General features: G+C 48.8%; 59 protein-coding genes (2 of these 59 running past the window's edge). 46 read left to right on the plus strand and 13 right to left on the minus strand.

Annotation, left to right across the window (positions count from 1 at the left end):
* Window positions 1–211, plus strand: partial view of a GNAT family N-acetyltransferase gene (locus tag KNQ08_RS12710; RefSeq protein WP_214806035.1) — the final stretch only. The gene continues 569 nt to the left of window position 1, outside the view; the window shows 211 of its 780 coding nt (coding positions 570–780); its start codon lies off the left edge, out of view; it ends in the stop codon at window positions 209–211.
* A gap of 21 nt (window positions 212–232) precedes the next feature.
* Here KNQ08_RS12710 and KNQ08_RS12715 read toward each other — a convergent pair whose 3' ends face one another.
* Both KNQ08_RS12715 and KNQ08_RS12720 read right to left on the minus strand, forming a co-directional pair.
* Window positions 233–679: an NUDIX hydrolase gene (locus KNQ08_RS12715; RefSeq protein ID WP_214806037.1), complete on the minus strand. Its 447-nt coding sequence runs from the start codon at window positions 677–679 to the stop codon at window positions 233–235.
* Window positions 676–1,770, minus strand: a complete 1,095-nt coding sequence (locus tag KNQ08_RS12720; protein WP_483299298.1) for a nitric oxide synthase oxygenase — start codon at window positions 1,768–1,770, stop codon at window positions 676–678. The genes KNQ08_RS12715 and KNQ08_RS12720 overlap by 4 nt, the downstream gene beginning before the upstream one ends.
* A 187-nt stretch (window positions 1,771–1,957) precedes the next feature.
* Here KNQ08_RS12720 and KNQ08_RS12725 point away from each other — a divergent pair, with 187 nt between their 5' ends.
* Window positions 1,958–2,815 carry a YihY/virulence factor BrkB family protein gene (locus KNQ08_RS12725; protein ID WP_023466934.1) on the plus strand — a complete coding sequence of 286 codons (858 nt, stop codon included), beginning with the start codon at window positions 1,958–1,960 and terminating at the stop codon, window positions 2,813–2,815.
* A gap of 50 nt (window positions 2,816–2,865) precedes the next feature.
* On the opposite strand, the gene KNQ08_RS12730 is transcribed toward KNQ08_RS12725, so the two are convergent.
* Window positions 2,866–3,696 carry a sulfite exporter TauE/SafE family protein gene (locus KNQ08_RS12730; RefSeq protein ID WP_251133709.1) on the minus strand — a complete coding sequence of 277 codons (831 nt, stop codon included), beginning with the start codon at window positions 3,694–3,696 and terminating at the stop codon, window positions 2,866–2,868.
* Between the two features lie 133 nt (window positions 3,697–3,829).
* Between KNQ08_RS12730 and KNQ08_RS12735 the strand changes: the two genes are divergently transcribed.
* The 12 genes from KNQ08_RS12735 to KNQ08_RS12790 all read left to right on the plus strand — a co-directional run bounded on the left by KNQ08_RS12735 (window position 3,830) and on the right by KNQ08_RS12790 (window position 17,151).
* Window positions 3,830–4,678 carry a LysR family transcriptional regulator gene (locus tag KNQ08_RS12735; protein ID WP_214806042.1) on the plus strand — a complete coding sequence of 283 codons (849 nt, stop codon included), beginning with the start codon at window positions 3,830–3,832 and terminating at the stop codon, window positions 4,676–4,678.
* 144 nt (window positions 4,679–4,822) lie between these two features.
* Window positions 4,823–5,086: a metal-sensitive transcriptional regulator gene (locus tag KNQ08_RS12740; RefSeq protein WP_023466936.1), complete on the plus strand. Its 264-nt coding sequence runs from the start codon at window positions 4,823–4,825 to the stop codon at window positions 5,084–5,086.
* Between the two features lie 54 nt (window positions 5,087–5,140).
* Window positions 5,141–5,620, plus strand: coding sequence for a DsrE/DsrF/DrsH-like family protein (locus tag KNQ08_RS12745; RefSeq protein ID WP_023466937.1), 480 nt, complete (start codon window positions 5,141–5,143; stop codon window positions 5,618–5,620).
* A gap of 22 nt (window positions 5,621–5,642) precedes the next feature.
* On the plus strand, window positions 5,643–6,002 hold the full coding sequence (locus KNQ08_RS12750; RefSeq protein ID WP_214806044.1) for a rhodanese-like domain-containing protein: 360 nt from the start codon (window positions 5,643–5,645) through the stop codon (window positions 6,000–6,002).
* A gap of 25 nt (window positions 6,003–6,027) precedes the next feature.
* Window positions 6,028–6,324 carry a rhodanese-like domain-containing protein gene (locus KNQ08_RS12755; protein ID WP_023466941.1) on the plus strand — a complete coding sequence of 99 codons (297 nt, stop codon included), beginning with the start codon at window positions 6,028–6,030 and terminating at the stop codon, window positions 6,322–6,324.
* Window positions 6,325–6,352: 28 nt separating this feature from the next.
* The gene (locus KNQ08_RS12760; protein WP_064300579.1) at window positions 6,353–6,928 is read left to right on the plus strand and encodes a sulfurtransferase TusA family protein; all 576 of its coding nucleotides are present in this window, start codon (window positions 6,353–6,355) and stop codon (window positions 6,926–6,928) included.
* A gap of 35 nt (window positions 6,929–6,963) precedes the next feature.
* Complete coding sequence (locus KNQ08_RS12765; protein ID WP_050678930.1) at window positions 6,964–8,100, plus strand: MBL fold metallo-hydrolase; 1,137 nt, start codon at window positions 6,964–6,966, stop codon at window positions 8,098–8,100.
* Between the two features lie 43 nt (window positions 8,101–8,143).
* Window positions 8,144–8,371: a sulfurtransferase TusA family protein gene (locus KNQ08_RS12770; protein ID WP_029343316.1), complete on the plus strand. Its 228-nt coding sequence runs from the start codon at window positions 8,144–8,146 to the stop codon at window positions 8,369–8,371.
* 184 nt (window positions 8,372–8,555) lie between these two features.
* On the plus strand, window positions 8,556–9,656 hold the full coding sequence (msrB, locus tag KNQ08_RS12775; protein WP_050678931.1) for a peptide-methionine (R)-S-oxide reductase MsrB: 1,101 nt from the start codon (window positions 8,556–8,558) through the stop codon (window positions 9,654–9,656).
* 144 nt (window positions 9,657–9,800) lie between these two features.
* Window positions 9,801–12,698 carry a S8 family peptidase gene (locus tag KNQ08_RS12780; RefSeq protein ID WP_214806046.1) on the plus strand — a complete coding sequence of 966 codons (2,898 nt, stop codon included), beginning with the start codon at window positions 9,801–9,803 and terminating at the stop codon, window positions 12,696–12,698.
* Window positions 12,699–12,843: 145 nt separating this feature from the next.
* Entirely contained in the window at window positions 12,844–15,414 is a 2,571-nt protein-coding gene (locus KNQ08_RS12785; RefSeq protein WP_214724996.1) for a HAMP domain-containing sensor histidine kinase, read from the plus strand.
* A 198-nt stretch (window positions 15,415–15,612) separates the two neighbouring features.
* Entirely contained in the window at window positions 15,613–17,151 is a 1,539-nt protein-coding gene (locus KNQ08_RS12790; RefSeq protein WP_214806049.1) for a GGDEF domain-containing protein, read from the plus strand.
* Window positions 17,152–17,229: 78 nt separating this feature from the next.
* Here the strand turns inward: KNQ08_RS12790 and KNQ08_RS12795 are convergent, their stop codons facing one another.
* The gene (locus tag KNQ08_RS12795; protein WP_064300586.1) at window positions 17,230–17,868 is read right to left on the minus strand and encodes a FusB/FusC family EF-G-binding protein; all 639 of its coding nucleotides are present in this window, start codon (window positions 17,866–17,868) and stop codon (window positions 17,230–17,232) included.
* 150 nt (window positions 17,869–18,018) lie between these two features.
* On the opposite strand from KNQ08_RS12795, the gene KNQ08_RS12800 reads away from it, so the two are divergent.
* The 3 genes from KNQ08_RS12800 (at window position 18,019) to KNQ08_RS12810 (ending at window position 19,718) form a co-directional block, all read left to right on the plus strand.
* Window positions 18,019–18,726: a hypothetical protein gene (locus KNQ08_RS12800; protein WP_214806051.1), complete on the plus strand. Its 708-nt coding sequence runs from the start codon at window positions 18,019–18,021 to the stop codon at window positions 18,724–18,726.
* A gap of 64 nt (window positions 18,727–18,790) precedes the next feature.
* On the plus strand, window positions 18,791–19,240 hold the full coding sequence (locus KNQ08_RS12805; RefSeq protein WP_050678937.1) for a general stress protein: 450 nt from the start codon (window positions 18,791–18,793) through the stop codon (window positions 19,238–19,240).
* Between the two features lie 28 nt (window positions 19,241–19,268).
* A complete protein-coding gene (locus tag KNQ08_RS12810) occupies window positions 19,269–19,718 on the plus strand; it encodes a universal stress protein (RefSeq protein ID WP_023466954.1) in 450 nt (149 codons plus the stop codon).
* Between the two features lie 40 nt (window positions 19,719–19,758).
* On the opposite strand, the gene KNQ08_RS12815 is transcribed toward KNQ08_RS12810, so the two are convergent.
* Entirely contained in the window at window positions 19,759–19,956 is a 198-nt protein-coding gene (locus KNQ08_RS12815) for a hypothetical protein (RefSeq protein WP_023466956.1), read from the minus strand.
* A gap of 128 nt (window positions 19,957–20,084) precedes the next feature.
* Here KNQ08_RS12815 and KNQ08_RS12820 point away from each other — a divergent pair, with 128 nt between their 5' ends.
* The 17 genes from KNQ08_RS12820 to KNQ08_RS12895 all read left to right on the plus strand — a co-directional run bounded on the left by KNQ08_RS12820 (window position 20,085) and on the right by KNQ08_RS12895 (window position 39,721).
* Window positions 20,085–20,528, plus strand: a complete 444-nt coding sequence (locus KNQ08_RS12820; RefSeq protein WP_029343331.1) for a MarR family transcriptional regulator — start codon at window positions 20,085–20,087, stop codon at window positions 20,526–20,528.
* A 31-nt stretch (window positions 20,529–20,559) separates the two neighbouring features.
* Window positions 20,560–23,226 (plus strand): MMPL family transporter, encoded by a 2,667-nt coding sequence (locus tag KNQ08_RS12825; protein ID WP_214806053.1) that lies wholly within the window; start codon window positions 20,560–20,562, stop codon window positions 23,224–23,226.
* An 84-nt stretch (window positions 23,227–23,310) separates the two neighbouring features.
* Window positions 23,311–24,159, plus strand: a complete 849-nt coding sequence (locus KNQ08_RS12830) for an MBL fold metallo-hydrolase (protein WP_214806055.1) — start codon at window positions 23,311–23,313, stop codon at window positions 24,157–24,159.
* Between the two features lie 78 nt (window positions 24,160–24,237).
* On the plus strand, window positions 24,238–24,366 hold the full coding sequence (locus KNQ08_RS16995; protein WP_268026775.1) for a hypothetical protein: 129 nt from the start codon (window positions 24,238–24,240) through the stop codon (window positions 24,364–24,366).
* Window positions 24,367–24,473: 107 nt separating this feature from the next.
* Window positions 24,474–25,178, plus strand: a complete 705-nt coding sequence (locus tag KNQ08_RS12835; RefSeq protein WP_133208326.1) for a hypothetical protein — start codon at window positions 24,474–24,476, stop codon at window positions 25,176–25,178.
* Between the two features lie 110 nt (window positions 25,179–25,288).
* Window positions 25,289–26,449, plus strand: a complete 1,161-nt coding sequence (locus KNQ08_RS12840; RefSeq protein ID WP_087681911.1) for an ROK family transcriptional regulator — start codon at window positions 25,289–25,291, stop codon at window positions 26,447–26,449.
* Window positions 26,450–26,670: 221 nt separating this feature from the next.
* Window positions 26,671–27,153, plus strand: a complete 483-nt coding sequence (locus KNQ08_RS12845; RefSeq protein ID WP_050678941.1) for a hypothetical protein — start codon at window positions 26,671–26,673, stop codon at window positions 27,151–27,153.
* Window positions 27,154–27,182: 29 nt separating this feature from the next.
* On the plus strand, window positions 27,183–28,493 hold the full coding sequence (locus KNQ08_RS12850; RefSeq protein WP_050678942.1) for an ABC transporter substrate-binding protein: 1,311 nt from the start codon (window positions 27,183–27,185) through the stop codon (window positions 28,491–28,493).
* Window positions 28,494–28,565: 72 nt separating this feature from the next.
* Entirely contained in the window at window positions 28,566–29,528 is a 963-nt protein-coding gene (locus KNQ08_RS12855) for a carbohydrate ABC transporter permease (RefSeq protein ID WP_029343340.1), read from the plus strand.
* 13 nt (window positions 29,529–29,541) lie between these two features.
* Window positions 29,542–30,327, plus strand: coding sequence for a carbohydrate ABC transporter permease (locus KNQ08_RS12860; RefSeq protein WP_023466970.1), 786 nt, complete (start codon window positions 29,542–29,544; stop codon window positions 30,325–30,327).
* A 25-nt stretch (window positions 30,328–30,352) separates the two neighbouring features.
* Entirely contained in the window at window positions 30,353–32,347 is a 1,995-nt protein-coding gene (locus KNQ08_RS12865) for a beta-galactosidase (RefSeq protein ID WP_149426751.1), read from the plus strand.
* A gap of 14 nt (window positions 32,348–32,361) precedes the next feature.
* A complete protein-coding gene (locus KNQ08_RS12870; protein ID WP_214806057.1) occupies window positions 32,362–34,485 on the plus strand; it encodes an alpha-galactosidase in 2,124 nt (707 codons plus the stop codon).
* A complete protein-coding gene (locus KNQ08_RS12875) occupies window positions 34,482–35,654 on the plus strand; it encodes a galactokinase (protein ID WP_214806058.1) in 1,173 nt (390 codons plus the stop codon). The genes KNQ08_RS12870 and KNQ08_RS12875 overlap by 4 nt, the downstream gene beginning before the upstream one ends.
* Complete coding sequence (gene galE, locus KNQ08_RS12880; RefSeq protein ID WP_214725013.1) at window positions 35,655–36,653, plus strand: UDP-glucose 4-epimerase GalE; 999 nt, start codon at window positions 35,655–35,657, stop codon at window positions 36,651–36,653.
* A 29-nt stretch (window positions 36,654–36,682) separates the two neighbouring features.
* On the plus strand, window positions 36,683–38,179 hold the full coding sequence (locus tag KNQ08_RS12885) for a UDP-glucose--hexose-1-phosphate uridylyltransferase (RefSeq protein WP_064300596.1): 1,497 nt from the start codon (window positions 36,683–36,685) through the stop codon (window positions 38,177–38,179).
* A complete protein-coding gene (locus tag KNQ08_RS12890; RefSeq protein WP_214806059.1) occupies window positions 38,176–39,180 on the plus strand; it encodes an aldose epimerase family protein in 1,005 nt (334 codons plus the stop codon). Before KNQ08_RS12885 ends, KNQ08_RS12890 begins: the two co-directional genes overlap by 4 nt.
* A 130-nt stretch (window positions 39,181–39,310) precedes the next feature.
* Window positions 39,311–39,721, plus strand: coding sequence for a VOC family protein (locus KNQ08_RS12895; RefSeq protein ID WP_214806060.1), 411 nt, complete (start codon window positions 39,311–39,313; stop codon window positions 39,719–39,721).
* Here the strand turns inward: KNQ08_RS12895 and KNQ08_RS12900 are convergent.
* From KNQ08_RS12900 to KNQ08_RS12930, 7 genes are all read right to left on the minus strand, one after another.
* Window positions 39,695–40,195, minus strand: a complete 501-nt coding sequence (locus KNQ08_RS12900; RefSeq protein ID WP_064300599.1) for a methylated-DNA--[protein]-cysteine S-methyltransferase — start codon at window positions 40,193–40,195, stop codon at window positions 39,695–39,697. The two genes, KNQ08_RS12895 and KNQ08_RS12900, sit on opposite strands and share 27 nt — an antisense overlap.
* A gap of 78 nt (window positions 40,196–40,273) precedes the next feature.
* On the minus strand, window positions 40,274–41,671 hold the full coding sequence (locus KNQ08_RS12905) for a dihydrolipoyl dehydrogenase family protein (protein WP_214806061.1): 1,398 nt from the start codon (window positions 41,669–41,671) through the stop codon (window positions 40,274–40,276).
* Between the two features lies 1 nt (window position 41,672).
* Entirely contained in the window at window positions 41,673–42,890 is a 1,218-nt protein-coding gene (locus tag KNQ08_RS12910; protein ID WP_214806062.1) for a dihydrolipoamide acetyltransferase family protein, read from the minus strand.
* Between the two features lie 13 nt (window positions 42,891–42,903).
* Window positions 42,904–43,902, minus strand: a complete 999-nt coding sequence (locus KNQ08_RS12915) for an alpha-ketoacid dehydrogenase subunit beta (protein ID WP_214806063.1) — start codon at window positions 43,900–43,902, stop codon at window positions 42,904–42,906.
* A gap of 1 nt (window position 43,903) precedes the next feature.
* Entirely contained in the window at window positions 43,904–44,953 is a 1,050-nt protein-coding gene (gene pdhA / locus KNQ08_RS12920; RefSeq protein WP_214806064.1) for a pyruvate dehydrogenase (acetyl-transferring) E1 component subunit alpha, read from the minus strand.
* Between the two features lie 13 nt (window positions 44,954–44,966).
* Window positions 44,967–46,109: a Glu/Leu/Phe/Val family dehydrogenase gene (locus tag KNQ08_RS12925; RefSeq protein WP_214806065.1), complete on the minus strand. Its 1,143-nt coding sequence runs from the start codon at window positions 46,107–46,109 to the stop codon at window positions 44,967–44,969.
* A gap of 37 nt (window positions 46,110–46,146) precedes the next feature.
* Complete coding sequence (locus tag KNQ08_RS12930; protein ID WP_214806067.1) at window positions 46,147–46,548, minus strand: thioesterase family protein; 402 nt, start codon at window positions 46,546–46,548, stop codon at window positions 46,147–46,149.
* 331 nt (window positions 46,549–46,879) lie between these two features.
* Here KNQ08_RS12930 and KNQ08_RS12935 point away from each other — a divergent pair, with 331 nt between their 5' ends.
* From KNQ08_RS12935 to paaX, 12 genes are all read left to right on the plus strand, one after another.
* Window positions 46,880–48,157 carry a phenylacetate--CoA ligase family protein gene (locus KNQ08_RS12935; protein WP_214806069.1) on the plus strand — a complete coding sequence of 426 codons (1,278 nt, stop codon included), beginning with the start codon at window positions 46,880–46,882 and terminating at the stop codon, window positions 48,155–48,157.
* Between the two features lie 18 nt (window positions 48,158–48,175).
* Entirely contained in the window at window positions 48,176–49,147 is a 972-nt protein-coding gene (paaA, locus tag KNQ08_RS12940) for a 1,2-phenylacetyl-CoA epoxidase subunit PaaA (RefSeq protein WP_087681930.1), read from the plus strand.
* A 14-nt stretch (window positions 49,148–49,161) separates the two neighbouring features.
* Window positions 49,162–49,506 (plus strand): 1,2-phenylacetyl-CoA epoxidase subunit PaaB, encoded by a 345-nt coding sequence (gene paaB, locus KNQ08_RS12945; RefSeq protein WP_023466991.1) that lies wholly within the window; start codon window positions 49,162–49,164, stop codon window positions 49,504–49,506.
* Window positions 49,503–50,288 (plus strand): 1,2-phenylacetyl-CoA epoxidase subunit PaaC, encoded by a 786-nt coding sequence (paaC, locus tag KNQ08_RS12950; RefSeq protein WP_023466993.1) that lies wholly within the window; start codon window positions 49,503–49,505, stop codon window positions 50,286–50,288. Before paaB ends, paaC begins: the two co-directional genes overlap by 4 nt.
* 14 nt (window positions 50,289–50,302) lie before the next feature.
* On the plus strand, window positions 50,303–50,797 hold the full coding sequence (gene paaD / locus KNQ08_RS12955; RefSeq protein ID WP_149426766.1) for a 1,2-phenylacetyl-CoA epoxidase subunit PaaD: 495 nt from the start codon (window positions 50,303–50,305) through the stop codon (window positions 50,795–50,797).
* Between the two features lie 15 nt (window positions 50,798–50,812).
* Complete coding sequence (locus KNQ08_RS12960) at window positions 50,813–51,136, plus strand: EthD family reductase (protein WP_023466996.1); 324 nt, start codon at window positions 50,813–50,815, stop codon at window positions 51,134–51,136.
* Complete coding sequence (locus KNQ08_RS12965; RefSeq protein WP_214806071.1) at window positions 51,114–51,893, plus strand: enoyl-CoA hydratase/isomerase family protein; 780 nt, start codon at window positions 51,114–51,116, stop codon at window positions 51,891–51,893. The genes KNQ08_RS12960 and KNQ08_RS12965 overlap by 23 nt, the downstream gene beginning before the upstream one ends.
* Window positions 51,894–51,898: 5 nt before the next feature.
* Window positions 51,899–53,407, plus strand: a complete 1,509-nt coding sequence (locus KNQ08_RS12970; RefSeq protein WP_023466998.1) for an aldehyde dehydrogenase family protein — start codon at window positions 51,899–51,901, stop codon at window positions 53,405–53,407.
* Window positions 53,408–53,481: 74 nt separating this feature from the next.
* Window positions 53,482–54,348, plus strand: coding sequence for a 3-hydroxyacyl-CoA dehydrogenase (locus tag KNQ08_RS12975; RefSeq protein ID WP_214806073.1), 867 nt, complete (start codon window positions 53,482–53,484; stop codon window positions 54,346–54,348).
* The gene (locus tag KNQ08_RS12980; protein ID WP_214806075.1) at window positions 54,345–55,553 is read left to right on the plus strand and encodes an acetyl-CoA C-acyltransferase; all 1,209 of its coding nucleotides are present in this window, start codon (window positions 54,345–54,347) and stop codon (window positions 55,551–55,553) included. The genes KNQ08_RS12975 and KNQ08_RS12980 overlap by 4 nt, the downstream gene beginning before the upstream one ends.
* Window positions 55,550–56,317 carry an enoyl-CoA hydratase-related protein gene (locus KNQ08_RS12985; protein ID WP_214806077.1) on the plus strand — a complete coding sequence of 256 codons (768 nt, stop codon included), beginning with the start codon at window positions 55,550–55,552 and terminating at the stop codon, window positions 56,315–56,317. Before KNQ08_RS12980 ends, KNQ08_RS12985 begins: the two co-directional genes overlap by 4 nt.
* A gap of 73 nt (window positions 56,318–56,390) precedes the next feature.
* Window positions 56,391–57,275, plus strand: coding sequence for a phenylacetic acid degradation operon negative regulatory protein PaaX (gene paaX / locus KNQ08_RS12990; RefSeq protein WP_050678965.1), 885 nt, complete (start codon window positions 56,391–56,393; stop codon window positions 57,273–57,275).
* Window positions 57,276–57,331: 56 nt separating this feature from the next.
* On the opposite strand, the gene KNQ08_RS12995 is transcribed toward paaX, so the two are convergent.
* Window positions 57,332–57,671 carry the 3' portion of a gamma carbonic anhydrase family protein gene (locus tag KNQ08_RS12995; RefSeq protein ID WP_035399020.1) on the minus strand. Its footprint extends 200 nt past the window's final position, so only the last 340 of its 540 coding nucleotides appear in the window; the start codon falls outside the window, past its right edge; it ends in the stop codon at window positions 57,332–57,334.

Consider the following 57,671-nt stretch of genomic DNA (forward strand, 5'->3'; position numbering starts at 1 on the left):
AGCAAGTGTAGTGGCAGTAGCCGGATCATCTCTCTTGTCAGTCGTAGGTCCAGCAGAACAAAAAGCAAGACACGCGACAGAAGTCGTCCGTCGTTTACCGGGAACGACCTACCATTATCAATCAACAGATGTGCAGATTTGGGAGGCGTTACGTTCTGAAGGGTGGACTCAGCGGGATTTGAAACAATACATCATGCGTCAGTCGCTATAAACAAAAACCGCTGCTATTCATTTAGCGGCGGTTTTTGTAGTCTTCAATCATTCGAGCGTGAGAACCGACCAAATGATCAGGTAAGTCATCAAGCGGTACGAACTGGAGCTTGATACTCTCATTACTTTGTTTTAACATTCCAATCGGATGTTCACCGATATAGGCGAGGGTGACGCTTTGAAAGACGTCTCCGTTCGCTAACGTCGTCACGTATTGCGGACCGGAGTAGACATCGAGTAACGTTAATCGTTCCACCTCTAAGCCAGTCTCTTCTTTAAGCTCTCGACGAGCGGTCTCTTCCGGTGATTCCGCCCATTCCATCAATCCTCCTGGTAAACCAAAGCGGGCTTGTGTTTCGTTTCGTTGTTCGAGCAAAATGTGCTCGTTTTGTACGACGAGGACGACGGAACCGACAAGAATGATTGGGTCATGACCGATTTTTTGACGTAACTGTTCGACATAATTCATTTCAATGCTCCTTGGTGAAACGGACAGCCGGTTACAGGTGCCGTCTGTGTTGATTTTGGAAAGAAGTTCGGTCGTTTGATTTCCGGGTCGTAATCCTTATGGAACATATGCGTCGTTGCCCCACTCATCGGTGGCACGAGCCAGGACCATTCCCCGGTGACATCACGACCACACGCCGCTTCGTTTTTTTCAAAACGAGCGAACTGTTTGGCAGCCGTATGGTGATCGACAATCGTAACACCGGCACGTTCGAACGATTCGAGTACAGCAACGTTCAGTTCGACGAGCGCTCGGTCTTTCCAAAGCGAACGTTCACGCGAAGTATTCAGACCGAGTTGTGTCGCGACGAGCGGTAACAGATCGTAACGATCCGTATCGGCAAGGTTACGAGCACCGATTTCTGTTCCCATGTACCATCCGTTGAACGGAGCACACGGATAGACGATGCCACCGATCTCAAGCTGCATGTCGGCAATCATCGGCACAGCATACCAGCGGACTTCGCGACCACCGAACAGATCATAGTCAGGATGCGTGATGCTGACTTCGAGCACGAGCTCATCTGGAATCGGATGCAGGCTGACTTGTCCATCGAGTTCAATCAAGAGGGGCAGGATATCAAAGGGTGTACGCGCTCCGGTCCAGCCAAGTGCTTCACATTGTCGCGTCAGTTGGATCGAAGCCGGATCACCGATGATTCCTGTTGCGGTTTCGTAACCAGCGTAGCGGATCAGTTGATGATTATGCAGCCGGACACGTGTCGGATGGAAAATCGTGATCGTCGAGCGAATTCGTCCCTCGTTCGTCGCGAACCGGATATGCTCAAATAACGCGTCGCGGACCGCTTCAACGGTCAACGCATCCCGCGCGTCAAAGACATGGAGTTGTTCCCAAAAGAGACGTCCGACACATCGGTTACTGTTCCGCCAAGCGAGCTTCGCACCGAACGCGAGCTCGGAAGCCGTCTGTTCGTACGTTCCTGTTGTTTCAATCGAACGGATGACTTCTTGCTGACGTCCGGCCATTTCGGGGTATTGCTCTATATAAGAAGTAAAGAAGCATTCTGCTTCAGTTTGAATGAGTGAGTACACGAATCGAAATCCTTTCTAAAAAACAAGCACGATACAATCTCTGTTCCTAGTGTACCCCGCGCAGAACCGAAGCGCCAAACTTGAATGATGTATAAGGTTGTTATAAGTTCAAAAGACTTCCAAAAGTTTAAAGGAGGTATGAAATGGGGGATAGTGTAGAGAATTAGTTGAAAGTGAGGAAATTTGTATGTCTTTAATCAAACCTGTATTTGCCCGTTTTTTTGGTGAAGCCTTTTTTGATAAATCGGCTCAGCTCGCCTATTATCTGATGTTGTCCTTATTCCCGTTCTTATTATTCGTAGTTGGGATCGTCTCGTTCTTACCGTTTACGTCCGATAACGTGCTGGATTTAATTCGACCGTTTGCTCCGGCAGAAACGTACGACTTGATTCAGCGAAACGTCGTTGGAATCTTTGATCAAGGTGGCTTCAAACTTGCCTCGATCAGTTTCCTTGCCGCCTTTTGGCTTGCTTCGATGTCGGTCCAGTCACTTGTCCGCTCGCTGAACGATGCGCTCGAAGTGACGCGAAAAGCGCCATTCTGGCGCGGACTGTTGCAAGACTTCGCCTTTACGATCGGGATGATGATCATCTTACCGATTTCGTTGATTGTTCCGATTTCAGAAAAGTTAACACGGCGTTTCATCAACCACTTTGCAATCGTCGCTGATTTCGTGACGAATTATTCGTGGATCTGGTTCTTATTCCGCTGGGGACTCGGGACGTTGTTCTTACTTGTCTTTTTCATATTATTGTATCGGATCTTACCGAGTGTCCGACTAACGGTTCGTCAAGTACTCCCTGGAGCCATTTTTGCGACGATTGCCTGGCAAGTCGTCTCGGAATTCTTCTCTTACTACGCTGAGTTCGGTAGTTACGATCGTCTTTACGGTCAGCTTGCCGGAATCATCGTCTTGATGACATGGTTCTATTTGTCCGCTGTCGTCCTGATGTTAGGGGGACTGATGAACGCGGAACGCATGCGTCAGAAAAAAGAAGCAAAAATCATGAAACCGCAAAAAATCAAAGAAGAAAGCGTGCGTTAATCATTGAGCACGCACAAAAGCAGCTGACACATCGTCAGCTGCTTTTTCATTTAGGCTGTTTTGAGAATCCGGTAACCGAAGACGCTCAAAAGGCTGAGTATGAACAGAGCGAGTAAGACGAGTGACAGATAGGGAAGTCCGAACACTTTGACGATGACGCTTAAGGCGACAACACCATAAAAGATTCCTAACGTCTTTTGGACGAACGGTTCATTGAAGCTATGCAAGAGTGACGCGCCGAGTGGTGAGCCGATGAACGCACCGACGATTAAAGCAATCCCGAGTGATAACGGGGCACTGGTTCCGGAAGCAACATAACTCGTCACGCCTCCAAGAACGATCAATGTCGCAGAGGCAATGCTCGTTCCGATTGCTTGTTTGAGCGGGAAACGAACCCAGGCGAGCAAGAGCGGAGTCAACAAGAATCCACCGCTGACACCCATTAATGAAGAGAGAATTCCGGCAGCAAGTCCGATGACAGCGAGCTTCACGACGGAAGCATCATGGACCGGAAAAGACGGACGTTCCTTTGAACGGGGACGAAGGAATTGAATCGAAAAACCAATCAGTAAGACAATGTAGAGACTTGATAAGACGACATCAGCACCAGCATGACGCTCGAGCCAAAAGACAATTGGTGTGATCAACGCAGAACCGATGATGCCAGACAGACCAATGATCCCGGCATCACGAAAACGGAATGTTTTTAATCGAAGATGTGAAAGCGTGCCGGTCACAGTCGATCCGAGTGTCAGCAACAGACTGAGGACAATCGCGGTGCTGGCTTCATAGCCGAGAATCAATAAAAGTGGGGTCAGGATGATGCCGCCACCGATTCCGAAAAAGCCGGAGAGTATGCCGATGGTTGCTCCTAATAACATAAATGAGATATACATCATGAAACAGTCCTTCTTTCTAATACGTGATACCTTGAGTATGAAAGAGGAATACAAGATTATAAAAATGAATTAATTACATACAAATGATTATGAAATGTAATGAGGAGGGGTATTGTTGAAATTAACTGAACTGAGAACGTTCGTCACACTTGTTGAAACACGTCATTTTACGAAAACAGCGGAACAGTTATTTCTATCGCAACCGACGGTCAGTGTTCACGTCAAACGACTAGAAGAAGATATCGGACATTCATTGTTAATACGTGATTCATTCGCAATAGGGGTCGAGGTATCGGAAATGGGCTGGATTGTCTATCGCCACGCGAAAGAAATTCTTTTCCAGCTCGAACAGATGCAGTCCCAGCTGGATGAATCGGAAGGTGTCTTCCGCGGAACCTTACGGATCGGAGCAACGCATACGATTCACGAAATGTTGCTCGATAATATGATTCATCTGTTTTCAAGCGTTCATCCTAAGGTATCACTAGATATCCAGTTAATGAACCATGATCAAGTGGCAGCAGCCTTAAGACATCGTGAGATTGATCTCGGGATGATTGAGGGAGAATTGACACTTGATGGAATCAAACAAATCGTCTTTGCAAAAGATCAACTGCACATCATTGGTGTGTCCGACCTTTCGTTAAACGATGCGACGTGGATCGTTCGCGAAGAAGGATCCGCATCCCGCTATGCACTTGATCGTTGGCTGGATGCTTCGTCAATCGTGCCCGCAAGAACGATTACAGTTGATGCCAACTATTTAGTGCGCCAACTTGTTTTTAATGGGAGTGGCATTGCAGCATTGTCGGAACGACTCGTCACGTCTTTCCCGTCTGAGTCTTTTACGCTTCATGCGAAAGGGATCTCTAAACGAACGTTTCGTTATCTGTTACCAGAGAAGATGCCCACTCGCCTTGCAGAACATTGGATCACTTTTTTACAGGCGAATTGGAAAGGTTAAATGCAAAAAGATTTCCGGACGTTCTACAATGGCGACAAAATCGGAAATCTTTTTCGTTGACTTATACCCATGCGGGTATTATTGTATGAAATGTACCAACGAGGTATGACGCATGTCACATTTAAAAAAGGAGATGGACTTCATATGGAAAACGGTTATGAAGATCGCATCATTCATCGGATGAATCGGATTGAAGGACAAATCCACGGCATCGTTCGAATGATGAAAGAGGAGGCGTCTTGTAAGGATGTCGTCACACAACTGAGCGCTACACGTAGTGCAATCGATCGCGTCATCGGTCTCGTCGTCAGTGAAAACTTGATCGACTGTGTCCGTCAGGATGATGCGACGGAAAATCATGAACAAGCCGTTGCAGAGGCTGTTCAACTCTTAATGAAAAGCAGATGAAAAATTTTTACGAATTAATATACCCCTTAGGGTAAAAATGGAGGATTTACGTTCATGTCAGATACGAAAAAAACAACCATCGTTTTATTTAGTGGAGAGTACGACAAAGTCATGGCAGCTTATATCATTGCCAACGGTGCAGCCGCATACGATCACGAAGTCACGATTTTTCATACCTTCTGGGGTTTGAATGCGATGCGTAAGGATGAACCGATCCAGCCGGATAAAACATTCCTTGAGAAGATGTTCGGTAAGTTCATGCCACGCGGTGCTGATAAGATGCCACTCTCGAAAATGAACTTCGGTGGTGCAGGTCAAAAAATGATTAAAAACGTCATGAAGAAGCACAATGCGATGCCGCTTCCGGACTTAATCGAATTAGCGAAAGAACAGGATGTCAAACTCGTCGCCTGTACGATGACGATGGATTTACTCGGTTTGAAACAGGAAGAATTACACGACGGGATTGAGTATGCAGGTGTTGCCGCCTACCTCGCCGATGCGGAGAACGGAAACGTCAATCTATTCATCTAATAATCTGAAGGAGGAGTGACGCATGGATGTACTATCGATTATCTTGTTGCTCGTCGTCGGCTATCTCGCTTATAAGATGTTCGCCCCAACAAAAGGCGTCAAGCAAGTGTCGACCACGGAACTGAAGCCGTTACTAAACGACCGCAAACGATTTTATCTCGATGTTCGGACAGCGGCAGAATTCAAAGGCAATCACATCAAAGGATTTAAGAACATTCCGTTACAAACGCTAAACAGTCAACTGAATCAAATCCCGAAAGACAAAGAAATGCTCGTCATCTGTCAAAGCGGGATGCGAAGCAAACAAGCCGTCAAAGTACTAAAAAGAGCCGGTTATACGAATGTCACGGAAGTCCGTGGCGGAATGAATGCCTGGCGCTAAATCGAATCAAGAGGAGGAATTGAACATGAAACGCATGACAGCAACAGAAGTACAGGAAAAAATCGAACGTGGTGAACAACTGAACGTCATTGATGTCCGGGAAGTCGATGAAGTCAAAGAAGGAATGATTCCGGGAGCGATCCATATTCCACTCGGATTGATTGAATTCAAGATGAACGAACTCGACAAGAAAAAAGAGTATGTCATGGTATGCCGTTCTGGTGCGCGCAGTGGTCGCGCAACGACATATCTCGAAGGACAAGGATATGACGTGACGAACATGGATGGCGGCATGATGTCGTACGAAGGCGAAACGAAATAATACCCCACACCGTAAAGGAGCGAATTGTATGACTAGGATTAAATCAGATATCGTATTGGACGCCAAAGGTCTCGCTTGTCCGATGCCAATCGTTCGGACGAAAAAAACGATCAAGACGTTAGAACCGGGACAAGTCATCGAAGTCCAGGCGACGGATAAAGGATCAACTGCAGATCTCCGTGCCTGGGCAAACAGCACCGGCAATCATTATTTAGGCACGATTGAAGAAGGCGAAGTGCTCCGTCATTACGTTCGGAAATCAACAGGTGATGTCACGGAACCAGCAGCATTCGCTCAAACCGTCGACAACGCAACAGTCGAAGCAGCACGCCAAGACGACTCGATCACGGTGCTTGATGTTCGTGAACAAGCAGAATATGCCTTCGCCCATGTACCGGGAGCCATCAATATTCCGTTAGGCGAACTGGAGACACGCCATGCAGAACTGGATTCAAATCAGACGATTTATGTCATCTGCCGGACAGGTAGCCGAAGTGACATGGCATGCCGACAGCTCAGTGACAAGGGGTATACGGTCCACAATGTCGTACCGGGTATGCAGGAATGGGCGTCTGAGACGACGACACTCGTTTCAGCGAAATAATACAACAGCGTAAAGTAGAGGAGGAACGAATAGATATGGCACAAGCAATGACAGCCGCACAAGTTACAAAAAAAATCATTGGACGTGAGTCTCTGTTCATCTTAGATGTCCGGAATGAGGATGCGTTTCAAGATTGGAAAATCGAAGGAGAGAACTTCAAGTACCTCAACATTCCGTATTTTGAATTGTTGGATGGTGTCGAGGAGATTCTCGATCAGCTTCCGACGGATCAGGATGTTCTCGTCGTTTGCGCAAAAGAAGGTTCATCGATTTTCGTCGCCGATATGCTAGAAGAAGCAGGACGAGACGTATCGTATCTGTCAGGCGGTATGAAAGCATGGAGTGAACATCTAGAACCGATTTCACTCGGAACGCTGAACGAAACAGGAACTGATCAAGGCGAAGTCGTTCAGTTCGTTCGAATCGGTAAAGGGTGTCTCTCGTATATGGTCATCTCAGAAGGAGAGGCCGTACTCATCGACGCGACACGAATGACAGATGTGTATTTGGATTATGCCGCATCACGCAACGTCACGATTAAGCATGTGTTTGATACACATCTTCACGCGGATCATATTTCTGGAGGACGCGACATCGCCGAAAAAACAGGCGCGACATACTGGTTGCCGCCAAAAGATGCGACGGATGTCACATTCGATTATGCACCACTTGAAGACGGTAGTACGGTTCAAGTGGGGGATACAGCGATTGAAGTACGCGCTCTTTATTCCCCAGGACATACGATTGGATCGACTTCATTCATCGTCGATCAGCGTTATTTATTGACGGGTGATACCTTGTTCATCGACTCGATTGGTCGTCCGGATTTAGCAGGTCTCGCGGAAGACTGGGTCGGTGATTTACGCGATTCGCTCTACAACACGTATCGTGATCTTTCACCAGAACTCATCGTCTTACCGGCACATTTCATGATCATTGAAGAATTGAACACGGATGGTAGTGTAGCGGAAAAATTAAGCATCTTACTTGCGAACAATCATGGTCTCAACATCGACGATGAAGCAACATTCCGGAAAATGGTCACAGAGAACCTGCCGCCACAACCGAACGCATATCAAGATATCCGTGAAACAAACATGGGGAAACAGACACCCGATCTTGAGACACAACGGGAAATGGAAGTCGGACCGAATCGCTGTGCGGTACGCTAAGCCGATTCATAACGAACATCAAATCATTCAGGAGGAATACAACATGAAATCAGAACTCGTACTCGACGCAAAAGGACTTGCTTGTCCGATGCCAATCGTAAAAACAAAAAAAGCCATCGCTGGACTCGAATCAGGTCAAATCCTTGAAGTCCATGCAACGGATAAAGGGGCAAAAAACGATCTTCAGGCGTGGGCGACATCAGGTGGTCATGAACTCGTCAAACATGAAGAAGAAGCAAGCGTCCTAAAATTCTGGATTCAAAAAGGTTAATTTCGAAAAGGGCCGATATGAGGCTCTTTTTTTCGTGGAGAAACACAAAAGAACTCTACATAGTATTGAATGTGCTTCTTTTGAGCACATGCTACGACAAGACGGCAGTAGCGCGGTACAGTTAAATAAAAGAACATCCAATAGACGTCACGCGACGTAAGCTAAATAAAGGAGGCGAAGGGAGATGAAGAAACGAATGTGGACGATTGTATCAGTCATCGGTCTCATCGTCATCATGGTCGGGGGATACTTCGTGTTCCAGCAACAGCAGGCAAAATCAAGCGGCAGTAAGGAATTGAGTTATCAACCGGAAGAGACGGCGATTTTAGCCGGCGGGTGCTTCTGGTGTATGGAGCCCCCGTTCGAAGAGTTAAAAGGGGTCAAGTCCGTCATTTCTGGTTACACCGGCGGCGATGTTGAAAACCCGACGTATAATCAAGTATCAGCTGAGACGACAGGTCATCGGGAAGCGGTATTGATCACGTTTGATCCGAACGTCATCTCATATAAACAATTACTAGATGTCTACTGGCGTCAAATTGATCCGACGGATGAAGATGGTCAATTCGTCGACCGTGGTGAGTCTTATACGACGGCGATTTTCTATACGAATGAGAAACAAAAAGAAATCGCAGCGCAATCGAAACAAGAGTTAGAGAAACAACAAGTCTTCGATGATAAAATCGTCACACCGTTGATTGCGGCAGGTCCTTTTTATGAAGCGGAAGCATACCATCAGGATTACTATTTGAAGAGTGAGAAGAAATATAAGTTTTACCGGGCAGCTTCTGGACGCGACGACTTCATCAATCGCTACTGGAACGATCAGCCAAAGCTCGATCTTCCAACGTATCCAAAATTATCAGATGCAGAAATCAAAAAGAAATTAACCGCCATCCAGTACAAAGTGACTCAAGAAGACGGAACGGAACCGGCGTTTGATAATCCGTATCACGATTTGAAAGCAGACGGTATCTATGTCGATCTGATTTCTGGCGAACCATTGTTTTCATCAAACGATAAATATGATTCGAAGACAGGATGGCCGAGTTTCACGAAACCACTCGAGCCAGGTAATATCATTGAGAAAAGTGATTTTTCAATCGGCATGAAGCGGATGGAAGTCCGGAGTCGTCACGGAAATGCGCATCTGGGACACGTCTTCTCGGATGGTCCAGAGCCAACAGGACTTCGGTATTGTATGAACTCGGCTGCCTTACGTTTCATTCCAAAAGAGGAATTGAAACAAGAGGGATACGGTGAATATGTAGCAGATTTTAAATAATCATTAAAAGGCATCCGATGCTCATATGCATGGGATGCCTTTCCTTTCAAAATTGTAAGATACATCCATAAAATAAATATCCATTTTATCCAGTTACTGTTTATAATCAAGATAAAGTACATCCATCTTGAAGGAGGAACAGGCGTGAAGAAACTGGTGATTTGGGTCATGCTGAGCTGTCTGATTTTGACACTCGGAGTAGGACCTACGACAGCAAAGGCGGAAACAGCCCTTGCTAAAGCAACGCTCTTGAAAGTAGGACAAGAAACGACGCTTGAAACAGGAACGGAAGAAAAAAATACATATTGGTACCGCGTCAACCATGAAGCGGGTGTAGAAAAGACCGCGTCACACTTCGAACTATCGATCGATACGGATCAACCTGTTCAAGTAACGGCGTATCCGAGTGAAGCGATGGCTGCGGAAGACGATACGTTTGATCGTTACCGGACAGAGGCGGAGCCAGATGAAAAAAACCTTACAAAATTAGCCGTTCCATATGCATGGGATGGACCGTATTATGTCAAAGTCGAATATTACCCGAACATCGAAGAAGGTAAGACGACGAAAGCCGCTCATGTCAAGTTGACGTATAACAACGTCAAATTACCTGTCGAGTATGAGCCAATCAATGACATCAGCTGTATGGCGGAAGAAGCACTCAAACAAACAAAAGAAGAAAAGCCGATGCTCGCACTCATGCACTCGATCCAAAAGCAAGTATTGAGCCAATCGGATGCAGGACGTGCTTTGACATCGCTTTACTACAAAGCGTCACCTTACGTCGTCAAAACGCTTTTATTCAATAAAGAAAAGCGTCAACAAGCATATGAAGATTTAAAAACATTGAAGCCGGCGATGGAATCACTCGTACGTGGAACATCGTACACGTTGACGAAAGCCGATCAACAAGCTGTCGATCGTCTCTACAAATTATCACGTGAAGCATCACCTGCTGTGATTGCGGAAGAGATTGATGGATATGCCAACAAAATGGATGTCTCTAAATTAAGTGGAAGCAAATTGAGCGAAACATTCCAATCACTGGGAATGAACATTCAATCAAAAGAAGCAACACGTTATATCGTTAAATTAAAGCCAGGTAAAATGAACCGTTCGATGAAGATTGCGGGTGTTCAGGCAACGGATGTGGAACGTTTATCCCTTGGTAATGCGGGAGACTTCGTCATCGTGACGGAAGACCCAACTGTCAAAGGTCAATCGGCAACCGCATTAAAACAATCGCTCAACCGTTCGTCAGCTGTTGAGTACGTCGAGAAAATTCAGACGTATCGCGCAACGAAGGACATCAACTTCGATTATCAATGGGCTGTCAACAAAAAGACCGTCTTTGAGCAATTCGATAACGTTGGGATCGGGTTTGAAGCGTTCCAACAACGTTTCGGTTCGAAGAAGTTAGCGCCTGTTAAGATTGCAGTCATCGATACAGGTGTCGATTATCGCTTGAAGGACTTACAAGGAAAAGTTGATATCGCAAATGAAAAGAACTATGTTTCCGTCAACGGTGACGGGGATGCGATTGATGATAACGGTCACGGAACACACGTAGCAGGCGTCATCGCAGCAACGATGAACAACGATTACGGGATCCAAGGAATTCATCAATCGGCACAAATTTTGCCGGTTAAAGTCTTGAATGCAAATGGCGAAGGCGAAACAGACGCGATTGCACTCGGGATTAAATATGCAGTCGATCATGGCGCAAAAGTCATCAACATGAGTCTTGGTGGCGGTGAGAGCCGGACGATGGCGTATATGATGGAATATGCAGCTAAAAAAGGTGTAACAGTTGTTGCCGCTTCAGGAAACGACTATGACATGATGGTCGGTTACCCAGCGAACTCGGAATATGCGATTTCTGTCGGAGCGACGAATCCGCTTGGAATGGTTGCTGATTATTCGAACTATGGTATCGGACTTGACGTCGTGGCACCAGGATCAAAAGTCGCTAGTTTAATTCCAGACGGTAACACGGTGTATATGGATGGAACAAGTATGGCTTCGCCACACGTTGCAGCAGTAGCAGGTATCTTGAAGTCACTGAACCCGAAACTGACACCAACACAAATCGAACAGATCTTGCGTAAGAGTGCAGAGCCACTTGCGTTTGAAAATCCAAACGACTGGTTCGACTTTGAAGAAGATGAAGATGGGGAGAAGATGGAACCTGAATTCCCAGCTTACGTCAGCCCAGTCTCTGGATACGGAAAAGTCAGTATTCCACGCGCGATCTCTCAGTTGAATTTGAACGGGAATATCAATGACGTCTATGATAACCAATTGTTTGTCTCTGGAACAGTCAAGACAGGAACGAAAGTTGAAGTGTGGGCAGCACTCGTAACGAAAGATAAGAATGGTAAAGAAACGACGACGAATAAAAAGCTAGCTACGACAACGGCTCAAGCAGGAAAATACAGCGTCAAGATTCCGCGGCAAAACCAAAAGACGGTCTTGACGGTTCGGTATGCGAATGGACTAGACGTCACGTCGGAACGGACAGAAGTCCTTCCTGGAAAAGCACCAAAAGCACCGAAGGTCAAACCGGTTCTTGCTGGTGCGACAAAAATGACAGGTACAGCTCTTGCTGGCGGTACGATTACAGTCAAAGATGCGAAACAAAAGAAAATCGCCACAGCAAAAGTTGATGCAAAAGGTCATTTCAGTGTGAAATTACCAAAACAAGTCGGTGGTTCAAGCTTGATCGTCACAGTAACGGATATTGCTAAACGTACAAGTAAACCGACGATCGTAAAAGTCCTACCAGCACCAACAGCACCCAAAGTGAAATCAGTCTATGCCGGACAAACGAAAGTAACCGGGACAGCTGAAAAGAAATTGAGTGTTTATGTAAAAGATGCGAAGAAAAAAGTCATCGGAAAAGGAACAGTTTCTGCAAAAGGCAACTATTCTGTCAAAATTCCGAAGCAAAAAGCAAAAGCGAAGCTTTCCGTCTACGTTAAGAATACACGTGGTCAAGTGAGCCCTGTGACTTCTGTGACAGTGAAGAAAGCAAAAAAATAAGCGAATAAAAAGACCTTTTTTCGGGTACATTCCGAGAAAAGGTCTTTTTTTGTATATCCTAGCTGTTGCTTCGAAAGCGTTTCTATTATATTTAAAGAAACAAATGAAAAAGCATCATTCGATGAATGATGAGGAGGATACATTCATGGTGAATTGGATTCGGCGACGAATCGGTCGGCAGTTGCTGACTGTTTTTTATGCGGTACTGATCGTAGTATCGATTACTTCGTTCTTTGTCTATGACTATATGGAAGGACGAATCGAAACATCAAAACAGAATCTCGAGACGATCAGTGAACAAAATCGCCGGGCCAATGATTTGTGGGACAATTGGCAAACCGTCCAGTTTGGATTGCGAGGATTCGTCATTTTTGGTAACCAAGAACGGTTTGATGAGATTCAGGCGCTCCGAACAGATATCAAAAGTGAGACGGATTGGTTCATGCGAAACGCAAAAACGGATGAAGAAGAAGAATTCGCAGCGCAAATGACGAATTTATATGAGTTATACTATGATGCCTTGTTCCCGTTGACCCAGTCTTACGTTAATGAAAAAAAGGCGAATCGGATCAATGAGGACTTCTTACAGGGGGATAGTCTGTTTTCTTTGCCGATTGCCGAGCGTCTTGTTGATCAAGGGCGATTAAAGCCAACTGCCGATGGTTCGATTGATATTACGCCAGATATTGAAAAAGCATCTGCAGCACTTGAGGAATACCGGACGAATCTCAGCAAACAACAAGAAACGGCTGTCGGAGAATTACGAAGTGAGGTCGCAAAATCACAATGGATTTGGATCTCCAGTATTGTTGTGCTCATCGCCTTCATTCTCTTATTCGTGCACCCGTTCCTTCGCCGGATGACACGACAATTACTACGCTTAATCGATGATAATCAGAAGCTCGCTCGGAAAGAACCGATTAAGATTGATAAAGCTGCCGAGCAGCGACCAGACGAAATCGGATTGTTGCGCGCAGCCTTTAATCGGATGGTCGTGACGACAAATGCCCATACGGATGCGATGCAGGGCAAAAACGAAGAGTTGCAGGCGCAAAGTGAAGAGTTGCTCGCGCAACAAGAAGAACTGCAAGCGCAACAAGAAGAACTCGAAGAAGCGTATCAAACAACGAAAAAGAATGAGGAAAAGCTCCGATTGCGTAGCGAATTGACCGAGGCGCTTGCTGTTCGTGAAACCGTCGAATCGTACCCGGCAATCGTTCAAAAGATGATCGATATCACCTCTTCGGAGTACGGTGCCCTATTGCTCTATGAAGAAGGACAGTTCATGGGTGCGACGACGAATGGGATGACGATGGATTATTTAAAAGTTCTTTTGAAAGATGAGATGTCCGTCATCAATCGATCGGTTCGGGAGATGAAATTCGTCCAATCGGAAAAACGGGTGACGCGTCAAAAAGACTATCCATATTCATTTAGCACGTATGAAGTGACGATTCCTATCGAAGATCCAGAAACGCATGAATTGATTGCAGCCATCTATCTGGTTCGTTATAAATCTGCCTATAAAGGACAGCAGTTAACGGATATTCGCGAGTTCGCGCAACAGATGACGTTATCGCTCCTACGAACGCGTTCTTACGAAGGGATGCGTCAAGAAAAAGAAAAGACCGAGCAAGTGTTGGACTCAATCCGAGAAGCAATCATTTATCTTGAGGATGGAAATGGAGAATTATACGTCAACCGTCCGTTGTTTGAGTTAATTCCAGAACTACAATCGGAATTTACGGTAGATCGAACGTTACCGTCGAGTGAGTACGTCATCAATGTAATGCGTCAGTTGGTGGATGACGTCGAAGCCTTTAATACGTATCTAGATTTGATTCGTTCTGGTGAGATTTCACCGGACAAGGTCCGATTTGATATTCGAAACAACACCGCTCATCTCGAAGTCTACGCGGAACGTATTGATGTTGTCGGAGGATGGAAGGGAATCATCCTCGTCTTACGGGATATTACCCGGGAAACAGAAGCCGATCGTCTCAAAACAGAACTCGTCTCGACCGTATCGCATGAGTTACGAACACCACTCTCATCTATTTATGGTTTTACAGAGTTGATGCTGAATCGAAAGATCGATGACTCAAAACAGCAGAAATATCTAGCGACGATCCATAACGAGACGGAACGGTTATCGAACCTCGTCACGGACTTCTTAGACGTTCAGCGAATGCAGTCAGGTGGACAGTTGTACCAAATGGCACATCTCGATTTGTTTACCCTAACTGAACAAGTGATGTCCTTGTATGACGCTTCAAGTGAACAGCACGATCTCCATTTGCAGTTGCTCAGCCCGGATCGTCCATTCATTTTAGGAGATGAAGACCGGATTAAACAATTAATGAGTAACTTGATCAACAATGCGATCAAGTATTCTCCAGATGGTGGGCGCATAGATGTCTGGATTGATACGAAAGACGATCAAGCCATCATTGAAGTGAAGGATGAAGGAATTGGGATTCCGCATCATGCCTTTGCTCACTTGTTTGATAAATTCTATCGTGTCGATAACTCGGATACACGTCGAATCGGTGGAACGGGACTCGGTTTATCGATTTGTAAGGAAATCGTCAAAGAACACGAAGGCATCATCCATGTCGAATCTGAAGTCGGCAAAGGTAGTCGATTCATCATCGTGTTACCGCTCAGTCTAAGTGAATCCATTGAGTCGACAGAAAAAAATCGACGTTCTAGTTAAAGAAAACGTGATACGTTCCAGTTAAACCGTGTTCAGACCGCTTAGGTGTGAACACGGTTTTTGGTTGTTTTTAAAATGAGTAATCGTGCGAAAAAAAGATTTCAATAAAATAAAAAAAGAGTGAATAAACAGCAATCCTGAACCGATATACCTATAGGACAAACGAACTATGGTTAAAAAAGGAAAGGGGGAATCGTCATGTATGAGAAATGGCTGGGAATCGTTATAGGCTGGTTACTGTTTCATATCGGCTGGGTGACGTATGTGGGCACGGATACGGCAATTGGACAAGTCGTTAACAGCTTGTTCACGATCGGTGGTGTAACGATCTCCCTCTATTTGATTTGGCGGGCACAGCGACGCCAGGCAAGACGCCCTTTTACTTACCGCTTATTTCTTCTATTATTATTCGCTAATGCGATGCTTGGTATCGGCGAATGTGGACAGCTCCTATACTTCCTGCAAGGACGTACACGAACGGAACCGTTTGATTGGATCGACTTGATCTTCAGTCTTCAAATCTTGATCTATATCATTGCTTTCGGTTATTTCCTGCGTAATCGACGACAAGAAGTCAATTTGCGGGTCTTTTTGTTCGATGAGTTCATCATTTTAGTCGTTGCAGGATCTCTTTCGTGGCACTACTTAGTGACGCCTTATTTAGAAGCAAATGCCTTGTTGACGATTGAAACGCTTTTATGGCTTCGTTATCCGATCGGTGATTTATTGTTGCTCGGTGGAATGATTGTCTTATTCTTTGGTTTGATGAAGCGTGGCAATGGCGGCTCGTTATTATTGATTCTACTCGCATTTCATTTTCAGTTACTCGCTGATCTATTATACGTGGTACTCGAACGATTTGATTATCCATTTCCTTCGAGTTGGCTCGATCCGTTATGGTTAGCGACTGTCCTGATTGTCGGGCTTGCCGCGTATCGCTTTGATGCTGAGGAATCTCTCGTACCTCTTGACGTTACACGGAGATGGATCGATGTCTTACGTTTGATCACTCCTTACTTATTCTTATTGATTCTATTCGTGACGATGGCACGACAAACGATTAGTTGGAACGGTTTGACGATTGGGTTAATGATTGCGATTCCGTTGTTGATTTCCCGTCAAATCCGGATTGTTGTTGACAATCAACGATTGCGCGAAAATCTCGAAGCGAAGGTGGAAGAGCGAACGGAAGCATTAGCAACTGCCATGGAGGAGATGCGACACATGGCATATCACGATGCCTTAACAGGGTTACCGAATCGATATCTGTTTGCGCGACTGTTCCAAGACGCCTTGTACCGAGCGGAAGCGACTGACGGGCAGGTTGGGTTGTTCTTTATTGACATCGATCACTTCAAAGAGATTAACGATACGTATGGACATCGTGTCGGAGATCAACTCATCGTCGATGTCACGACACGCTTACAAAAGAAACTGCCGCCCAATACAGTCATTTCAAGACAAGGCGGAGATGAGTTTGTCGTCTTATTATTTGACGTTGAACAAGAAGCAGAAGTGGTGCAGTGTGGAGAACATCTTGTTTCCTTGTTCCAACAGCCGTTTCACCATGGCATCATTCCACTTCCCGTAACAGCGAGCATCGGTGGAGCGATCTATCCGGCGCATGCAGCTTCTCGATCGGACTTGATCGAGCAAGCAGACCTAGCGATGTATGAGGCGAAACGTCGCGGGAAGAATCAATTTTGTATGCATGATTCGACGGTAACAAAGATATAAATGAAGTCATGTCATTAAAACACGTTCGTATACTGATTCAAGTGGATCAGTCATACGAACGTGTTTTTTTGATGCCGATCATTTCTTTTGCGTGCGTGCTAAGAACGTTTCAATGACTTCTGGATTCGTCACAGCTTGATTACATGCATCGCTGTCGATACACATATGATGACCAATCGTCTGATGCTGTTCAGCTGAACGACGTGTCGTTGCGGTTACGAGCGTGATGTCACTATACGTATGGCAAATCGCACAGATCCCTTTTTGGATCGATGGCAGATAGGTTCCCTCGACGCCGATCCATTGACCGTCCAAAGGATAGACGAAGTATTTTTTTCGATTTCCGGTATCGTTCCAGCTTAAAAACGTCGTGTGAACCCATTCAAAGGAGTGAAGTGGCGGAACATGTAACTTTTTCGTTTTTTTGAAGAGCTGACGGATGCGTGATTCAGAAATGCTCGGAAACGGTTGGACGAATGGTTCGACGTGTGCTAAATACGCGAGGAGATCTTGTTCGGATTCAGCGTCACGAATGTTCGTCAACAGCGCTTCCTGTTCTGGTGTAAGTACGGGCAATAGATCGAATATTTTTTCAGCAGCACTATACCGGACAGCATCACGAACATCGGGATCATGAACGGCAGCGAATTGATGTTGTAACAGGTCGACTTGATTCCGAATGAAGTTGTATTGATAGGGCAATAAAAATGCGTCCATTCGCGTTCCTCCTTTTCTTTTCATCGTACCGGAATTTGGCAACAGAACAAAGCGACATTTTTGTTTTTCTGCCTCTTGCAAGGGGAATTGAATAACAGAATGAACGAGGAGGTGAAGAGGGACGTGCAGTATTTAACATTTTTACGCCTTATGAATATAGGAGCATTCCTCTTTGCATTGCTAGCGCGCGTCGTTTGGTCAAATCCGGTCACCCTTCCTGCGTTGCCTCTTGTTCCAGCACCTTTTTTTGATGCGATTACAGGTGTCGTGTTCACGACGTTGTTAATTTGGTGTATTCGACCGGTCCGAGCTTTTCCAGCGGATCGAGAACTGATTGAAGACATCGGGGGATGGCTCGAGTTATCGCTCCTGACACTTGGCGTCAGTAGTATGACCGGACCACCTTGGGAACTCGTCTGGACTACGATTTCATTCATCAGTCTTTGTTTAGTCTATATGAAAATTCAGTATCATCCTCGGCGCTCGCCTTGGATGCGCTCCCCATTTTCAGTATTACTTGCCTGGATGAGCACGATGCTGTTAATTTTACCATTTCGGATCTTATCGGATTTTCAGTTCACTTCGCTATTTGGTCTTTCCGAACAGCAATGGAGTACGATTGCACTCATCGTAGCGATTATCGGAGGACTATTGTTTGTCGTCATTCATTCCGATTGGGTATTCGGTCTCGCGCTCGTCTGGTATTTGATTGGATTGTACTTTAACGATCGCCTCTTTCTTCTGCAACAAATCGTAACAGGGGTCGGAATCGTATGTGTTTTACTCTTGTGCTATTACGTCTTCTATAAACGGCAACGTCTTTTTCGACAGCAATCGCCGAAGTCTTCTTCATCCTAGTCATGTTTTAGATGAATTTGGGGTATATCTCATATAGTTGCTATAAAAGGGGGAGACGTGTGTCATGGGAAAAAAACAATGGATTGGTGTCTATCAAAATGAGACGGATTTGATTCGAAAAATTGAGGATCTACACTTTGCTGGTTATCTAGAAGAAGATTTGTATGTCGTGTTGCAAGACAAAACCGATATGGCGATGTTACGCGGGCAATCAGCAGCGCAACTCGTCTCTGGAAAACGGACGCTATTTGAGCGATTTACAGGCAAACCGGCTTCGGCTGAGGAAATTCAAACCGCCTTCACGGAACTCGGATTACCGGAGTCGGATATTCGTCAACATGTCTTACGTGTCCAGCAAGGTGAGTATGTCCTGTTAGCAGACGAAGCAGGAGCAGCACGTCCTGCACCGGAACCAAAAAGTATTTTGGAGACAGAACCAGAAGGGATCGAGGCAGAACGAAAACTCGATCACGAAAACCGCGCCCTCGAAAATGAAAATGACCGGATGCTGTAAGAGAGTCGTGCAGAAAGGATGATTCTTGATGGAGAGCCAGTATCATACGATTTTAGTGGCAGTCGATGGATCAAAGACGGCAGATCTTGCCTTTGAAAAGGCAGTGAAATTCGCCAAACTCGATCATGCCAAACTCGTCATCGCCCATGTCATCGATATTCAGACATTTGCTAATGTACGTGCCAATAAGCGTTTCATTGATCAAAACGTCACGGAATATGCACAAGGACTGCTCGATCGTTACGAGAAGCGGGCACGAGAAGCAGGCGTCGAGACAGTTGAACTGGTCATCGAAAATGGCTCTCCAAAAACATTGATTCCGAAGGTCATCGCACCACGTGTCGGTGCTGGGTTGATCGTCTGTGGGGCGGTCGGGATGAATGCGATGGAACGCATCATGATCGGGAGTGTCTCTGAAAACATCTCCCGTTATGCAAAATGCGATATCTATATCGTCCGTCCGAAAACCTTGAAGTGATATAAAACAGCACACATCGGTTGATGTGTGCTGTTTTATGTCATGTTAAAAAATAATAGAAGATGCCTAATAAAATCAAAATGATCGGAAGAAAAATGAAATACATCCAAGACATGTTTTTGGCCGAAGTTTTGTGGTCATACTTTTCTTCTGCTGGTTGCTTGGCAATCCGTAACGTAAAGACAAGACCTACTAGACAGATGACTAACGCAATCCAAAACAAAGTCAACATAAGCATGCTCCTCTCTTCCTTTATCATACAGAAATTGGTCATGTTCTGCATCGGTAAGTTGTGACAGTTTAGAGTTGACAAACTTCTAGTTGAGGGGCTAAACTAACTTCATAAGTTTAGGGGGTAAACTAAAAATGAAAGACAATTTACGTGAAGCAGTCCTCCTGTTTGAAGAAGTCATGATCCACGGAACAGAACGCGTGTTGAAGTCGGTCGAAGCACCCGTTTGGCAAATGTATTCACCGGAACAACTTCATGTGTTGAAGCTCGTCGGAAAATATGGACCGATTTCGTCTGGGCGTCTCGCGGCAGTGCAGGGTGTTCACAAAAGTGCCATCTCGAATCGGCTGAAAAAGTTGACGGAAAAAGGTCTCGTCATCGTCGAACGACGAGAAGACGACCACCGGACGAAGTATATCTCACTGACGGAATCAGGTCGGTTAGTGGCAACTGAAGCGGAGCAAGAAATCTATACGTATCTTGAAAATTTGATTGAAGGAAAGGTCGAGGAAGAAGAAATCATCCAGTTCATCGAAACCTTTAAGAAGATCAAAGAAATTTTGCAGTTGAACGACTAAAGACAGAATCGAAGGAAGAGGAGAATCGGATATGCGACAAATCGTCAAATGGCGTTGGGCAATTCTTGCGTTATTGCTCATCGTCACAGTAGGTTTACTATTTACGGCACCAAACTTGGCTAAACAAGCAGAAGAAGCAGGTGCGATTCAGCTTGCAAATGATGCCGATTCACAACGGGCAGCTGACATTTTAGAAAAAGCGGGGGCAAGTGAAGAAACCATTTCTCTCGTCATTCCGCTCAAAGACAAAGTCAGCGATGCCGATCGAACATCAATCGGGCAAATCGTTAAGGATTTAGAAGCACTTGATCGTCCGGTTACGGATGTGCTCGATCCGTTTGAAAACAAGGAGACGGAAGGACAGCTCGTCTCAAAAGACAAAAAGACAGTTCTCGTGCCAATCACGGTCGACGGTTCGCAAGAAGAGATCGTCAAACTGGCAAAACAAATCCGGACGGACCTCTTACCAAAGGATCAAACGATTTATCTAACGGGTGAAGCGTTAATCAATGATGACGTCAATACGAGCTCGCAAGAGGGACTGAAGCGGACGGAACTGATTACGGTCGGATTGATTTTCGGACTGCTTCTGCTCGTCTTCCGTTCAGTCGTCACACCGTTCGTCCCACTCGTTGCGGTTGGGTTTACGTACCTGATCAGCCAATCACTCGTCGCCTTTTTCGTCGATTGGTTCGGCTTCCCAGTATCGAACTATACGCAAATCTTCCTCGTTGCCATCCTGTTCGGGATTGGGACGGACTATTGTATTTTGCTCCTGAGCCGGTATAAGGAAGAGTTGACGGCAGGACACGACGTTGAGACAGCAATCGTCAACACGTATAAGACAGCAGGGCGTACGTTACTCATCAGTGGTCTCGCTGTTCTCGTCGGCTTCTCGGCGATTGGATTTGCGGACTTCCCGATCTTTAAATCGTCGGTCGCTGTTGCAGTCGGGATTGCCGTACTCTTGCTTGTCTTGTTTACACTTGTTCCATTCTTCATGGCAACATTAAAAGAAAAGCTATTTTGGCCATCGAAGAAGGCGGCGAGTCACCAAGACAGTAAACTGTGGGCACAGTATGGTGGATTATCGATTCGTCGTCCGTTGCTTGCGATGATCATCGTTGCGATCATCACGGTTCCGACACTCTTTACGTATGATGATGACCTTTCGTTTAATACCGTCGATGAGATTGGTGCGAAGTATGAGACGGTAAAAGGACTGAATGCGATCTCGGATGGATTTGGTGCAGGTGAGTCGCTCCCGGTCAACGTCATCCTGAAGAGTGACGATGATTTGATTACTGAAAAAACAGTTCCTTATGCGGAACAACTCAGTCGCGAACTGGTGAAGATTGACGGGGTCAAATCGGTTCGTTCGATTTCTCGTCCGACAGGCGAAGTCATCAATGATTTCTACGTCGATCGTCAATTAAAACAAGTTGCTGATGGTATGAAGAAAGCTACCGCTGGTCTTACGGATGTTCAGTCTGGTCTGACGACGGTGGAAGATAATTTGAATGGGATTACAGGACAGCTACCAGCAGGAGACGCGGCTTCAGCGGGTGCGAGTCAGTTGCAACAAGCAGCAGACGGACTTGGGCAAATTAACCAACAGTTGACGCTCGTCGGTCAAGGTCTACAATCGACCCAAAACATCCCGCAAACCGTTGGAACGTTGAATGCCTTGTCTGGTCAATTGAGCCAAGTTCAAGCCGGCATCAGTCAAGCAGCAAGTGGGATTGCGTCTCAAGGGGCGCAAGCCGGTCAACTTGGAAGTGGGTTGACGCAACTCGCGGACGGTGTCGGTCAAGCGAACGCAGGATTGACGAAAATTGAAAGTGGTCTTGAAGACATTTCTGATCTTCTGACCGAGATGGGACAAGCGACATCGATTCGGGGGACAGGTGTGTTCGTTCCAAAAGATACGCTGTCGGATAAAGCCTTTAAACCAGCAATTGATCGTTACGCGATCGATCAACAGACGGGATTGAAGTTCGAAGTCATCCTCGAAGATGATCCGTATTCTCCGGAAGCGATTCAAACTGTCGCTGCGATCAAAGAGACGACAGCGAAGACAATCAAAGGTACACCGTTTGAAGACAGCAGTGTTGCATACGGTGGTATCTCAAGCGTCAACAGTGATTTAAACGATACGTCGAAAGCCGATTTCAAACGAACAGTGACGGTCATGCTGATCAGTCTCTTCGTGATTCTAGCAATCATGTTCCGTTCGTTGATCATGCCGTTGTTCATGATCGGTTCGTTATTGCTGACGTATTATACGTCGATGTCGATCGCAGAGCTGATCTTCGTCAACGGACTCGGATATGACGGTATCAGTTGGGCCGTTCCGTTCTTCGGATTCGTTATGTTGATTGCCCTTGGTATCGACTACTCGATTTTCCTACTCGACCGTTTCCGGGAAGAGACGATCAAGGGACTCGATACGAAGGAAGCGATGTTCCTGTCGATGAAAAAGATGGGGTCTGTCATCATCACGGCAGCGATCATCCTCGCAGGAACCTTCGGAGCGATGATGCCGTCTGGTGTCTTGAGTCTCGTTCAAATCGCGACGATCGTCATCACAGGTCTACTCTTGTATGGTTTGATCGTCTTACCACTCTTGATTCCAGCGATCATGGTATCGTTTGGCAAAGGGGTCTGGTGGCCGTTTCGACCAAACGCTAAAAAATAATAACTAACCAGACCGGGTTCGTCTTCTAGATGAACCCGGTTTTGTCATGACGTATACTAAAAGCAGATGATAAGGAGGTAGAGCATGCAACACTTCAAACAACTAACTTCACGGATTTGGTATCAGACACCGGTCAGCGAGACGGACCGCCCGATTCTCGCCGTCGTACGTGGGGAAAATCATCAATTGATGATCGATGCGGGAAACTCGTCAGCTCATGCAGCACTATTCTTAGAAGAAATGAAGAAACACAATCTTGGATCACCTGATTTATTGGCATTGACCCACTGGCACTGGGATCATATTTTTGGGATGAAACATCTCGGTCTGCCGTCAATCGCGACCAAGCAAACGATCGAACGAATGAAGGAGATGCAACCATACGCTTGGACAGATGGAGCGTTACAAGAACGAATGGATCAAGGCATCGAGATTCCGTTTTGTGCGGACGCGATCAAGCTCGAGTTCGGTTCGACACGTGATATCGAAGTCGTTTTACCGACGATCGGCTTTGAAGGAAAACTGGATCTTGATTTGGGCGGGGTACACTGTCAGTTGATTGAAGTCGAAAACGATCATTCCCCGGGAAGTCTACTCGTCTACATTCCGGAAGAACGTGTCGTGTTCTTAGGCGACGCGATGTATGCCGATATCTTTTCACCGAAGTGGAATTATACGGTCGAACGGACGACGCGTTTACTAACGACACTCGATCGTTTAGATGCCGACTACTATATCTGGTCGCATGGAGAAGCGATGCCGAAGTCGGAATTTGAAGAAGAGATCAACATGTTGCGTCGAGCCATTCGCGTAACAGAAGCGACCCGAGGACGACTGAAGGACATGCGGACCTTATATGCAGAAGAGACAGGACGACCGTTGACAGAAGATGAGACCGAAACATTGATTTATTTCGCAAATGGAACGAAATGACAGATCATAACAAGGAATAGGATGGTGGATGTCGAATTAAATAAAGTACTACAAGCTTATTAAAGGGAGCGGTACTGTATGACGAAGCAAAGATTCGAACGAGATGAGACCGTCGATCGCGTCTTTTTTGGGAAAGCGGGCATCTTCTCATTTTTAATCATCGTCGGAGGCATTCTATATCTACTATATGATCTGTATCTACAATGACCGGGACGCATGCGTTCCGGTTTTTTGAATTGAGGGGAGTGCACGAAAACCAGATATTGGGTAATAACATGCGTGAGGCTGTTCGAGAAGATGAGAGGAGATGTCGGATGAAACGAATTCAAATTGCGGATTTTGATCGACGCATGCCATCGATTGAACTGGTCGAAAAGGATGATCACTATGAAGCGATGCTTGTTCCGAGTTATGACCATACGTATCCTTCGACACAAATCCGGACGATCCGCTTAGCGGATATCTCCGTCAATCTGATTGTGACTCCGCAAGAAACACTGCTTGTTTCTGCGCTTTTTCATAAACCGGTTCAAGTGACGGATATTGTTTCCTGGATGCAATTGTATACGATTAGTTTTGCCCAGTCGGATGATACTGGTTATTTCGTCGAACAAGCAGATGAAATTTTAGAAGTCGTCTTGTATCAGAAACATCCGATCGTCATCGCGACACGTGGTCAGGATCGATTGTATTATGATACGACGGGGGCAATCGAGGTCCGACGGGCGATGAATGAATTGGTCGGCGAGCGTCCGTTGCTTTATTTGAATGGGGAAGCCTGGTACGGTGTTCCACGTCTGACGTTTAATCGCATGAAGGATGAGTTACACGTCAACGGCACATTTTTATATGCGGACTATATGGATGTACACCACGGAAAAATCGGTTTCTTTCGCGAGAATGATCCGTCTCAACCGATTGTTTTGCTGGTCGGTCAAGCCATCGTCGAAATTGAACTGACCGAGAATCCGGACGGTTCACGTGTCTTGATCTTGGAACAACCATACGACGAAGCATGAAAGTGCACAAAAACCGTTCAGCAGATGAACGGTTTTTGTGTGAGACCGTGAAATCCCTTACAAAATATGCGAAGATAGTAAAGAGACAGACCAAAGGGGTTGAGGGGGACATGGCGAAAGAAACACCGCGTAATTCTAAATGGATGCGTTCTTATAATCGAGCACTCGTCTTGCGACTGATCCGGATGCATCAACCGATTTCGCGGGTCGAGTTAGCACAACGGACGAACTTGACGAAGCCGACGGTATCAAACATCGTCAGTGAATTGATTGCAGAACAACTCGTGACGGAGCGAGAGCTCGGGGTTTCAAACGGGGGACGAAAACCGATCATGCTCGAACTCGTCGCAACAGAACAGTACGTCATCGGTATCGATGCAACAAGCCATCAGTTCATCGGTGTCGTTGCGGATTTAAGTGGGAACACGATTCATGAGTCCGAAGCCGTGGGACGCTTTGAGACGAATGAAGAACTGATTGAAGCAATCGGTCGCTTATGCGAGACCTTGATTGCACAGACACAAGGACGGGGAACGATTCACGGAATCGGGATCTCCGTCCACGGGATGGTCAATCCGGAGACAGGTGTCATTCTTTTTGCTCCACGATTCCATCTGCATGACGTTGAGTTGAAGGTACAACTCGAAGCACGTTTTGACTATCCTGTCTTCATCGAAAATGATGTCCGGGCACTCGCTTCGTTTGAGTTATTGTTCGGTGAAGGCGTCGGGGTCGAACAATTCTTCTATCTCTATGCTGGGGAAGGGATCGGGGGTGCTTATGTGCTCGACGGACAGCTTGTCGACGGACAACATCATATTACGGGAGAGGTCGGACATATGCGCCTTGATCTCGATGGTCCGATTTGCTCGTGTGGGAACCGAGGATGTCTTGAAGCGTTGGCAGGCGAAAAAGCATTGTTACGGGATTATGCTGTCGTTGATCCACAAGTCTCGACGCTTGCTGATTTGCGCAAGCGGTTGAACGAGGGAGACGAGCAGGCGGTTCGTGCGTATGAACGGGCGGGGGAATATATCGGAATCGGGGTCTTGAATACGATTCATCTTTTGAATCCACGCCGGATTTTACTTGGGGGACCGATGTTCGAGCTCGCACCTACGATCGTTGATCAAATCAAGGAACGGGTCGAGCACACGGCGTTGACCGCTGCTTCACGTGAAACCGATGTCAAGATGGTCCCGTGGGGTGAAAAACAGGGAGCGCTCAGTGCTGCGGCCCTTGCAACGAACAGTTTATTTCAAACGATTTAATGAGCCGATTCCGTGTCTTGCGAACCAGCAAGAGATGGAATCGGTTTTGTTATTCAAAAATAATTTAATGAAACCGTTTACAAATTAAAAAGTGATGTGCTATAGTCGATGTAAAGTTAGATAATAAATTTAATTTACTAAGTTCATGGTCAACTAAGTGGAGGTGGATGCAGGTTAGCAGGGGCTAATCAAGCTGAAGCAGGAAAGGGAGGCATCGCGCAATGGAACCATACGATCCATGGGTTTCGTACCGTGAAGCTTTCGGGCGTTACGGAGCAATCCGCGGTTTTTATTTTCATCGGTCGACGCAACAGATGACAGAACAGGGTCCAGGCGATGTCCCGACAGACGAGCAGGATATCGTGCTCGTCCGACCACGACGTGACGGTGTGTTTCAATTCCGGATGTCATCGGTACAAGGGGTCCTGACGATCCGTTCATCCGAGCTACACATTCGAAAAAATGAGAGCGGATACATTGAATTACGCGCACTCATGCAACACATGCGCTCTGCCGGTTGTTTGACGCTCGGTGGGGAGTTATATCTCTTCGTCCGACCGGACGTTGATACGCTGGCGTACCGTCTTCGATTGATTGCCCGCGTATTGATTCAGCTACAGGGAATGCCGATTCAGACGAAAGTGATCGAAGAATGGTGCAAACAAGCACAAATTGAAGGGGAACACGCTAGACGATACGCTTGACTACTTACACATAAAAGGGGAGCTCTTACATGAAATTCAAAAAAACGAAACTCGTTGCTGCAGCATCAGTCCTAACATTATCCGCATTCCTTGCTGCTTGTGGTGGCGAAGACGAGCAACAAACGAAAACGAAAGACGGCAAGACGATCGTCACATGGTGGGGCTGGGCGCCACAACCAGAAGCGGGGAAAGCAGTCGTTGATGCGTTCAACGAATCGCAAGACAAATACGTCGTTCAATTCAAACGCTACAGTGAAGACTATGAAAAACAATTACAAGTCGCGATGTTGTCAGGTAAGGGTCCAGACATCATCGGTCTAAAAGAACCGATGATCCAACAGTACAAGGATCGTGTCGTACCCGTTGATTCGTACATGGATAAAGCAGCAGGCAAAGGCTGGAAAGACAAGTTCGTCGAGCTTGGAATCGAACAGACGACACTCGACGGTAAACAATATGCAGTGCCAATCGGGTTCACAGGTCAAGCGTACTTGATGTACAACAAGACGATGCTCGACAAATACGGCGTGACACCACCGAAGAACTACAAAGAAACAGTCAGTGCAGTCAAGAAGATCAAAGACTCAGGCGATAAAGTCATCCCACTCATGCTCGGAGCAAAAGATGCGTGGATCGATATCGACGTCTACAACGTCCTCAGTCACCAAGTGGCACCAGGTTACATCCAAAAAGTTCTTTCGGGTGAAGCGAAGTGGACAGACGACGAGATGGTCAAAACAGCGCAAATCTGGCAAGACCTCTTCAAGGATAAAGTCTTCCAAGAAGGTGCACTTGGTTTAGCGACGTACAATGACGGGATGAACCAATTCTTCGATAAAAAAGCAGCGATGTGGGTCATCGGTTCATGGGAAGCACACTCGATGACGACGAAAGAGAAAAAAGAAAAATGGAAAATCGATGATGAGCTCGGATTCGTTCCACTCCCGAACTTAGCAGGCGGAACAGAGCAACCCGTCATCGCATCGATCGACATGGCACTTGGTGTCAACAAAGAGTCAAAACAACAAGAAGGTGCAGCGGAGTTCATCGCCTTCATGAGCCAAGGAAAAGGACAAGAAGTCTACATGGGTGAGTTCGAGATGGCACCTGGAATCAAGGACGTCAAAGTCGATTCAGATGCTGCCTTCACATCGGAAGGTGAAAAAGAGTCGTACAAGATGTTGAACGACACATTAGCAAAAGCGGTTGCTAGCCGTGGTATCCGGGATACGAAATTAAACGATATCCTCGGTAAGGAACTTCAAAACATCGCGACAGGACAAGATCCGAAAGAAGCATTACAACGCGTTCAAGACGCAGCGGATCAATCAGCGAAATAAGACTCGACAGTGAAGTGGTACGCCTGCGTGCCACTTCCTGATTTTTGGACTTGAGGAAAGTGGGGAATCCATATGCAGACAGAGCGACAGGAATTGCCGATTAAACCAAAAGCAGAACCGCTCCAGCCGGTAGCGACACGTACGCCTGCGCCAAGGAAGAAAAAGAACATGAAGCGGAACATGGTCGGATGGGCTTTCGTTGCCCCAATCGTCTTGTTCGTCGTCAGCTTCATCTATTATGGGATCTTCTATAACGCCTATAACTCGTTCTTCTCGTGGGACGGAATCTCGTTTGACAAAGCGTTCGTCGGACTCGACAACTATGCTGAGATGTTCCAAGATCCAGACTTCTATCTCTCGCTGAAGAATACGTTCATCTTCACGATTTTAACAGTCACGATCCAAGCCGGTATCGGTCTTGTCTTGGCGTACTTCCTGCATACACCGGGACCAATGCGGACGGCGATGAAGTCGGTCTTCTTCTTCCCGGTCGTCTTGAGCCCTGTCGTACTCGGTGCGGCATTCTCACAAATCTATGATTTCCAGTTTGGTTACATCAATGAGTTCCTCCGTGCAATTGGTCTCGGTAGCCTCGAACAGAACTGGCTCGGTGACCCGGATATCGCGCTTTATTCCGTCATTGCAATCAACATCTTCCAGTGGACGGGTTCTTCAATGGTCATGTACTACATGGCGATGTTGACGATTGAGAAGGAAATCTTCGAAGCAGCAAAAATCGATGGAGCTGGATTCTTCCGGACACTGTGGAGCATCGTCTTCCCGAACTTGAAAGGAACGACGTTCACACTTTCGATCCTCGGTGTCATCGGTGGTCTGAAGACGTTTGACTTAGTCTGGATCACGACAGCCGGCGGACCGGGATCGTCGACGGAGTTCATTTCGACTTATCTATTCCGGAAATCGATGTTGCAACAGGAAGTCGGTTACTCGAGTGCTGTTGCCATCATCCTGTTGACGATTGCCTTACTCATCACGTACTTCCAATTGCGCGTACAAAAGAAAATGGATAACTAAGGAGGAACGACCCATGGATGTAGAATCTAAAAAAAGCCGCTGGATGATCAACCTTGTATTGGTGCTGGCATCAATCGTCTGGTTATTCCCGATTTTCGTCATGTTCAAAGAGAGTCTCCGAATCAATGGATTCGACAACTATATCGCGACATTACAAAACCCGAACTTCCCAACGTTCGTCTTCAACAGTTTCTTCGTTGCCTTCTTCATGATCATCATCTCGATCACGATTCTGGCATTCGCGGCGTTCGCCTTCTCGAAACTTGAGTTTGCTGGAAAACGCCTTTTGTTCAACATGGTCTTAGCGGGTCTGATGTTACCCGTCGCTTCGATGATCGTTCCATTGTTCTTCACGCTCCGTTCGTTTGACGGACTGAACAACCACTGGGGACTGATCGGAGCGGAAGTCGCCTTCTTCTTACCATTCGGTCTGATGCTCATTAAAGGGTACTTTGATGAACTACCAAACGAACTGATGGAAGCGGCGTATATCGATGGGGCGACGATTCTTGAAGTCTTCTTCAAAGTCATGCTACCACTCGCAAAACCAGCGCTCGCAACAGCTTTAATCTATGCGTTCCTTAACTCATGGAACGAATACTTGATGGTTCTTACGTTCATGACGGATCCTGCCTATCAGACAGTGACGATGGCACCAAGTTTCTTCAAAGATGCGCTCGGTGGGGATCCAGGAAAAATCTACGCGTCACTTGTTTTGATCAGTTTACCGACGATGATCTTCTATATCTTCTTCCAACGTTTCTTCCAAAAAGGAATGACGGCGGGTGCAGTAAAATAATTGTTTTTGCGTAAGGGGGAGCACAATGTATTTAGGAGTCGATTATTATCCAGAACAAACACCACGAGCACTATGGGAGGAAGACTTCCGACTGATGAAGGAACTTGGCGTCAACGTCGTTCGTCTCGCGGAATTCGCTTGGTCGATGATGGAGCCGGAAGAAGGCGTCTATGACTTCAGCTTTTGGGATGACGTCATCGAACGCTTGAGTGCGGAAGGATTCGATATCGTACTCGGGACACCAACTGCGACACCACCGGCTTGGTTATGTACGAAGTATCCAGAAATCTTACCGGTCGATGAGAACGGTGTGACGATCAGCTTTGGTGCTCGTCGCCATTATACGGTCCACAGCGAAACGTACCAGCGTCTATCCGTCAAGATCACGGAAGAAATGGCGAAACGATACGGTCAACATCCTCGTGTCATCGGGTGGCAAACGGATAATGAATACGGGCATGAGAAATCGGATCGTTCTTACGGTGATGTCGACCGCGCTGCTTTTCAGCGTTGGCTAGCGAACCGTTACGGAACGCTCGATGCTTTGAACGAAGCGTGGGGAACCGTCTTCTGGAGTCAGACGTACACGGCGTGGGAGCAAATCCCGGTACCGCGTAAAGTCTATCAGGAGCACAACCCATCCTTGCTCGTCGACTTCGATCGCTTCTGTGCTGACGGCTATACGTACTACAACAAATTACAAGTTGATGTCTTACGTCGCTACATTCCAGAGAACGTCTTCATCACGCATAACTTAGTTTACAGTGATATGGCGGTCAATCAGCAACAAATGGCGCAAGACCTTGATTACGTGGCGTTCGATAACTACCCAGTCTGGGGTGGACTACCGGAGCCGAACCGGTTCGAGAAGATGGCGAGCGATCATGATCTGTGCCGTTCTTCGAAGCAAGGAAAAGGGTTCTGGGTCATGGAGCAATTGAGTGGCGCACAAGGCTGGAGCAAAATCGGTTACTTGCCACGACCAGGACATATTCGCCTCTGGACGTACCAAGCGGTCGCGCGGGGAGCAGAAGCAATCGTCTACTTCCGCTTCCGGGCTGCTCATTTCGGAACAGAGGAGTTCTGTCACGGCATCATCGATCATGATGGCAAACCGAAACGGAAATTCGAAGAAGTCAAACAAATCATGACGGAACTGAATACGTATGGCGATGAGATCAACGCAAGCCGTTATGACGCGAAAGTCGGTGTCTATTTCGATCAAGAAAACGTCTGGGCGTGGACACACCAGCCACACAGTGATGCGTTTGATTTCCGGACGGAGTTCGTCCGCTTCTATGGTGGAGCGGTTCGTCAGCAAGTCGCAACCGACATCGTCTTCCCGGGTGATGATCTCTCTCGTTACAAACTGATCATCGTTCCACTCTATTTCTTAACGAATCCAACGTTCGATGATGCCTTGATCGCGTACATGGAACAAGGCGGTCACGTCATCTTCACGTACCGGACAGGCGTCAAGGATGCACGGAACCATGTCGTACCGACGACGTTACCAGGTAAGTTCGCGCCGTATGCGGGCATCGAGATCGACGAATACGAGTCACTCCAATCCGTTCAGCAACATCAGGTGACAGGCATCGGCGAGATGGCAGGACAATCCTCAACAGCCCGCCTCTGGTGTGACCTCATTACACCAACGACAGCAGAGACGCTTGCTGTTTATAAAGATACGTTCTACGAGGGTGTAGCGGCTGTGACGCGCAATGCCTATAAAGGAATGATTACCTACATCGGCTCATCGATTGATGACGCGATGATTGATACGATTTACCGTCAAGCGTTCACTGAGGCCGGCATCGAGATGATCGAGGCGCCGGATCAAGTCGAAATCGTGCGTCGTCACGGCGAAAAACGTGATTTCCTCTTCTTGATGAACCATGACACGAAAGAAACGCGGGACGTCACGTTAGACGGAACATACAAAGCATTGACAAAAGATGAGACATATCGTGGAACGGTCCAGCTCGCACCACTTGAGACACTGATTCTGACGACGTAAGGAGGAAGAGAACCATGGCAATCTTTGAAGTAGCAGGACGTCGTTTCGTCATCGAAGGTAAACGGGTCGCTCACGTCGTCACGATTGGTGCGAACGGTAAGCTGATTCACACGTATTTCGGTGCCAAGTTACCATATCGAGATGATTATGAAGCATTACCGAGTCCGATCGTCGCACACAGTTCATTTGAATCACCAGATGGCGTCGCGACGTACGATTTCGTACCATTCGGCGAGATGTTGTACACGGAGCCAACTTTGAAATCGGAACGAGAAGATGGACAACGGATTCACCAGTTCCAATTTGAACGCTCCGAGCAGACCGAAACGAAATTGACGCTCTGGCTGTTTGATCCCTTGCAGGAGATGCGTGTCGGAGTGCAGTACGAAGTGTTCGCTGATTATGACATCATCGGTCGTTCGATCGTCGTCGAAAACACGGGACGATTACCTGTTCGTTTGACAGCAGCCCAGTCCTTTGCGATGGGTCGCTGGCATCAACCAAATTTAAAACTGCATCATTTCGCTGGGATGTGGACAGGTGAGTTCAAGAAACAGATCACACCAGTGACACCAGGGCGCCAGACGATTGAAAGTCGACGTGGAGTGACAAGTCACCAAGCGAATCCTTGGTTCGCACTTGAACAGGATGCGACAGAAGACAGCGGTGAAGTCGTCTACGGACATTTTGCTTATTCCGGCAACTGGGCGATTCACGTCGAACAAGATGCGTTCGGTTTTGTCCAACTATCAGGTGGCATGAATCCGTTTGACTTCAGTTGGAAACTATCACATCAACAACAGTTGACGACACCAACGTTCTACATCGGCTATGCGGACGGTTTCGCGGATATGAGCGCTCATGCGCATGCGTTCCAGCGTGACGTCATCATGCCACGTGCGACCGATCGTCCTGTTCTTTATAACTCATGGGAAGCGACGTATTTCGATGTCACGGAATCTGGTCAACGTGAACTCGTTGATCTGGCAGCAGGAATCGGTTGTGAGCTGTTCGTCGTCGATGACGGTTGGTTCGGTGAACGCCATTCCGATCAAGCGGGACTCGGGGACTGGCACGTTAATCGGGAAAAATTCCCGAACGGTCTAGAGCCTTTGATCTCGTATGTGAAACAACAAGGGTTACAATTCGGTCTTTGGGTCGAACCTGAGATGGTCAATCCGGATTCTGATCTATACCGGTCGCATCCAGACTGGATTTACCATGCGCGCGATGCAGTCCGGACGACATCTCGGAATCAATACGTCTTAAACCTTGGATTACCAGAAGTCGAGCAATTCATTCTCGAGATGATGGATGATTTGCTGACGCGTCATGCGATTGACTACATCAAATGGGATATGAACCGTGCCTTCTCGGAACCAGGCGTTCCAAAAGACCAGACGGATCGACAGCAAGAACTGTGGAAACGTCACGTCGATGCATTGTACCGGATCTTTGATGAATTGCGTCGCTTGCATCCGACGGTCGACTTCGAAGCCTGTGCCGGTGGTGGCGGACGGATCGACCTTGGAATCCTCTCACGGACAGAACAAGTCTGGACGAGTGATAACACCGATCCACTCGATCGCTTACAAATTCAGCATGACTTCTCGTATGCCTACAATGCGAAAATGATGAGCTGTTGGGTGACGGACGGACCGAACTGGTTAAATGGACGCAACGTACCACTTGCGACACGCTTCGTCTCCTCGATGCAAGGCACACTCGGCATCGGTGGTAACTTAAGCGAGTGGTCAACGGATGAACTTGCGGAAGCAAAAGGCTGGATCGAGACATATCAAGCGATTCGTCCGACGATCCAACGCGGCATCCAGTACCGCCTATCTGCTTTTACACAACAGACGCCAAGCGTCATGCAGTATACATCAGAAGAAGAAATAGTCCTACTTGCGATCGCGCCACTTCGACAATACGGAGCACATCAGTATCACTTCAAGCTAAAAGGACTCGACCCAGCAATGCGTTATCAAGTCGAGGACCGGACGTTAAGCGGCGCTTATTTGATGCAACAAGGCTTAACATTCTCATACACGACGGACTATGAAGCCCGCTGCTTGCGGATTCAGCCAGTCCACCGTGCGCTCTCACTACTCGAATCAAAGGAGACGATCGTATGACAGACCAGACGTTAGAAGCACAATTTGAACAGCGGTTTGGCTCACCGTCGACGCATCGCTTCTTTGCACCAGGACGGATCAATTTAATCGGCGAGCATACGGATTACAATGGTGGTCACGTCTTTCCGTGCGCGTTGACGTTCGGTACACATGCGATCGCACGAAAACGAGACGATCAACGCTTCCGCTTCTACTCGTTGAATTTCGAGCAGGATGGCATCATCGAAGTCACGCTCGACGAACTCGCGTATGACGCGATGCACGGTTGGGCGAACTACGCGAAAGGTATGATTACAGTTTTACAAGAAGCAGGATACCGGATCGATACAGGATGCGACATCCTGATTCAAGGTGATATCCCGAACGGGGCTGGTCTTTCGTCATCGGCTTCGCTTGAACTCGTCGTCGGTGTCTTGCTCGACCGATTATACGGATTAGAGATTCCGCGTCTTGATCTCGTCCGCTTTGGTCAACAAGTCGAAAACCGTTATATTGGCGTCAACAGTGGTATCATGGATCAATTTGCGATCGGCATGGGAAAAGCGGGAGCGGGCTTGTTGCTCGATTGTGAGACGCTCGATTATACGTATGCCCCACTCGATTTGACGGGGTATACGATCATCATCATGAATACGAACAAACGCCGTGAACTGGCGGATTCGAAATACAATGAGCGCCGGGCGGAATGCGAGACAGCACTCGCTTATCTCAATCAATTCACGCCACGGGAAGCACTCGGACAATGGACGACGTCAGAATTCGCAAAAGTCGCATGGGAAGACGAACGTTTGATGCGTCGCGCACGCCATGCGATTTCAGAGAATGAACGAACACTTCAGGCACTAGCAGCACTTGAAGCGGGAGAACTGACGACGTTCGGTCAGTTGATGAACGCGTCACACGTCTCGTTACGGGAAGATTATGAAGTGACAGGGATTGAACTCGATACACTCGTCGAAGCCGCTTGGGAACAACCGGGCGTGCTCGGCGCACGGATGACAGGTGCTGGTTTTGGTGGCTGTGCGATTGCGATCGTTGAAGACGAAGCAGTCGACGCGTTCAAACAAGCTGTCGGCGAACACTATGAAGCACGGATCGGATACCCGGCGACGTTCTATACGGCGACGGTCGGTGACGGAGCACGTGAAATCGAACGGGAGGTCATCTAAATGGCAACGTTAGTCGTAGGTGGAGCTGGTTATATCGGCTCCCATGCCGTCTATCAATTGATTGATGCCGGAAAGGATGTCGTCGTCATCGACCATCTGCAGTCCGGTCATCGTGAAGCGGTTCACCCGCAAGCACGTTTATATGAGGGAGATATACGCGATCGTGCTTTTCTCGATCGCGTCTTTACGGAAGAGACGATTGAACAAGTCGTTCATTTCGCTGCTTTTTCACTCGTTGGCGAGTCGATGACGGAACCATTACGCTACTTTGATAACAACGTTTACGGGACACAAGTGTTGCTCGAAGCGATGATCGCGCACGACATCAAACAGATCGTTTTCTCTTCGACGGCAGCGACATACGGTGAACAGGAACAGATGCCGATTCTCGAAACAGCGGAAACGCGTCCGACGAATGCGTATGGCGAGACGAAGTTGATGATGGAGAAGATGATGCGATGGTCTGCACAAGCGTATGGCTTACGTTACGTCGCGTTACGCTACTTCAATGTCGCCGGTGCACGGGCAACAGGTGAAATCGGAGAAGACCATACACCAGAAACACATTTGATTCCGCTCGTCCTTGAAGTAGCCAACCGACAACGGGCAGAAATTTCGATCTATGGCGATGATTATCCAACGCCGGATGGCACGTGCATTCGCGATTACATCCATGTTGAAGACTTGATTGATGCCCATGTACGAGCACTCGATTATTTAGCGGACGGCAACGACAGCGCAGTCTTTAACCTCGGTTCAAGCCAAGGGTTTTCCGTGCGAGAAATCATCGAAGCAGCCCGTCGCGTAACGGGACACCCGATTCCGGAACGCATCATTGAACGTCGTGCAGGGGATCCGAGTATCTTAATCGCCGGATCCGCCAAAGCAAAAGAAGTTCTCGGCTGGACACCACAACGCACCGACATCGAAACGATCATCCGTGATGCTTGGAATTGGCATGCGCACAATCCAGAAGGGTACCGGACGAGCGTTCGTTAAAGAGAGACAGAATGAGGAGAGTGACGGCGATGAATGAACTCATCCAACAGTTAGTAGCGCAAGCAATCCAGGAACGCTTGATTGAACCGGAAGATGCGATCTACGCCCGGAACCGGATTCTAGCGCGGGTCGGTCAAGCCGATTTTGAAGAACAGGCAGACGTACCATCTCGCCCGATTCCAGATATCTTGGATGACATGATTGAAGTGTTGATCGTAAGTGGGCAGTTGCCGGCGCGTCTTGAAGACAAAGAGCAGTTCGCAGCAGATGTGATGGATATCTTCGTCGCTCGTCCGTCTGACGTGACAGCGGCATTCCGTCGTCTGTACGCTGAATCACCGATAGCGGCGACGGATTATTTTTATCAGCTCAGTCAAGCAAGTAACTATATTCAAACGAAACGGATTGCTAAAAATAAACGTTATCAAGCAGAGACGGCTTATGGGACGATCGATGTCACGATCAACTTATCGAAGCCGGAAAAAGATCCACGTGAAATCGCAGCAGCTCGGACGGAGGTACCGACGACGTCGAACTATCCGACCTGTCTGTTGTGCGTCGAAAACGTCGGTTACGCGGGCCGTGCGAATCATCCAGCCCGAGCAAATCACCGAATCGTTCCACTGACACTGCTGGAAGAACCGTGGGCATTACAATACTCACCGTACGTCTATTACAACGAACATAGCATCATTCTGTCACAGGAACATCGTGACATGGTCATCAATCGGGATGCGTTTGCACGTCTGCTAGCCTTCGTCGAGCAGTTCCCACATTACTTTGCTGGTTCGAATGCGGACCTGCCGATCGTCGGCGGATCAATCCTGACGCATGATCATTATCAGGGCGGTCGCTATACGTTTGCGATGGACCGGGCAAACGCTTTAACATCCTTTACGTTCCCGGATCAGCCGACAGTCACTGGCGAAACCTTACACTGGCCACTGAGTGTGTTGCGTCTGAAGAGTGAAGATGCGTCGGCACTACTCGATGCTGCGACGACCGTCTATGAGACGTGGTTGACGTATACGGATGAGAGCCAAGAGATCCGTTCACATACCGGTGAGACGCGACACAATACGGTGACGCCGATCGCCCGTCAACGTGATGGACAATTCGAGCTCGATCTCGTCTTACGGAACAACCGGACGTCAGCAGAACATCCGGACGGTATTTTCCATACGCATGCCGATATTCACCACATCAAGCGGGAAAATATCGGTTTGATCGAAGTGATGGGACTGGCGGTCTTACCGGCACGCCTGCTCCAAGAGTTGCAACAGGTCGAACAGTTCATCACAGGTGAAGTCGACGAAGTAGCTGTCGCTCATGCTGACTGGGCGCAAGAACTAAAACAAGCATATGACGGTCAAGATGTCACGATGTACGTCGAGCAAGCGGTTGCTGCGAAATTCGTACGTGGTCTCGAAGACTGTGGCGTCTTTAAACAGACGGAAGAAGGTCAGGCGGCGTTCGGGCGATTCGTTCAACTCGTGACGCGCCAACCGGTGGAGGAACAACGATGACACAACTACTTGAGAAAGAGTTGATCCGACATACGTTACGCCAGGAAGGCATCGAAGTGACACTCTGGAACTACGGCGGCATCATCCAAGATATCCGGACGACCGATCGGGATGGTCATTTAGAAAGTGTCGTCCTCGGTCTTGAGACGGTGAACGATTATCAACAGCACTCGCCTTACTTCGGGGCAATCGTCGGACGCGTCGCTGGTCGAGTCGGACAAGCACGCTTCGAAGTAGCGGGAGAGGTTTATCCGCTCGTCGCAAACGACGGTGCGAATCATCTGCATGGTGGGATTCACGGATTCGATCAAGCATGGTTCGATGTCATCGAAGCGACGGATACATTGTTCCATTTGCGCTTGAACAGTCCGGATGGAGAAGAAGGTTATCCGGGAACGGTCACACTCGACGTGCATTATCGATTAGAGGGAACGACACTGACGCTTGAGATGACGGCCGTGACGGATCAGACGACACCACTCAATCTGACGAATCATACGTACTTCAACTTATCGGGAGATGCGAAGCGGGATGTGTTAGATCACGTCTTGACGTTACCAAGCGACTGCTATTTACCGGTCCAGCCAGACGGCTTACCGACAGGGGAACAACGGGACGTCTCCGGAACCCCGTTCGATTTCCGGAACGGTCAGTCGATTCGTGACGGGATTGCGCTGGAGCACCCCGAGACGATTGCTGTTGGAGACGGCTACGATCATCCCTTCGTGTTACGGGATGACACACTACGACTCGCAGATCCGGTGTCCGGTCGTTTCGTCGACGTCACGACGAATCAGCCGGCGGTCGTGCTCTATACCGGAACGCAACTGCTGACCGATTATACGGTTCATGGTGTTCCTGCTCGACCATCACTTGGTTTATGCCTTGAAACGCAAGTGCATCCGAATGCAGTCCATGAATCTGATTTTCCATCAATCTTGTTGTCACCCGGTGAGACCTATCACTGGAAAACAGCTTATCGCTTTGGCGTAGTGTCTTGATGGATTCGAAGAAAAAGCCCCACTTTCCGTGTCTGCTTGGACAGGAGAGTAGGGCTTTTTGTGTATAGAAGGAAATCGGGAAGAAAAGTGCGAAAGGTGATACTAAAGCATAATGAAAGGAGGGCTTTCCATGCAGTATGCCGCTACTCCTTGTCTCGTTTTTGCGGGACAAGCCAAGCAGGCGATCGTGTACTACGAAAACGTATTTGCGATGACACGTCGGCGTATCATAATGGATGAAGCAGGAGATACGGTCTATCACGCACATTTATCCAATGGCGCGTTTGAATTGATGCTCTGGGACGAGGGTGACGCACCGAATACCTCTTCTTCGCTCCATCTGTTATTGACTTTTACGTCGCTTGAAGAGCTCGAGCAAGTGTATCTGCGATTAACGACAGACGGTCAAATCGTCACACCCCTTGCGGTAGCAGACTTTGGAGGTTGGTATGCGCAAGTCCGCGACCCGTTCGGGATTCTGTTCGCTCTATCGTTCAGCGAAGAGGGACGAGAATCAGAGGCGTTGCTCGAGCGCGAGTAGTGTCCGCTTCATATTCAGACCGCCATGATAGCCGAGCAGATCGCCTTTTTTGCCAATGATCCGGTGACACGGAATCGCAAGCAGTAATCGATTTTTCCCAATTGCCGTGCCAATCGCGCGAGTCGCGTTCGGCCGGAAGAGACGTTCCGCGATATCGGAGTAGGTGGCGGTTTGACCGTACGGTACCGCGCGTAAAGCATTCCAGACTTCAAGTTGAAACGGGGTACCGACTGGTGCGATTGGAAAGGACAGTGTCGTCGACTGCTGATTTAGATAAGCTAGTAGCTGCTCCGTATATGGAGCAAGCGCGGTATCAGAAGCAATCCGATCGGCTCGGGGGAAGTGTTTCCGCGACCAGTCGTCGAATAAATCCTCCGGTTCATCCCAAGCGCCGACATAACAGAGACCATCTGCTGTAGCAGCGACCGGAAACGTATGCGTATTCCAGTGCAAACGAGTGAAGTACAGTTCCATGACATGTTTTCCTTTCTACACGAAATGAAGTGATGAATCCAAAAGAGGTGCTTCTGACGCAGAGGCACCTCTTTTGGATTACGCGCGCGAACCGACTTGTTGCCGCGGTGGAAGATGGATCGATTGACCAAATAAGGCTTCCATCGATTCCGTCAAGGCTTCGCTTCGACTCGGATGGGCCATGACAGGGAAGAGAAGATCCTCCCGTTTTGCTGTCAGTTCCAGCGCTTGTGTGAATTGTCCGACGAGACGATGAGCATCGTCCCCGATCATGTGAATACCAAGGATCAGTGATGTCTGCTCGTCAGCGATGACCTTGACGAACCCACTGCCACCTTCGATCGTCGTCGCTCCGTTTGCATTCAGTGGGAATTGTCCGCTCTGAACAGCATGTCCGGCTTCGACTGCATCTTGTTCTGTCATCCCGACCGAAGCGATCGGTGGGAAGGTCCGTAGAACCGTCGGATAATACGGTGTCGTTGAATCGACGTCTTGACCGGACAGATGCGCTGCCGTCCGCTTCGCTTCATGAATCGCACGGATGGCGAGCTGTGGACCCGGTGTGACATCACCGATTGCGTAAATATGCGGTTGATTCGTTCGTCCATTTACATCAACTGGAATCGTCCCGTCTTCTGCAAGCGTCACACCAATCCGTTCGAGACCGAGTGTCAAACTGTTCGGGATCCGGGAAAGGGACTGGAACAGATAGGCACCCTGATAGGCGACTTCTTCTCCGTTTTTCATGACGGTGATGGTCGCGTCCGATGAAGCCTCGATACGTGTTACGACATCCGACACGAGACGGATTTTTTGTTTTTTGAATGTCCGCTTCAGTTCCTTTTCAAGGCTTGGTTCGAGTGACAATTGATCCGCGAACAACGTCACCTCTGTCCCAAGTGCATGGAAACAGGCGGCCGCTTCGAGTGCTAGCGTGTCAGATCCAATGATCAATAAGCTCTCTGGTAGTTGCTCGAGTTGATAAAGCTGTTCGGCATTCAAGCGGCACGATTCCTCGTGCTGGATGCTGTGACTACCGGTCGCAATGATAACGTCTTGAAACCGGTACGTATCGAACTGATGTCCCGACTCGACGCCGATCCGGTCCTCTGACAGGAAGGAGGCTGCACCAGAGATATGCTCAATCTGATTCGCCTGACAGAGGGCGACCACTCCTTGACGTAATTGTTGCACGACACGATTCCGGTAAGCATTCAGTTTACTAAAATCATGGACAGCAGGGGCGGTGAATCCAAGGTCTTCAAGATGCGGCAAGCGTAACATCTCTTCTGCCGCATGCGCATAGACCTTGGACGGGATACAGCCTCGGTTCAGACAAAGTCCACCGAGTTCAGCTTGTTCAATCAATGTAACGTTTCGACCGCCTTGTGCAGCACGGATCGCTGCCGTATAACCTGCGGGACCTCCACCGATGATCAGAAGATCCCGTTCTTGTGTAAGTTCGCCAACAACCATGTTAGATCAACTCCAAAAGTAGGGTAGTCGGATGTTCAATCAGTGACACGAATCGGTTCGTAAAGGCAACAGCCGTTGCCCCGTCCGCGACACGATGATCGAACGACATCGACAAATTCATCATCGAGCGAACGACGATTTGATCATTCTCATCGACACAGGCTCGTTTTTTCGTCTTATGGAAAGCAATCAGTGCTGTCTCCGGATAGTTGATGATTGGTGTTGCTCCCGTACTGCCGAGCGGACCGACATTACTCATCGTAAAAGTGCTTGGTTTTAAGTCCGCTGCGCGCAAGGCACCGTTTTGAGCACGTTGTTGCAACGCGACCAATTGTTCATGCAGTTCCGTCAGTGAGAGCTGATCGGCATGACGGATGACCGGAACCATCAACCCGTCCGGTGTTTCGGTTGCCATGCCAAAGTGGAAATCCTGCTCTAATCGAATACATGCATTTGCTTCATCGAGTTTGGCATGAAAGACAGGATACTCTTTTAAGGCAACAATCAAGGCTTTAATGAAGAAGGCGTTGATGTTGATGTTTCGTCCAGCTGTTTTCCATTCGGCACGTAGTGCAAGCAAACGCGTCATATCGACTTCTTCGAAGTGAGTGACATGGGGAATCGTGTACAGCGACTGGGTCATTTTTTTCGCGATTTGCTTGCGAATGCCGCGGAACGGAATCGTTTCCGGTGAGGTCTCTTGGTACGTGACCTCTTCAATAATCGGCGCAACTGATTCTTGTGGAGCAGTAGCAGTCTGGACGAAGCGAAGCACATCGTCCTCCGAGACGCGACCTGATGGATCGGAAGCCGTGACAGTTTCGATATCAATCCCGTGATCACGAGCGATTTTTCGTGTATATGGTGTCGCAAGGACCCGTTTTGCTGGAGAAACTTGAACAGGTGGGGCGGTGACAGCAACCGATGCTGGTTCAGGAGCGGGCGACGCTTCAGGTGTTACCGCGACTGGCATGTCGGAAGCGTTACTTGCTTCGATGTGCAATAACGTCGTACCGACTTGCACTGTCTGACCGACCGGGATGATGATTTCCTTGACGATTCCGGAGACGGGAGCCGGTAGTTCGGCGACCATCTTATCGGTCGCGACTTCGACGACCGGTTGATCCGTCGTGACATGGTCTCCGACTTGAACGAGATAATGGGCGATTTCACCTTCTGTCATTCCTTCACCGACATCATGCAATTTAACTTCGATCATGGCATTCAGCTCCTTAAAACTCGACCGTACGCTGAATCGTCGCAAGGACACGTTCTGGCGTCGGAATGTAATGGTCTTCTAGGGCGAACAGTGGAACCGGAACATCAAAACCGGTCACGCGGGCAATCGGTGCCCGTAAATAAAGAAACGCCGTATCGTTGATCAACGTCACGAGATCATTACCGAGACCACCCATTGCTGCGGCTTCATGAACGATGACGGCACGACCCGTCTTTTGAACGGAAGCAGCGATCGTTTCCCGGTCGAGCGGATAAAGCGTTCGTAAGTCGAGGACTTCGCAAGTGATGCCGCGTTCCTGAGCAGCCGTTGCTGCCTTTTGGGCTACTTGAACCATTGCTCCCCAGGCGATCAACGTCACGTCCGTCCCTTCGCTGACGCAGCGCGCTTTTCCGATTTCAACGGTATACGATTCGCTCGGTACGACTTCTTTGAATGAGCGGTAACTGCGCATCGACTCAAGGAACAACACGGGATCTGGATCTTCAATCGCAGCAATCAATAACCCTTTTGCATCGTATGGCGTCGCCGGGCAGACGACCTTGAGACCAGGCATCGATGTAAAGAGCGCTTCTGTGCTGTCGGAATGGATTTCCGGGGCCCGGATGCCGGCACCATAAGGCGCACGGATGACCATCGGCACACTGTACCGTCCCATCGTTCGCATCCGGATCCGGGAGACGTGCGTCATGATTTGTTCATAGGCAGGGTAGATGAAGCCGAGAAATTGAATCTCGACGATCGGTTTAAAGCCATTGATGGCAAGACCGATCGACGTACCGACGATGCCGGCTTCACTGAGCGGTGTATCGACGATCCGGTCTTCCCCGAACTCTTCCTGTAAGCCGTCCGTCGCTCGGAAGACACCACCGTTTTTTCCGACGTCTTCTCCAAGGACGAGGGTTGTCTCATCCTCCGACAATTTTGTCCGCAGGGCATCCGTGACAGCTTGAACGAGTGTCATCTCTGTTTGACGATTGATTGGTGTTGCCATCTCATTTCCCCCTTGCTAGCAGATACGCTTCTTTTTGTTGCTGGACATCAACCGGTAAGGTCGCGTACGTATGGTCGAACAGATCATTGACGTCTGGTGCCTTGAATTGCTCCATCGCAGTTACTGCCGCTTCGACTTCTGCCTGGTGCTGTTCCTGCAGCTGTTGCATCCAGGTTTCGTCAAAGTAGCCTTGATGTTTTAAGAACTGTTCAAGTCGATCGAGCGGATCGACCCGGTCACGCGAGCGAGCTTGATCACGGTATTTCGTTGGATCATCTGCTGTCGTATGCGCACCAAATCGCCATGTGACGGCTTCAATCAATGTTGGTCCACCGCCAGAACGGGCACGCGCAACGGCTGCTTGCATCGTGAAATAGACGGCAAATGCATCGTTCCCATCGATTCGGACGCTTGGCATCCCGTAGGCGATCGCTTTTTGTGCGATCGTTTCGGAATGCATCTGTTTTTCGATCGGAACAGAAATCGCGAATTGATTGTTTTGGTTGAACAGAATGACTGGTGCTTGGAAGACACTCGCGAAGTTCATCCCTTCGTGGAAGTCGCCTTCAGACGTCGCCCCGTCACCAAAGTAGGCGACCGCGACGTTCGTCGTACCTTTTCGTTTTTCCGCCCACGCGGCACCGACGGCATGCGGAATTTGCGTCGCAATCGGTACGGCAGGAGGGAAGATGTGTTTCTCAGATGGCACGCAACCTTCGACACGACCGTTCCAGTAGAGAAGCGTCCGCACCATGTCGGCACCGAACGTCAACGTCGCACCGTGATCTCGGTACGTCGGGAATAACCAGTCCTGCTCTGACAACGCCAGTGCACTACCGACTTGCGCCGCCTCTTGTCCTTCGAACGGTGCATAAGTGCCGAGGCGCCCTTGACGTTGTAAGTTGATCGCCTTCCGGTCGAACGTCCGGATCCGGTGCATCTGTTCATACAGGGTGAGGGCGAGCTCTTTCGTCAAATCGTGTTCTTTTGAGGCGTCGATGATACGACCTTCTTCATCGATGATGCGTTGAATCGGAAAATGTTGCTCCATGTCAGTCCCTCCTTCAGTGGTTACGGATATCCCATTTTGGTTTTGTCGTATTCGTAAAGATGTTGTTGTGTTTTGCCCGGATCTGCATCCGTTTTTCACACATCCGGTTCGCGGCTTCGACCGTTGTGATGTTTTCTGCTTGCGACTCCTTGAAGACTTCGAGCACGGCGTCATAGATGTGACGCGTCTTCAGGAGGACCCGTTCGTGATTTGCTCCGTACAGTTCGTCAGCGACTTGGATCAATCCACCACCGTTGACGATATAGTCTGGTGCATACAAGATGCCGCGATCCATCAAGACGTGAGCGAGCTGTTCATCTGCAAGCTGATTGTTCGCCGAACCGCAGATGGCTTTGCACGGTAAGAGGGCGATGTTTTGAGTATGAATGACACCGCCATATGCACATGGAACGAAAATATCAGCGTCTGTTAGATGGATTTCGTGAGGCGAGACGACGCGAACCGTGCCAGGTGCCATTTCGGCTTGGGTCACGATTGCTGCGAGCGCTGCTTCGTTGACGTCTGAAACATAAATCGTCGCACCGGCGAGTAACAGTTGTTCGGCGACCTTGAAGCCGACCTTTCCAAGTCCTTGAATCGCATAAGTCGCGCGACTTAAGTCGTCCGAACCGAATAACGTCTCGATTGTCGCCCGGAGTCCATAGACGACACCTTCAGCCGTCGGGATCGATGAATCGCCACTTCCGCCAAAGGCTTCCGGAATGCCGACGATCCGTGACGTCTCCCGACTAGCATGAACGAAGTCATCCATCGTCGTACCCATGTCGGTTCCGGTGTAAAAACGTCCGCCGAGCGAATCGACGAAGCGACCGAAGGCACGAAAAAGCTCTGGTGATTTATCTGTTGCCGGATTACCGATGATGACGGCTTTACCACCACCAAAATCAACATCAGCGGCAGCGCATTTATACGTCATGCCACGCGACAGGCGGAGGACATCGTCAAGTGCTTCATCGACAGAAGCGTAAGGCGCCATGCGGCAACCACCGAGAGCGGGACCGAGCGTCGTATCGTGGATGGCGATGATCGCTTGTAACCCTGATACAGGGTCGTTGCAAAAGACGACTTGTTCGTGACCCGCGATTTTTTCCATGATCGAGAGCGTTGGATTCGTAGATGGGTTTAACATGTTCATAGTAGAGTCCTCCTCTATCAAATATAAGTAAGCGCTTTCATTTTGTTGGAGCATTCACTTGCAATTTTTCTTGAATCCGGCTTTTTTCTAAAATGAATTGTGTCACTTCTCCTATTCCAATGATCGATTGTCCGTCTCGGACTTCAATGTCAGCGTCAACGCGACGTGCTGTGACGCGTGTTACTGTAGCGGTCACGATCAATCGTGCGCCTTCAGCTGCCATGCCAAGATGCTTCAACGAAACCGCACCCCCGACACCTTCTTCGTCTGCCTCTAAGTAAGGCAGGATGAGTTGACGTGCTGCCCATTCCATATGGTAGACCATCGAAACGGTCGAGTATGCGGGATGAACCAATTGACCTTCAAACCGTGCAAACATATCTTGCGAGACGACCGCTTGAATCTCTGCTGTATCCCCGACAGCTAAACCTGGCTTCATCGTGATCCCCCTTCACTACAACGAATCCTCATTCAATCAAGTGGTCTTACCAAAAATAGTATAACACTTGTCACACGATATTTTATCAACCCGTTACAAAATGAGCAAATCATTTCAGAAATATTTTCCAAAAAAAGACTCTCAATCATAGAAAATAGCTTTATAAACCAATTGATTTACTGATAAAGTGCGTTGAAGTGATAAAGTGAGAATCGTTTGGGAGCATTTAACAAAACAAGATTGACAACATTGTGAACGTATCGTACGTTAAACATATAACTAAAAATAAACGACCGTTTAATTATTGTATACATGATGAGGAGGTGCAGGTATGTACGATCAACATCACGAAACGATGAATGCGCAAACGCGGGAGCAGCTACAGATGGAGCAATTACGTCAAACGATGGAACACGTCACGCGCGTCCCGTTCTATCAAGAACGTCTGCAGACATTGCAGATGACGGCACATGATTTTCAAACGATCGAAGATCTACAAAAATTTCCCTTCACACGCAAGCAAGATTTACGCGATCATTATCCGTTCGGGCTATTTGCCGTCGAACGAGAACAGGTCACCCGAATTCACGCCTCGTCTGGTACGAGTGGTAAACCGACTGTCGTCGGGTATACGCAAGAAGATTTAGACGACTGGGCAGATGCCGTAGCACGGAGCTTAGTCTTAGCCGGTGGTTCACCAGCTGACTTGTTGCACAATGCATACGGCTACGGACTGTTCACAGGTGGACTCGGTCTTCATGCAGGTGCTGAAAAACTAGGTATGACAATCTTGCCGATTTCCGGCGGCAATACGGATCGCCAAATCACGTTAATCGAGGATTTCCGACCGGATGGCATCTGTGGGACACCTTCTTATATCTTGCGATTAGCAGAACGCATGATCGAACGGGGCATCGATCCACGAAAGACAAGCATGCGTTACGGCATCTTCGGAGCTGAACCCTGGTCCGAAGAGATGCGTCAGACACTCGAACAGACCTTTGATCTACAGGCATTCGATATTTATGGACTCAGTGAAATCATGGGACCAGGTGTCGCGATGGAATGTCAGGAGCAGGCAGGTCTGCATATCATGGATGACTTATTCATTACGGAAGTCATCGATCCCGTTACGGGGGAACCGGTACCAGATGGCATGGTCGGGGAACTCGTTTTTACAAGCTTGAAAAAGAAAGCGCTTCCGATTATTCGCTACCGGACGGGTGACTTAGCATCGATCACGCATGAGGCGTGTGCTTGTGGTCGGACGACGGCACGGATGTCACGTGTCAAAGGTCGGACAGACGACATGCTGATCATCCGAGGGGTCAACGTCTTTCCGTCAGAAATCGAGCGAGTCTTGCTCCAACAACCGGACGTGACGCCACATTATCAAATCCATCTCGTGCGTAAAGCGGGACTCGATGCCGTTGAGCTACATATCGAATTCGAAAATATCTCGGAGCAACAAAGGCGTTCGATATGTGACGCCATCAAGTCGGAATGTCTCATTTCTATTGATCTCGTCTGTCACCCGCATCAAGGGTTACCACGATCGGAAGGGAAAGCTGTTCGAATCGTTGATCGACGCTCGACATCACTCGTCTGATTCAAAGGAGGAACTAGCATGTATGATGCAACACAACTGTTCGAACCCGTCCAACTGACGGAAGAGGAAAAATTGGCTCGCTTTAAGGAGCGGATCGAGCAAGGTGAAAAAATCGAAGCCGATGACTGGATGCCTGCTTTTTACCGGGACACGCTGATTAAATTGATTTCGATGCACGGTATCAGTGAAATCATGGGTGCACTTCCGGAAAAAGAATGGGTTCCAAAAGCACCATCACTTCGCCGGAAGCTCGGCATCATGGCGAAGGTCCAGGATGAGATGGGGCATGGACAACTGTTGCTTCGTGTCGTCGAGGATTTGATGAAACCGTATGGCAAGACACGCGGGGATTTGATGGATGATTTGTTCACAGGACGATTGAAGTTCCACAACGTCTTCCACATGCCGACGCGATCATGGGCCGATGCCGGGATGATCGGTTGGCTCGTCGATGGCGCGGCGATCATCACGCAGACGAACATGCTCGGTGCTTCATATGGACCTTACGCACGGGCTTTACAACGGATCTGTGCGGAAGAGGTCTTCCATGCGCAACACGGAGAGTCGATCATCATGGCACTCGCGGAAGGAACACCGGAACAGCGGGCGATGATTCAGGAATCACTGGATGAGTGGTGGGAATCCTTGTTGATGTTCTTTGGACCAGCCTCGAAAGAGACGACCGGGACATCAAAACAGGACGTGACGATCGCTTATAAGATTCGGACGAAAACGAATGAAGAGCTCCGACAAAACTTCTTTACGAAGTACGTGCCACGGATTCGTTCACTCGGACTCGTCATTCCGGATCCGACGTTACGTTTTGATGAAGAGACAGGGCAATGGGAATATGCGCAGCCAGACTGGACAAAATTCAAGACAATCATCCAAGGGGGAGGACCACGTTCGAAAGAGCGACTGGATCTGCGCCGGACATCTTACGAAAATAACGCCTGGGTACGGGATGCACTCGCTGAAACGAAGGCATGAGAGGGGAAAGCACGATGAACGAGACGTTTTATCACGAATTCGAAGTCTTTAGCAAACGGACGCCGAACGCGGCGTTCACCCATCAATTCAGCTTGCTCGCTCCGAACAAGGAGATGGCACTGTTGATGGCGCAAGAAAACTTCATGCGCCGGGAACCGGTCGTCGACATCTGGGTCGTCAAACGCGAAGATATCCGTGGTTTATCACCCGATGAGAAGCAGATGCTCCAACGCCTCGATAATAAGGACTACCGGACAACGAAAGGGTACGGCTACTTGAAGAAAAAATGGCGTCATTACGAGCAACAGATGCTCGATGAAAAAGAGATCATGTCTTGGCAAGGAGGCGATTCCAAATGACGGAACAAGAACGGACGGCACTCGCTTCCTTACTCTATCAACTCGCGGATGATGATTTCCTTTACGCGTATCGTGGTTCGGAATGGCTCGGACTCGCACCGCATATCGAAGAGGACGTCGCTTCGTCGTCGATTGCGCAAGATTCGATGGGACACGCGGCGATGTATTACCAACTCCTCGAAGAACTCGGCGAAGGAAATGCTGATGCATTAGCTCATGTCCGACTGGCGCATGAACGAAAGAATTCGATTCTCGTCGAACGTGTCAACGGACCTGGCTACTACATGGAGAAGCCTGAATATGACTGGGCATTCGCCGTCGTACGGAACTATTGCTACACGGTCGCGAAAAAGATCCGGATTGATGCTTTGAAGTCGAGCAGTTATGAGCCACTTGCTACGGCTGCCGTCAAGATCAACATGGAGTTGTACTATCATTTGCTGCATTGGCAAACGTGGTTTACCCAGCTTTATCAATCGACGGAGACAGCGCGGCAGAAGATGGATGCAGCCCTAGAAAAAGTCCTCTATGACTTCGGTGACATGTTCGATTATGGCGAACACGGTCAATTGATCGAAGAGATGCGGTTAATCGAAGGGCAAGGCATTTTACTCGATCGTTGGTATCAGACGATCACACCGTTACTCGTCGAATTGAACGTGACGCTTCCGGAAATGCAGATGACGCGTAACGGGCGGGACGGCGATCATACGGAAGATTTGAATGACGCGCTTGCGACACTCGGAGAAGTTTACTTGATTGATCAGACGGCGACGTGGTGAAAGGAGAGGGAAGCATGACGACGACACTCCAGGATGCAATCCGGGAAGCCCTGAACGGGGTGAAGGATCCGGAAATTGATAGCGTCAGTATTTTAGATCTTGGCATGGTCGAGACGATGGACGCGGAAGCGACAGAGCATGGTTACCTGGTGCGCGTCACGCTTCTCCCGACGTTCCTCGGTTGCCCGGCGCTTGAAATCATAAAAAAAAACACCGAATCTGCCTTGCAGGTGATTCCAAATGTCGAACAGGTCGACGTCCAGTTCCGGTTTGATCCACCGTGGACATCGGACCGAATCACGGAACAAGGCATGCAAGGATTGAAGGCATTCGGTATCGCTCCTCCTCGGTTTGAGCAAGGGAAGTGGGAGATTGACTGTCCGTATTGTGGATCGACGTATGTGACGATGGAAAACTTATTCGGACCGACAGCATGTCGAAGTATTCTCTACTGTAAATCGTGTAAAAATCCATTCGAGGCGATGAAACCCGTCTCTACTCTCATGTGAAGGAAGGTAATCAATATGGCAAAATTAATCGCACTGTACAAACATCCGGAAAACAAGGAAGCATTCGATCAGCATTACTTTGAGGTCCATGGTCCATTGACAGCAAAAATTCCAGGACTGCAAGAAATGAATGTCACGAAAATCGTCGGCTCACCAATGGGCGGAGACGGAAAGTATTACTTGATGTGCGAGATGGTCTATGAAAGTCAGGAAGCGATGCAAGCAGGCATGCGTTCGCTCGAAGGAAAAGCGTCTGGGAAAGACTTGATGAGCTTTGCGGGGGATCTCGTCACATTGATGATTGGTGAAGATGTCCATGCCGACACAACAGTACGTTAAGACGGAAATGATCGATCGGATCGGTCGGATTCGACTCGACCGAACGGCACGATACAATGCGCTGAACCGGACGATGGTCCGGGAAATCGTCGAGGCGATGGAGACATTCGACCGAGACGAACGGGTGACGGTCATCGTCTTGACCGGAAACGGAAAATCGTTCTCAGCGGGCGCCGATATCGAGGAGATGCTCGAGGCGACACCGATCTCGATGGAACTCCTCGATCCGTTCGCAGACTGGGACCGGATCAGTCGAATCAAAAAGCCGATCATCGCGGGTGTCCACGGTTTCGTCCTTGGCGGAGGCTTTGAACTGGCACTCGCTTGTGATTTAATCTACGCCGATCCCGAGACACAGTTCGGATTCCCGGAAGTCGGACTCGGCGTCATGCCAGGAGCAGGCGGGACGCAGCGCTTGACGAAATGCATCGGTCGGACGCGAGCGCTCGAGTGGCTCTTCACCGGAGACCGGATGAAGGCAGAGGAAGCGGAACGACTCGGTATCATCAACCGGGTGACGGCTGATGTCGAAGCGACGGTGCTGGCGATGGCAGAGCGGCTATCGAATCAACCGAGCATGGCGTTGCGACTGATCAAGGACGCAGCAAACAAAGCCGTCGATTTATCGTTACAGGATGGGATGGAGCACGAACGCCGTAACTTCTATCTCTTGTTCGCGACAGCCGATCAAACAGAAGGCATGCAAGCATTTCTCGAAAAACGATCACCGATTTTCAATCAACAGGAACAGGAGTGAATACAATGTCGACAGTACATGAAAAAACACTTGAAATGAAACGGTCCGTCTATCATTTGCTCATTAATGGCGAACAAGTCGAGGGTGCAACAGGCGAGACGTTCAAAACATACAATCCGGCAACGGGCGAAGTGATCGCGGAAGTTGCAAAAGCATCGAAGGAAGACGCCGATCGCGCCGTTCAAGCCGCGCGCGATGCGTTTGATCACGGGAAGTGGAAGATGTGGCCGGTCGGGCGTCGGGCACAAATCTTGAATAAGATTGCGAGCATCATGCGTTCCCGCTTCAACGAAATCGTCGAACTGGAGATTCTTGATACAGGGAAATCACTGGCAGCGGCGCAAGGACAAGTCACGCAAGCGATTGAAGACTTTGAGTTCTATGCGGGTGCGATCGTCGGTCACCGTGGTGTCGTCAATAACGTACCGGGACAATTCCATAACTACACGGAAAAAGAAGCGGTCGGTGTCTGTGCACAAATCATTCCGTGGAACTATCCGTTAATGATGGCAGCTTGGAAAGTCGCACCAGCAATCGCCGTCGGTTGCTCGGTCGTCGTCAAACCAGCGACATTGACACCATTGACAGCGATCATTCTCGGTGAGATTTGTCTAGAAGCTGGGGTACCAGCAGGTGTCGTCAACGTCATCCCGGGATCCGGACGCGAGATCGGCAACCATCTCGTCGAGCATCCTCACGTCGATAAAGTCGCCTTCACGGGCTCGACGCCAGTCGGTAAAGACATCATGGGACGTGCGTCCGAGACGCTAAAACGGGTCACGCTCGAACTCGGTGGGAAATCACCGAACATCGTCTTTGAAGATGCGGACGTGACAGCAGCCGTTGATGGTTCGTTGTTCGGAATCTTCTATAACAGTGGTCAATCGTGTGAAGCGCGCTCGCGCCTGTATGTCCACGAAGAGATCTACGAAGCGTTCATGGAACAATTCGTCGCGAAGACAAAACAACTCGTCCTCGGTAACCCATTCGATAAAGGGACACACGTTGGAGCGATCATCGACCAACAGCAAGTCGACGTCATCGATGGATATGTCCAGTCGGCGAAAGCGGACGGCGCAACGATCGTCACAGGAGGTCATGCTTCAGCACCAGAAGGATACGAAAAAGGATTCTGGTACGCACCGACGATCATTACCGACGTCACGCACGAGATGAAAGCGGTCAATGAAGAAATCTTCGGACCGGTCGTCGTCGTCATGCCGTTCAAAGATGAAAAAGAAGCGGTTCGTCTAGCAAACGATACATCGTTTGGACTCGGCTCAGCTGTTTGGACGAAAGATGGCGCGAAAGCGACACGTGTCGCGAATCAAATCAAAGCCGGCATCGTCATGGTCAACTGTCCGTTCTCTGCCTTCCCGGGCACACCGTTTGGTGGCTATAAACAATCGGGCTTCGGTCGAGAACTTTGTATCGAGACGCTTGACCTGTACACAGAAACAAAAAGTATCTTGTCGTATTACGGCAGTCGTCCACTCAATCCGTTCGGACTATAAGCAAGAGGGAAGGCTGGAGTTCCGTCGGGAAGTCCAGCCTTTTTTAACAGCACAGGGGATAAGGGGGAATTCAGATGGTAGAACAAATCGTCGTCGTCGGATCCGGCGTCATGGGACGTGGTATCGCTTATGTGGCCGCACACCGCGGATTTCAGGTGACACTCGTTGATATTAAAGAAGAATATGTCGAAAGTGCCTATCGAGAACTCGAACGCATCGCAGAGAAAGGAATCACGCGAGGGAAGATGTCCGCGAATGAGGTCGAGGGACTGTTCGATCGACTGCATCTGTCGACCGACCTAGCTGAGGCAGCACAACAAGCGGATCTCGTCATTGAAGCAGTACCGGAACAACTCAGCATCAAACAGCAAGTCTTTGAAACGCTAGAAGCGAATGCACGTCTGGACTGTTATTTCGCAACGAACACGTCGACGATGAGTCCGACGGAGATCGCCTCCTTTACGAACCGGGCGGACCGGGTCATGGCGATGCATTTCTTCAATCCGGTCCATCTGATGCCACTGATCGAGCTCGTTCGTGGTCTTGAAACATCGGATGAGACGGTCGCAGCTCTTGAGCAGGTAGCGCGTCAGATGCAGAAGGAAACGGTCGTCATCCGTGAGTTTCCTGGGTTCGTGACTTCGCGGATCAGTGCGCTCGTCGGAAACGAAGCGTTCTACATGTTACAAGAAGGACTCGGAACACCAGAAGAGATTGATAAAGCGATCAAACTCGGCTTAAACTACCCGATGGGACCATTCGAACTCGGGGACTTGGTCGGACTTGATACTCGGCTCCACAACTTAAAGTATCTGCATGAGAAGCTCGGCGAAAAATACCGTCCAGCACCACTACTCGAACAGTATGTCAAAGCGGGTCGACTCGGTCGTAAGGCAGGTCGTGGTGTCTATGATTATACGAATCGCGAGGTGACATCATGAAACGGGTCGCCATCATCGATGCCGTTCGGACACCGATCGGTCGCTATAACGGCGCGTTGCGTCAGGTTCGTCCGGATGATTTAGGAGCACGCGTCATCGAAGCGTTGCTTGAGCGTAATCCAAAAGTCGATCCGAAGACGATCGAGGAAGTCATTTTCGGCAATGCGAATCAGGCGGGAGAAGACAATCGTAACGTCGCCCGGATGTCGGGACTACTAGCTGGTCTACCGGTCGAAGTCGCCGGTACGACGATCAATCGATTATGTGGATCAGGACTGGATGCCGTCATCGCGGCAGCGCGTGGGATTGCCTTAGGTGAAGGTGATATCTATATTGCTGGTGGAACGGAAAGCATGACGCGTGCGCCGTTCGTTCTCGCGAAGCCAGATCAAGCCAACCCACGTGGCAATCAGACGATGTACGATACGACGATCGGTTGGCGCTTCGTCAATGATCGTTTAGCAGATCAATACGGAACGGATTCGATGCCGGAGACAGCCGAGAACGTCGCCCGTCAGTACGGGATTTCACGAGAAGCGCAGGACGACTTTGCGTTTGAAAGCCAACGACGCGCGAAACGAGCGATCGAGGCAGAGCGCTTCACGGACGAACTGGTTGCGGTCACACAAACGGACCGGAAAGGCAACGTCAGCGTCTTTGACCGTGATGAACATCCTCGTCCTGAGACGACGCGTGAGAAACTGGCGACACTTCGTCCGTTATTCCCAAGTGGTACCGTGACGGCGGGGAATGCATCTGGTGTCAACGACGGTGCGTCGGCACTTTTATTGATGAGTGAAGAAAAAGCGAACGAACTCGGTTTGACGCCACTCGGGTATTACCGGGCGAGTGCGACGGCTGGGGTTGAACCTGCCATCATGGGAATCGGACCGATTGACGCGACGGAAAAAGTTCTCCGGCGGGCAGGGTTGACGGTCGAACAGCTCGATCAAATCGAGTTGAACGAAGCGTTTGCGGCTCAAAGTCTTGCCTGTATCGAAGCACTTGGTTTACCAAGCGAAAAGGTTAACGTCAACGGTGGTGCGATCGCTTTCGGTCATCCACTCGGTGCGAGTGGAGCTCGGATTTTGACGACATTATTGCATGAGATGCGCCGGACGAACCGGACGTATGGTCTCGCGACGATGTGTGTTGGAGTCGGACAAGGGATCGCACTCGTCGTCGATCGGGAGGGACTCGTATGATTCACTTAGAACGAGAAGGCTATATCGCAATCGTCCGGATTGATCGCCCGGAACGTTTGAACTGTCTCGATTATCCGACGCTTGTCGCCTTGCAAGAACAGGTCGATGCGTTATCGGTCGACCCGGAAGCGCGGGTCGTCCTGTTTACGGGAACGGGGAAAGCATTTAGCGCAGGTGCCGATTTAAAAGAACGCGTGCATTTAAACGAAGAAGAAGTCCGACGCAATGTCCTTGCGATCCGCAACGTCTTTACGTCGATCGCACAATTGCCGCAACCAACAATCGCAGCCGTCAACGGTCACGCGCTCGGCGGTGGGTTCGAGTGGATCCTTGCCTGTGATTTCCGTTTTCTCGTCGAGGATGCACTCGTCGGCTTGACGGAGACCAACTTCGGGATCATTCCAGGAGCCGGTGGAACACAACGCTTGCCACGACTGATTGGGGAGACGCGGGCAAAGGAATTGATCTTCACGGCGAAAAAAATCGATGCGATGACAGCAGAACGGTACGGACTCGCGACAGCCGTTGTTGCCCGGGAAGCGTTGATGACGACGTGCTTTGAGTTTGCTAATCAGATGTTACAGAACGGACCAATCGCCTTGCGCCAAGCGAAGCGAGCGATTGATCAAGGGCGGGATGTCTCACTCGAACAAGGACTACAGCTCGAAACAGAGGCTTATGAAGTTGTCATTCCGACGGCTGATCGTCAGGAAGCGCTACAAGCCTTCGCTGAAAAACGACCACCACGCTTTGAAGGAAGATGAGGATGGTCGACGTTTGAAATAACCCGTATACTAACGATACACACTATGAACGACTGAAGAGAGAGTGAATACCATGAGTGCGAACACCCAATCGATGATCTTTACGATTTACGGCGATTACATTCGCCATTACGGCAATCAAATCTGGGTCGGGAGTTTAATTCGACTCGTCAAAGAGTTCGGACATAACGAACAGGCCGTTCGGGTTGCTGTGTCCCGAATGGTTAAACAAGGCTGGCTCGTCTCCGAGAAACAAGGAAATAAAAGCTTCTATTCATTGACACCACGTGGGGTGGAACGGATGGAGGAGGCCGCACGCCGGATCTACAGATCAACACCGCACGACTGGGACGGGAAGTGGCGGACGCTGATGTACACGATTCCGGAGGATAAACGCCAGATTCGTGATGAGCTCCGCAAAGAACTGACGTGGAGTGGGTTTGGCAACTTATCGAACGGGGTTTGGATTTCGCCGAACCCACTTGAAAAAGAGGCGGAACGATTGATCGAAGCGTACGAGATCGAAGAGTATGTCGATTTCTTCGTCGGTGAATACCATGGTCCGAAGCAGGATCAATCCCTCGTCGAGCGTGCGTTCCCGCTGGAAGAATTGCAGGAGCGTTACGAGACGTTCATCACGGATTACAGCCGGCAATACATCGTCCATCAAAGTCAGCTCCAACTCGGAGAAATGACGGATGAACAGTGTTTCGTCGAACGGACGATGCTCGTACATGAATACCGGAAGTTTCTATTCACGGATCCCGGATTACCGCAAGAACTGTTACCAGATGCGTGGAGCGGACATCATGCGGCGCTCTTGTTCGAGCAATATTACCGTTTGCTCGCACAACCTGCGAGTCGGTTCTTCGAATCAATCTTTGAAGAGACACACGATGTGTCGCAACGCAGTGCCTCGTACGACGCGGCGGAACACCCGCTGTTTGCAGAGCGGTGAGCATATATTTGAATGAAAAGAGCGGGACGGATCAGTTGATCCGCCCCGCATTCGTGTCATTCAGATGTGTTCTGTTCAGCGGATTCTGCGAGAATGTTTCGGAAGGCATATCCTTTATCGACATAAGAATCAATCGACTCCTGAATCATCGCAAGATCCGCTTCTGTTAGTTCACGCACGACTTTACCGGGTGAGCCGATGATCAGCGAACGGGGTGGGAAAACTTTTCCCGATGGAATTAGCGTATTCGCCCCGATGATGCATTCTTCACCAATCTCTGCGTGATCAAGAACGGTCGCACCCATTCCGACGATCGAACGACGTCCGATTTTGCAACCGTGTAAAATTGCGTTATGTCCAACCGTTACTTCATCTTCAATGACGACGGGTGCCCCT

Source organism: Exiguobacterium sp. s46 (assembly GCF_018618875.1).
GTDB lineage: Bacteria > Bacillota > Bacilli > Exiguobacteriales > Exiguobacteriaceae > Exiguobacterium_A > Exiguobacterium_A abrahamii.

Excerpts from the sequence above, each read along its gene's own strand:
- KNQ08_RS12975 (WP_214806073.1), top strand. The coding sequence starts at position 53,482 with ATGGTAGAACAAATCGTCGTCGTCGGATCCGGCGTCATGGGACGTGGT.
- KNQ08_RS12900 (WP_064300599.1), bottom strand. The coding sequence starts at position 40,195 with ATGGAACTGTACTTCACTCGTTTGCACTGGAATACGCATACGTTTCCG.
- paaB (WP_023466991.1), top strand. The coding sequence starts at position 49,162 with ATGAACGAGACGTTTTATCACGAATTCGAAGTCTTTAGCAAACGGACG.
- msrB (WP_050678931.1), top strand. The coding sequence starts at position 8,556 with ATGAAGAAACGAATGTGGACGATTGTATCAGTCATCGGTCTCATCGTC.
- KNQ08_RS12970 (WP_023466998.1), top strand. The coding sequence starts at position 51,899 with ATGTCGACAGTACATGAAAAAACACTTGAAATGAAACGGTCCGTCTAT.
- KNQ08_RS12845 (WP_050678941.1), top strand. The coding sequence starts at position 26,671 with ATGGAACCATACGATCCATGGGTTTCGTACCGTGAAGCTTTCGGGCGT.
- KNQ08_RS12725 (WP_023466934.1), top strand. The coding sequence starts at position 1,958 with ATGTCTTTAATCAAACCTGTATTTGCCCGTTTTTTTGGTGAAGCCTTT.
- paaD (WP_149426766.1), top strand. The coding sequence starts at position 50,303 with ATGACGACGACACTCCAGGATGCAATCCGGGAAGCCCTGAACGGGGTG.
- KNQ08_RS12825 (WP_214806053.1), top strand. The coding sequence starts at position 20,560 with ATGCGACAAATCGTCAAATGGCGTTGGGCAATTCTTGCGTTATTGCTC.
- KNQ08_RS12980 (WP_214806075.1), top strand. The coding sequence starts at position 54,345 with ATGAAACGGGTCGCCATCATCGATGCCGTTCGGACACCGATCGGTCGC.
- KNQ08_RS12930 (WP_214806067.1), bottom strand. The coding sequence starts at position 46,548 with ATGAAGCCAGGTTTAGCTGTCGGGGATACAGCAGAGATTCAAGCGGTC.
- KNQ08_RS12715 (WP_214806037.1), bottom strand. The coding sequence starts at position 679 with ATGAATTATGTCGAACAGTTACGTCAAAAAATCGGTCATGACCCAATC.
- KNQ08_RS12850 (WP_050678942.1), top strand. The coding sequence starts at position 27,183 with ATGAAATTCAAAAAAACGAAACTCGTTGCTGCAGCATCAGTCCTAACA.
- KNQ08_RS12820 (WP_029343331.1), top strand. The coding sequence starts at position 20,085 with ATGAAAGACAATTTACGTGAAGCAGTCCTCCTGTTTGAAGAAGTCATG.
- KNQ08_RS12985 (WP_214806077.1), top strand. The coding sequence starts at position 55,550 with ATGATTCACTTAGAACGAGAAGGCTATATCGCAATCGTCCGGATTGAT.
- KNQ08_RS12925 (WP_214806065.1), bottom strand. The coding sequence starts at position 46,109 with ATGAACATGTTAAACCCATCTACGAATCCAACGCTCTCGATCATGGAA.
- KNQ08_RS12910 (WP_214806062.1), bottom strand. The coding sequence starts at position 42,890 with ATGATCGAAGTTAAATTGCATGATGTCGGTGAAGGAATGACAGAAGGT.
- KNQ08_RS12800 (WP_214806051.1), top strand. The coding sequence starts at position 18,019 with ATGAATATAGGAGCATTCCTCTTTGCATTGCTAGCGCGCGTCGTTTGG.
- KNQ08_RS12875 (WP_214806058.1), top strand. The coding sequence starts at position 34,482 with ATGACAGACCAGACGTTAGAAGCACAATTTGAACAGCGGTTTGGCTCA.
- KNQ08_RS12750 (WP_214806044.1), top strand. The coding sequence starts at position 5,643 with ATGGATGTACTATCGATTATCTTGTTGCTCGTCGTCGGCTATCTCGCT.
- KNQ08_RS12905 (WP_214806061.1), bottom strand. The coding sequence starts at position 41,671 with ATGGTTGTTGGCGAACTTACACAAGAACGGGATCTTCTGATCATCGGT.
- galE (WP_214725013.1), top strand. The coding sequence starts at position 35,655 with ATGGCAACGTTAGTCGTAGGTGGAGCTGGTTATATCGGCTCCCATGCC.
- KNQ08_RS12965 (WP_214806071.1), top strand. The coding sequence starts at position 51,114 with ATGCCGACACAACAGTACGTTAAGACGGAAATGATCGATCGGATCGGT.
- KNQ08_RS12885 (WP_064300596.1), top strand. The coding sequence starts at position 36,683 with ATGAATGAACTCATCCAACAGTTAGTAGCGCAAGCAATCCAGGAACGC.
- paaC (WP_023466993.1), top strand. The coding sequence starts at position 49,503 with ATGACGGAACAAGAACGGACGGCACTCGCTTCCTTACTCTATCAACTC.
- KNQ08_RS12770 (WP_029343316.1), top strand. The coding sequence starts at position 8,144 with ATGAAATCAGAACTCGTACTCGACGCAAAAGGACTTGCTTGTCCGATG.
- KNQ08_RS12935 (WP_214806069.1), top strand. The coding sequence starts at position 46,880 with ATGTACGATCAACATCACGAAACGATGAATGCGCAAACGCGGGAGCAG.
- KNQ08_RS12830 (WP_214806055.1), top strand. The coding sequence starts at position 23,311 with ATGCAACACTTCAAACAACTAACTTCACGGATTTGGTATCAGACACCG.
- KNQ08_RS12855 (WP_029343340.1), top strand. The coding sequence starts at position 28,566 with ATGCAGACAGAGCGACAGGAATTGCCGATTAAACCAAAAGCAGAACCG.
- KNQ08_RS12870 (WP_214806057.1), top strand. The coding sequence starts at position 32,362 with ATGGCAATCTTTGAAGTAGCAGGACGTCGTTTCGTCATCGAAGGTAAA.
- KNQ08_RS12835 (WP_133208326.1), top strand. The coding sequence starts at position 24,474 with ATGAAACGAATTCAAATTGCGGATTTTGATCGACGCATGCCATCGATT.
- pdhA (WP_214806064.1), bottom strand. The coding sequence starts at position 44,953 with ATGGAGCAACATTTTCCGATTCAACGCATCATCGATGAAGAAGGTCGT.
- KNQ08_RS12730 (WP_251133709.1), bottom strand. The coding sequence starts at position 3,696 with ATGTTATTAGGAGCAACCATCGGCATACTCTCCGGCTTTTTCGGAATC.
- KNQ08_RS12840 (WP_087681911.1), top strand. The coding sequence starts at position 25,289 with ATGGCGAAAGAAACACCGCGTAATTCTAAATGGATGCGTTCTTATAAT.
- KNQ08_RS12790 (WP_214806049.1), top strand. The coding sequence starts at position 15,613 with ATGTATGAGAAATGGCTGGGAATCGTTATAGGCTGGTTACTGTTTCAT.
- KNQ08_RS12785 (WP_214724996.1), top strand. The coding sequence starts at position 12,844 with ATGGTGAATTGGATTCGGCGACGAATCGGTCGGCAGTTGCTGACTGTT.
- KNQ08_RS12760 (WP_064300579.1), top strand. The coding sequence starts at position 6,353 with ATGACTAGGATTAAATCAGATATCGTATTGGACGCCAAAGGTCTCGCT.
- KNQ08_RS12765 (WP_050678930.1), top strand. The coding sequence starts at position 6,964 with ATGGCACAAGCAATGACAGCCGCACAAGTTACAAAAAAAATCATTGGA.
- KNQ08_RS12755 (WP_023466941.1), top strand. The coding sequence starts at position 6,028 with ATGAAACGCATGACAGCAACAGAAGTACAGGAAAAAATCGAACGTGGT.
- KNQ08_RS16995 (WP_268026775.1), top strand. The coding sequence starts at position 24,238 with ATGACGAAGCAAAGATTCGAACGAGATGAGACCGTCGATCGCGTCTTT.
- KNQ08_RS12810 (WP_023466954.1), top strand. The coding sequence starts at position 19,269 with ATGGAGAGCCAGTATCATACGATTTTAGTGGCAGTCGATGGATCAAAG.
- paaA (WP_087681930.1), top strand. The coding sequence starts at position 48,176 with ATGTATGATGCAACACAACTGTTCGAACCCGTCCAACTGACGGAAGAG.
- KNQ08_RS12740 (WP_023466936.1), top strand. The coding sequence starts at position 4,823 with ATGGAAAACGGTTATGAAGATCGCATCATTCATCGGATGAATCGGATT.
- KNQ08_RS12915 (WP_214806063.1), bottom strand. The coding sequence starts at position 43,902 with ATGGCAACACCAATCAATCGTCAAACAGAGATGACACTCGTTCAAGCT.
- KNQ08_RS12865 (WP_149426751.1), top strand. The coding sequence starts at position 30,353 with ATGTATTTAGGAGTCGATTATTATCCAGAACAAACACCACGAGCACTA.
- KNQ08_RS12860 (WP_023466970.1), top strand. The coding sequence starts at position 29,542 with ATGGATGTAGAATCTAAAAAAAGCCGCTGGATGATCAACCTTGTATTG.
- KNQ08_RS12805 (WP_050678937.1), top strand. The coding sequence starts at position 18,791 with ATGGGAAAAAAACAATGGATTGGTGTCTATCAAAATGAGACGGATTTG.
- paaX (WP_050678965.1), top strand. The coding sequence starts at position 56,391 with ATGAGTGCGAACACCCAATCGATGATCTTTACGATTTACGGCGATTAC.
- KNQ08_RS12795 (WP_064300586.1), bottom strand. The coding sequence starts at position 17,868 with ATGGACGCATTTTTATTGCCCTATCAATACAACTTCATTCGGAATCAA.
- KNQ08_RS12745 (WP_023466937.1), top strand. The coding sequence starts at position 5,141 with ATGTCAGATACGAAAAAAACAACCATCGTTTTATTTAGTGGAGAGTAC.
- KNQ08_RS12890 (WP_214806059.1), top strand. The coding sequence starts at position 38,176 with ATGACACAACTACTTGAGAAAGAGTTGATCCGACATACGTTACGCCAG.
- KNQ08_RS12895 (WP_214806060.1), top strand. The coding sequence starts at position 39,311 with ATGCAGTATGCCGCTACTCCTTGTCTCGTTTTTGCGGGACAAGCCAAG.
- KNQ08_RS12960 (WP_023466996.1), top strand. The coding sequence starts at position 50,813 with ATGGCAAAATTAATCGCACTGTACAAACATCCGGAAAACAAGGAAGCA.
- KNQ08_RS12815 (WP_023466956.1), bottom strand. The coding sequence starts at position 19,956 with ATGCTTATGTTGACTTTGTTTTGGATTGCGTTAGTCATCTGTCTAGTA.